The 57671-nt window shown below is 71.4% G+C and carries 44 protein-coding genes (1 of these 44 running past the window's edge); 37 read left to right on the forward strand and 7 right to left on the reverse strand.

Annotated elements, in window-relative coordinates:
* Positions 1 to 1058 (reverse strand): LacI family DNA-binding transcriptional regulator (locus tag ACFWRO_RS20285; protein WP_384512088.1); only part of this gene is annotated, 1058 nt, incomplete at its 3' end.
* 335 nt (positions 1059 to 1393) lie between these two features.
* Here ACFWRO_RS20285 and ACFWRO_RS20290 point away from each other — a divergent pair.
* From ACFWRO_RS20290 to ACFWRO_RS20310, 5 genes are all read left to right on the forward strand, one after another.
* Positions 1394 to 2584: a cytochrome P450 gene (locus ACFWRO_RS20290; RefSeq protein ID WP_384512090.1), complete on the forward strand. Its 1191-nt coding sequence runs from the start codon at positions 1394 to 1396 to the stop codon at positions 2582 to 2584.
* A gap of 95 nt (positions 2585 to 2679) precedes the next feature.
* A complete protein-coding gene (locus ACFWRO_RS20295) occupies positions 2680 to 3618 on the forward strand; it encodes an ADP-ribosylglycohydrolase family protein (protein WP_384512092.1) in 939 nt (312 codons plus the stop codon).
* A 121-nt stretch (positions 3619 to 3739) separates the two neighbouring features.
* Positions 3740 to 3892 (forward strand): hypothetical protein, encoded by a 153-nt coding sequence (locus ACFWRO_RS20300; RefSeq protein WP_384512094.1) that lies wholly within the window; start codon positions 3740 to 3742, stop codon positions 3890 to 3892.
* A gap of 46 nt (positions 3893 to 3938) precedes the next feature.
* The gene (locus ACFWRO_RS20305) at positions 3939 to 5603 is read left to right on the forward strand and encodes a peptidase M23 (RefSeq protein WP_384512096.1); all 1665 of its coding nucleotides are present in this window, start codon (positions 3939 to 3941) and stop codon (positions 5601 to 5603) included.
* Positions 5604 to 5861: 258 nt separating this feature from the next.
* Positions 5862 to 6500, forward strand: coding sequence for a hypothetical protein (locus tag ACFWRO_RS20310; protein ID WP_384512098.1), 639 nt, complete (start codon positions 5862 to 5864; stop codon positions 6498 to 6500).
* Between the two features lie 115 nt (positions 6501 to 6615).
* Here ACFWRO_RS20310 and ACFWRO_RS20315 read toward each other — a convergent pair whose 3' ends face one another.
* Together ACFWRO_RS20315 and ACFWRO_RS20320 are read right to left on the reverse strand one after the other, a co-directional pair.
* Positions 6616 to 7659 carry an alpha/beta hydrolase gene (locus ACFWRO_RS20315; RefSeq protein WP_384512265.1) on the reverse strand — a complete coding sequence of 348 codons (1044 nt, stop codon included), beginning with the start codon at positions 7657 to 7659 and terminating at the stop codon, positions 6616 to 6618.
* Between the two features lie 72 nt (positions 7660 to 7731).
* On the reverse strand, positions 7732 to 10212 hold the full coding sequence (locus tag ACFWRO_RS20320; RefSeq protein WP_384512100.1) for a penicillin acylase family protein: 2481 nt from the start codon (positions 10210 to 10212) through the stop codon (positions 7732 to 7734).
* A gap of 217 nt (positions 10213 to 10429) precedes the next feature.
* Between ACFWRO_RS20320 and ACFWRO_RS20325 the strand changes: the two genes are divergently transcribed.
* From ACFWRO_RS20325 to ACFWRO_RS20390, 14 genes are all read left to right on the forward strand, one after another.
* Positions 10430 to 11422: an alpha/beta hydrolase gene (locus tag ACFWRO_RS20325; RefSeq protein WP_384512102.1), complete on the forward strand. Its 993-nt coding sequence runs from the start codon at positions 10430 to 10432 to the stop codon at positions 11420 to 11422.
* A gap of 67 nt (positions 11423 to 11489) precedes the next feature.
* A complete protein-coding gene (locus tag ACFWRO_RS20330; protein WP_384512104.1) occupies positions 11490 to 13022 on the forward strand; it encodes a peptidoglycan DD-metalloendopeptidase family protein in 1533 nt (510 codons plus the stop codon).
* Positions 13023 to 13101: 79 nt separating this feature from the next.
* Positions 13102 to 15153 (forward strand): family 43 glycosylhydrolase, encoded by a 2052-nt coding sequence (locus ACFWRO_RS20335; protein ID WP_384512106.1) that lies wholly within the window; start codon positions 13102 to 13104, stop codon positions 15151 to 15153.
* 276 nt (positions 15154 to 15429) lie between these two features.
* Positions 15430 to 16239 (forward strand): serine/threonine protein kinase, encoded by an 810-nt coding sequence (locus ACFWRO_RS20340; RefSeq protein ID WP_384512108.1) that lies wholly within the window; start codon positions 15430 to 15432, stop codon positions 16237 to 16239.
* Positions 16236 to 17789: a serine/threonine-protein kinase gene (locus ACFWRO_RS20345; RefSeq protein ID WP_384512110.1), complete on the forward strand. Its 1554-nt coding sequence runs from the start codon at positions 16236 to 16238 to the stop codon at positions 17787 to 17789. Before ACFWRO_RS20340 ends, ACFWRO_RS20345 begins: the two co-directional genes overlap by 4 nt.
* Positions 17790 to 17864: 75 nt before the next feature.
* Positions 17865 to 18059, forward strand: a complete 195-nt coding sequence (locus ACFWRO_RS20350) for a DUF4236 domain-containing protein (RefSeq protein WP_362008498.1) — start codon at positions 17865 to 17867, stop codon at positions 18057 to 18059.
* A gap of 154 nt (positions 18060 to 18213) precedes the next feature.
* Positions 18214 to 18600, forward strand: coding sequence for a hypothetical protein (locus tag ACFWRO_RS20355; protein ID WP_384512112.1), 387 nt, complete (start codon positions 18214 to 18216; stop codon positions 18598 to 18600).
* Positions 18597 to 20369, forward strand: coding sequence for a GMC family oxidoreductase (locus ACFWRO_RS20360; RefSeq protein WP_384512114.1), 1773 nt, complete (start codon positions 18597 to 18599; stop codon positions 20367 to 20369). Before ACFWRO_RS20355 ends, ACFWRO_RS20360 begins: the two co-directional genes overlap by 4 nt.
* Positions 20366 to 21235 (forward strand): hypothetical protein, encoded by an 870-nt coding sequence (locus ACFWRO_RS20365; protein WP_384512116.1) that lies wholly within the window; start codon positions 20366 to 20368, stop codon positions 21233 to 21235. Before ACFWRO_RS20360 ends, ACFWRO_RS20365 begins: the two co-directional genes overlap by 4 nt.
* A gap of 42 nt (positions 21236 to 21277) precedes the next feature.
* The gene (locus ACFWRO_RS20370) at positions 21278 to 21928 is read left to right on the forward strand and encodes a hypothetical protein (protein ID WP_384512118.1); all 651 of its coding nucleotides are present in this window, start codon (positions 21278 to 21280) and stop codon (positions 21926 to 21928) included.
* Between the two features lie 106 nt (positions 21929 to 22034).
* A complete protein-coding gene (locus ACFWRO_RS20375; protein WP_384512120.1) occupies positions 22035 to 22748 on the forward strand; it encodes a VanZ family protein in 714 nt (237 codons plus the stop codon).
* A gap of 34 nt (positions 22749 to 22782) precedes the next feature.
* Positions 22783 to 23529 (forward strand): response regulator transcription factor, encoded by a 747-nt coding sequence (locus ACFWRO_RS20380; protein WP_384512122.1) that lies wholly within the window; start codon positions 22783 to 22785, stop codon positions 23527 to 23529.
* The gene (locus tag ACFWRO_RS20385; protein WP_384512124.1) at positions 23522 to 24631 is read left to right on the forward strand and encodes a sensor histidine kinase; all 1110 of its coding nucleotides are present in this window, start codon (positions 23522 to 23524) and stop codon (positions 24629 to 24631) included. The genes ACFWRO_RS20380 and ACFWRO_RS20385 overlap by 8 nt, the downstream gene beginning before the upstream one ends.
* A gap of 66 nt (positions 24632 to 24697) precedes the next feature.
* Complete coding sequence (locus tag ACFWRO_RS20390; protein ID WP_384512126.1) at positions 24698 to 25321, forward strand: alpha/beta fold hydrolase; 624 nt, start codon at positions 24698 to 24700, stop codon at positions 25319 to 25321.
* Here ACFWRO_RS20390 and ACFWRO_RS20395 read toward each other — a convergent pair.
* Both ACFWRO_RS20395 and ACFWRO_RS20400 read right to left on the reverse strand, forming a co-directional pair.
* Entirely contained in the window at positions 25311 to 27254 is a 1944-nt protein-coding gene (locus ACFWRO_RS20395; protein ID WP_384512128.1) for an alkyl/aryl-sulfatase, read from the reverse strand. The two genes, ACFWRO_RS20390 and ACFWRO_RS20395, sit on opposite strands and share 11 nt — an antisense overlap.
* Positions 27255 to 27373: 119 nt before the next feature.
* Complete coding sequence (locus tag ACFWRO_RS20400; protein ID WP_384512130.1) at positions 27374 to 28132, reverse strand: YhjD/YihY/BrkB family envelope integrity protein; 759 nt, start codon at positions 28130 to 28132, stop codon at positions 27374 to 27376.
* Positions 28133 to 28464: 332 nt separating this feature from the next.
* On the opposite strand from ACFWRO_RS20400, the gene ACFWRO_RS20405 reads away from it, so the two are divergent.
* From ACFWRO_RS20405 to ACFWRO_RS20440, 8 genes are all read left to right on the forward strand, one after another.
* Positions 28465 to 30153: a GMC oxidoreductase gene (locus tag ACFWRO_RS20405; RefSeq protein ID WP_384512132.1), complete on the forward strand. Its 1689-nt coding sequence runs from the start codon at positions 28465 to 28467 to the stop codon at positions 30151 to 30153.
* The gene (locus ACFWRO_RS20410; RefSeq protein ID WP_384512134.1) at positions 30150 to 31661 is read left to right on the forward strand and encodes a patatin-like phospholipase family protein; all 1512 of its coding nucleotides are present in this window, start codon (positions 30150 to 30152) and stop codon (positions 31659 to 31661) included. The genes ACFWRO_RS20405 and ACFWRO_RS20410 overlap by 4 nt, the downstream gene beginning before the upstream one ends.
* 61 nt (positions 31662 to 31722) lie before the next feature.
* Positions 31723 to 33645: a hypothetical protein gene (locus tag ACFWRO_RS20415; protein WP_384512136.1), complete on the forward strand. Its 1923-nt coding sequence runs from the start codon at positions 31723 to 31725 to the stop codon at positions 33643 to 33645.
* Positions 33646 to 33817: 172 nt separating this feature from the next.
* Entirely contained in the window at positions 33818 to 35230 is a 1413-nt protein-coding gene (locus ACFWRO_RS20420; protein WP_384512138.1) for a family 2B encapsulin nanocompartment shell protein, read from the forward strand.
* A 71-nt stretch (positions 35231 to 35301) separates the two neighbouring features.
* Positions 35302 to 36459 carry a family 2 encapsulin nanocompartment cargo protein terpene cyclase gene (locus tag ACFWRO_RS20425; protein WP_384512140.1) on the forward strand — a complete coding sequence of 386 codons (1158 nt, stop codon included), beginning with the start codon at positions 35302 to 35304 and terminating at the stop codon, positions 36457 to 36459.
* Positions 36460 to 36473: 14 nt separating this feature from the next.
* Positions 36474 to 37358 (forward strand): geranyl diphosphate 2-C-methyltransferase, encoded by an 885-nt coding sequence (locus tag ACFWRO_RS20430; RefSeq protein ID WP_384512142.1) that lies wholly within the window; start codon positions 36474 to 36476, stop codon positions 37356 to 37358.
* A gap of 193 nt (positions 37359 to 37551) precedes the next feature.
* Entirely contained in the window at positions 37552 to 38838 is a 1287-nt protein-coding gene (locus ACFWRO_RS20435; RefSeq protein WP_384512267.1) for a cytochrome P450, read from the forward strand.
* A 118-nt stretch (positions 38839 to 38956) separates the two neighbouring features.
* Positions 38957 to 39490 carry a RidA family protein gene (locus ACFWRO_RS20440; protein ID WP_384512144.1) on the forward strand — a complete coding sequence of 178 codons (534 nt, stop codon included), beginning with the start codon at positions 38957 to 38959 and terminating at the stop codon, positions 39488 to 39490.
* A gap of 23 nt (positions 39491 to 39513) precedes the next feature.
* On the opposite strand, the gene ACFWRO_RS20445 is transcribed toward ACFWRO_RS20440, so the two are convergent.
* Positions 39514 to 42018, reverse strand: a complete 2505-nt coding sequence (locus ACFWRO_RS20445; protein WP_384512146.1) for a hypothetical protein — start codon at positions 42016 to 42018, stop codon at positions 39514 to 39516.
* Positions 42015 to 46115 carry a type VII secretion protein EccCa gene (gene eccCa, locus ACFWRO_RS20450; protein ID WP_384512269.1) on the reverse strand — a complete coding sequence of 1367 codons (4101 nt, stop codon included), beginning with the start codon at positions 46113 to 46115 and terminating at the stop codon, positions 42015 to 42017. The genes ACFWRO_RS20445 and eccCa overlap by 4 nt, the downstream gene beginning before the upstream one ends.
* Positions 46116 to 46423: 308 nt before the next feature.
* On the opposite strand from eccCa, the gene ACFWRO_RS20455 reads away from it, so the two are divergent.
* From ACFWRO_RS20455 to ACFWRO_RS20500, 10 genes are all read left to right on the forward strand, one after another.
* A complete protein-coding gene (locus ACFWRO_RS20455; protein WP_384512148.1) occupies positions 46424 to 46831 on the forward strand; it encodes a hypothetical protein in 408 nt (135 codons plus the stop codon).
* A gap of 82 nt (positions 46832 to 46913) precedes the next feature.
* A complete protein-coding gene (gene eccD / locus ACFWRO_RS20460; RefSeq protein ID WP_384512150.1) occupies positions 46914 to 48293 on the forward strand; it encodes a type VII secretion integral membrane protein EccD in 1380 nt (459 codons plus the stop codon).
* Positions 48294 to 48425: 132 nt separating this feature from the next.
* The gene (gene eccB / locus ACFWRO_RS20465) at positions 48426 to 49889 is read left to right on the forward strand and encodes a type VII secretion protein EccB (protein WP_384512152.1); all 1464 of its coding nucleotides are present in this window, start codon (positions 48426 to 48428) and stop codon (positions 49887 to 49889) included.
* Between the two features lie 72 nt (positions 49890 to 49961).
* Complete coding sequence (locus ACFWRO_RS20470) at positions 49962 to 50300, forward strand: hypothetical protein (RefSeq protein ID WP_384512154.1); 339 nt, start codon at positions 49962 to 49964, stop codon at positions 50298 to 50300.
* 67 nt (positions 50301 to 50367) lie between these two features.
* Positions 50368 to 50664, forward strand: a complete 297-nt coding sequence (locus ACFWRO_RS20475; protein WP_384512156.1) for a WXG100 family type VII secretion target — start codon at positions 50368 to 50370, stop codon at positions 50662 to 50664.
* A 173-nt stretch (positions 50665 to 50837) separates the two neighbouring features.
* Positions 50838 to 51311 (forward strand): hypothetical protein, encoded by a 474-nt coding sequence (locus ACFWRO_RS20480; protein WP_384512158.1) that lies wholly within the window; start codon positions 50838 to 50840, stop codon positions 51309 to 51311.
* A gap of 40 nt (positions 51312 to 51351) precedes the next feature.
* Positions 51352 to 53532: a hypothetical protein gene (locus ACFWRO_RS20485; RefSeq protein ID WP_384512160.1), complete on the forward strand. Its 2181-nt coding sequence runs from the start codon at positions 51352 to 51354 to the stop codon at positions 53530 to 53532.
* Between the two features lie 61 nt (positions 53533 to 53593).
* On the forward strand, positions 53594 to 54160 hold the full coding sequence (locus ACFWRO_RS20490; protein ID WP_384512162.1) for a YbaB/EbfC family nucleoid-associated protein: 567 nt from the start codon (positions 53594 to 53596) through the stop codon (positions 54158 to 54160).
* The gene (locus ACFWRO_RS20495; RefSeq protein ID WP_384512164.1) at positions 54153 to 54461 is read left to right on the forward strand and encodes a hypothetical protein; all 309 of its coding nucleotides are present in this window, start codon (positions 54153 to 54155) and stop codon (positions 54459 to 54461) included. Before ACFWRO_RS20490 ends, ACFWRO_RS20495 begins: the two co-directional genes overlap by 8 nt.
* Before the next feature lie 102 nt (positions 54462 to 54563).
* Positions 54564 to 57671, forward strand: the beginning of a protein-coding gene (locus ACFWRO_RS20500; RefSeq protein ID WP_384512166.1) for a hypothetical protein. It continues 18282 nt past the right edge of the window; 3108 of the gene's 21390 nt are visible here — the first part of the coding sequence; its start codon is at positions 54564 to 54566; the stop codon falls past the right edge of the window.

Genomic DNA, 57671 nt, shown 5'->3' on the forward strand with positions numbered 1-57671 from the left:
CGCGGCCCGCGGGGGCCGGGGCCGGGCGGCGCCGCGGGCGGGCCCCCCCAGCCGAGCGGCGGCGGCGCCGTCGAGCCCCGTACGACGAGTTCGGGCTCGAAGAGCAGCTCACTGGGGTCCGTCTGCGTGCCCTGGATCTGGGCGCTGAGCAGCTCGACGGCCGCGCGCCCCATCGCCTCGATGGGCTGGCGGACGGTGGAGAGCGGCGGCTCCGTGCAGTTCATGAAGGCGGAGTCGTCGAACCCGACGACCGATACGTCGCCGGGAACGGAGAGCCCGCGCCTGCGCGCGGCCCTTATGGCGCCCAGGGCGAGCGGGTCGCTGGCGCAGACGATGCCGGTGATGCCCCGGTCCAGGAGGCGCGTGGCCGCAGCCTGGCCGCCTTCGAGGGAGAAGATCGAGCGGACGACATGCTCGTCGGGCAGCTTCGTACCCGCCGCCTCGGCCGCCGCGCGGGCCGCTTCGAGCTTGCGCCGCGAGGGGACGTGGTCGCTGGGGCCGAGGACGAGTCCGATGCGCTCGTGCCCGAGGGAGGCGAGGTGGCGCCACGCCTGCTCCACGGCGACGGCGTCGTCGCAGGAGACGCAGGGGAAGTTGAGCCCCTCGATGGAGGCGTTGATGAGGACCACCGGGATGTTGCGCTCCGCCAGCTGGTGGTAGTGGTCGTGCGGCGCGTCCGCCTGCGCGAAAAGGCCGCCGGCGAAGACCACGCCGGACACCTGCTGCTGGAGGAGGAGTTCCACGTAGTCGGCCTCGGAGACGCCGCCCTTGGTCTGCGTACAGAGCACGGGGGTCAGCCCCTGCTGCGCGAGCGCACCGCCGATCACCTCGGCGAACGCCGGGAAGATGGGGTTCTGCAACTCCGGCAGGACGAGCCCGACGAGCCGCGCGCGCTCACCGCGCAACTGCGTGGGCCGCTCGTATCCGAGCACGTCGAGCGCCGTGAGGACGGACTGCCGCGTCGCCTCGGAGACACCGGGCTTGCCGTTGAGCACACGGCTGACCGTGGCCTCGCTGACTCCCACCTTCTTGGCCACTTGAGCAAGTCGTCGCGTCATGAACGCAAGCGTAGCGCAAATCCCGCAAGAATGTTGCGCGGCCCGGTCGGCGGATCAGGCGCGACGGCGTACGTCGGAGAGGCGACGCATCCGCGCGGCACGCACCCGCCTTCGCGACAACTTCACGATCCTTCGCGATACAGCGGCAGAGAGGCGGCACATTGCCTTCGCCGCCCAGCGATTGCAACGCGTCATTGCGTTCATTCTACGTGTCATTGCATCAATTTACTGCCGCTCACCTGCGGTTAGCCCGTTCTGCTGATTGACGAGACCATGAACGCAACGTAGCTTTCGACATACGTCAAACACGCTATGTCGCGAGATGAGGAACGGCCATGAGTGAAGCCCTCCACCACGTCACGGATCTGCCGGCCGAGCGCCCGTCCGGCTGCCCCTTCGACCCGCCGGCCGAGCTCACAGAGGCTCATGGACACGGCCCCATCAGCCGGTACACCCACCCCGGCGGCAAACCCGGCTATCTGATCACCGGGTACGACCTGGTCCGGTCGGTCCTGGCCGACTCGCGCTTCAGCTCGCGCAAGGACCTCATGAACGTGGTCGACTTCCAGCTCCCTCCGGCGCCGCCCGGCGAGTTCCTCCTCATGGACGAACCGGACCACAGCCGCTACCGGAAGCCGCTGGTGGGCAAGTTCACCGCACGGCGCATGCGGCTCCTCACCGAGCGCGTCGAGCAGATCACCGCCGCGTGTCTGGACGCCATGGAGAAGAACGGTCCCTCGGCGGACCTGGTGACCGCGTTCGCCAAGCCCATCCCGACGATCATCATCTGCGAGCTGCTCGGGGTGCCGTACGAGGACCGGGACTCGTTCCAGGAACAGATCGACACGTTCATGAGCGGGGACACGAGCGACGAGGAGCTGATCGCGGCCTACACCGCGACGCAGGAGTACCTCGCGGAGCTGGTGGTGGCCAAGCGCGCCAACCCCACCGACGACGTGCTCAGCGAACTCACCGACAGCGACCTGACCGACGAGGAGCTGAAGGGGATCAGCCTGATCCTCCTGGCGGCAGGCTTCGACACCACCGCCAACATGCTGTCCCTCGGCGCCTTCGCCCTGCTGCAGAACCCGGAGCAACTGGACGCGCTGCGCGCCGAACCCGAGCTCACGGACAAGGCCGTGGAGGAGCTGCTGCGCTACCTGAGCGTCGCCAAGACGTTCATGCGGACGGCGCTCGAGGACGTCGAGGTCGGCGGCCAGACCATCGAGGCCGGCACGACGGTCTTGCTCTCGTACAACACCGCCAACCGCGATCCCGAGCGCTTCCCGGACCCCCACGCGCTCGACATCCGGCGGGAGCCGGGCGGCCACCTGGCCTTCGGCCACGGCATCCACCTGTGCCTGGGACAGCAGTTGGCCCGGGTCGAGATGCGGGTCGCGTTCGCCGCCCTCTTCAAACGCTTCCCCACCCTCCGCCTCGCCGTCCCGGCCGAGGAGGTCGCCCTGCGCCCGGAGACCGCGGACATCTACGGCGTCAAGAGCCTCCCGGTCACCTGGGCCGCCTGACCCCACGAACCGGTGGTGGGTGAGGCAGTGCAGGTCCCCTCACCCACCACCTCTCACTCCCGGGGCCGCGCGTGAGGCATCGATAACCTGCGCGGATGAAGCAGATAGAGCAGATACGGCGGGCTGCTGGCGCGGTCGTCGGCTCGGCGGTGGGCGACGCCCTGGGCGCGCCCTTCGAGTTCGGTCCCCCGGGAGCGTTCTCCGCGCGGTTTCCCGCGCCCGGCGCCGGTGGCGAGATGTGTGGAGGTGGGGGCTGGGATCCGGGCGAGGCCACCGACGACACGCAGATGGCCGTCCTGGTCGGGGAGTCCCTGCTGGAGCGGGGCGGGCTCGACCTGCCGGACGTCTTCGCGCGCTTCCAGCGGTGGGCGGCAGCCGGCCCCAAGGACATCGGCCTGCAGACGGAGGACGTCCTGAGCAACGGCGCGCCCTGGGACCTCGCCGCCGGGATCCACTTCCAGGTCAATCAAAGGGCCGCCGGCAACGGCTCCTTGATGCGGGCGTCGACCTCCGCCGTCCACTTCGCGCCCGCCGGCCGGGAAGCGACGATGGACGCGGCCCGCCGCATCGCCGCCCTCACCCACGGGGACCGCGCGGCATGGGAGGGCACCGCGATCTTCCACGAGCTCGTCCGCGTCACGCTCGAAGGCGCCGACCCGCTCGCCGCGCTCCCGGACATCCTGACGCTCGTCCATCCCGACCACCGCGAGCGGTACGCGACCGTCCTCGCCCCCGACTGGCACCCCGATCGGGCGACCGAGTTCAACGGCGCCGTCTGGCCCTGCCTGGGCTCCGCGGTCTGGTCCCTTCGTACGACCACGGCCTTCGAGGACGCGCTGCGCGCGGCGGTCGACCTCGGCGGGGACACGGACACGGTCGCCGCCGTGACCGGAGCCCTCGCGGGCGCGTACTACGGCCTCGACGCGATCCCCGCCCACTGGACCCACCCGCTCCACGTCCCCCTCCCCGGGTTCGACGGACAGGTCCTGCACCTAGCGGACCTGCTCCACCTCACGCAGCGCCTCGAAGGCTGAACCGGGTCTCCCTCGTCGCGCGTGTCACTCCGGATCGTTCCGGATGCCTTCCCTGCGGCCACCCCCCTTACTTTGTCGACGGCGCCCGCCAGACCGACCAGTAGGGAGCCCGGGAGCAGTGATGCCGACGACCGCCAGCACCGACCGCCAGACCGTCGCCCTGCTCGGGCGGCTGGAGCCGGAGGTGCTCGCCGCGGTCGGGTGTGGGCTGCGGGACGACGAGGTCGCCGCCATCGTGCACGCCTTCGACTACGGAGTCGGCCTCGGCCGATGAGGCTCTCGCTCCCACCGAACCTCACCTCACGACAGAGAGGCACACCATGGCAAGAACCGGCTTATCCCGCATGCTCTCCAGACTCGCCGTCATCACCGGGCTCTGGGCTCTCGTCATCGGCATGACCGCCTCGGCCGGCGTTGCACGGCCCGGGCCCGGCGACGACCACTACGGCGTGTCCCGGTACTTCCTGGGCCCGGAGGGGGTGGCCGAGGGGAAGGCCATTCCCACCGTTCCGTGTGATCCCGCCGGGCCTTCGGCCACCGACGGCATCATGGCCGACCAGCTCAACCCGCAGCTCAACACGAAGATGGCCGGCTATCTCGACGCGTACAAGATGTCCTGCGCCCGGATGGTCACGCAGGCGGTGAAGGACCGCGGGCTCAACCCGAAGGCCGCGACGATCTCCATCGCCACGATCATCGTCGAAGCCAGCATGAACAACTACTCCGCGGCCGTCGACCACACCAGCCTCGGCCTGTTCCAGCAGCAGGACTGGTGGGGCAGCCGCGAGCAGCGACTGAACCCGACGTACGCCACCAACGCCTTCCTCGACGCGATGGAGCAGCAGTTCCCGGGCGGCTCGTGGAACGACAACGAGATCGGCTACGTCGCCTGGAACGTCCAGCGGCCCCGCGAGGACCTGCGCCACCTGTACGGGATCGAGGCCGGCGACGCGGCGCTCATCGCCAACGCGCTGTGGGCCGGTACGGGCGGCGGGCCCAAGCACCCGTACGGCTCGGGCCGGGTGGTCTCCGGGCGGTCCGCGGACGGGCGCCTGGAGGCGTTCGCCGCCGGGGCCGACGGCGTGTACCACGCCTGGCAGACCGAGGTGAACGGCAACTGGTCTCCGTGGCGGTTCGAGGGCGGTCCGCGCAACGCGCAGCTCGCGGTGGCGTCCAACGCGGACGGCCGGCTGGAGCTGTTCGCGCTGTCGGACAGTACGTTCGACCACATGTGGCAGACCGGGCCCAGCGCGGGGTGGTCCAGCTGGGCGAACTTCGGCGGCGGAGGGTACCGAGTGGCGGCGGGCACCAACGCCGACGGCCGGATCGAGGTGTTCGCCTCCAACGCCGACGGTGTGTTCCACCGCTGGCAGACCGCGCCCAGTGGCAGTTGGGCCCCGTGGGACGGCACCGGCGGCGGGCCGGCCAACGCGCGCCTCGCCATGGAGAACGCCCCGGACGGCCGACTTGAAGTGTTCGCGCTCTCGGACTCGACGTTCAAGCACCTGTACCAGACCGGCGTCAACGGCGGTTGGTCCGCCTGGGAGGACTTCGGCGACGGCGGAAAGGCGGTAGCCGTCAGCCACAACCAGGACGGCAGGCTCGAGGTGTTCGCGTCCAACGCCAGTGGCGTGTTCCACCGCTGGCAGACCGGCCCGACCTCGTGGTCGGAATGGACCGGAACCGGCGGCGGGCCCGCCAACGCCGAGCTGGCCACGTCGCGGTCGGTGGACGGCCGGGTCGAGGTGTTCGCGATCAACGCCACCACCGCGAGCCACGCCTGGCAGACAGGCCCCAACGCGGCGTACGCGGAGTGGGAGACGTTCGGCGGAGGCGGCACGACGGTCGGCGCGAGCAACAACGCCGACGGCCGCATCGAGGTGTTCGGCACCAGCCAAGCCGGCGTCTACCACCGCTGGCAGAGCGGCTTCACCACCTGGTCGGAATGGCGCTGGCTGAACGACTCGGGCCCCGCGATGAACTAGATGAACTAGATGAACTGTACGAACTAGAGGGTCAGATGGATGAGATGGGCTAGATCCATCAGCCGCGAGGCTCCCGTCCCGGCCCGACCCGCCACCTCCGCGTGCGCGGGCGGGCCCGGGCGCGTTTCGGCCGCCGATGATCTTACGGATTCCTGACGCACCCCACCTGCAGCGCCCACACGGCCCGTCCTGCGCCTAGCGTGATCGTCATGCCGGTTCGGTCCCGACGAACCCGGAATCTCACGAGAAGGCGGAACCATGACGGTCGAGACGCTTCCCCGCTGCGCGTACCCCGAGTGCACGAACCACCCCGAGGCGCCGACGCCCGAGAACCCGGCGCCCCGCTACTGCGCCCACCCGGACCACAACGCGCTGGGGGCGTTCCGGTCCTTCCGCGCCAAGCGGCAGCAGCGCAAGGAGGAGAAGCGCCAGGCGGCGGAGGCCAAGAAGGCGGCCAAGGCGGCGGCCGGCACGCCGCAGCTCCCCGCCCAGATGTCCGGGGGCCGTGACGACCTCGTGGCGCTCATCAACCAGCTCGCCACCGATCTGCCGGGCTACATCGAGGAGTTGGCCATCATCACCGACTCGGCCGCCGCCGAGGCTCGTATCGAGACCTTGACCGAGCGCACCGCGCTCGCGGAGGAGGCCGCGGAGATGGCCGTCGGCGAACTGGACGCGGCCACGCGGCGGTTCGAGGCCGAGACGGAGAGGATCCGCAAGGAGACGGGGCAGCAGGTGGCCGATGTCGAGTTCGTCCGTGCCGAGTTGGAGCGCAGCCGCGACCGTGTCGCCCAGTTGGAGGAGCGCCTCGACAAGGTGCGCGACGAGGCGGACGCGGCCCGCCGTGAGCGCGCCGAGCTCGCGCTCCAGGCCGAGCAGCACCGGTGCAAGGTGTGACGACCGGCCGGGTGACAAACGGCCCGGCCCGTACCCGACGACGGCGTGCGCTGGTCGTCGGGTACGGGCCGGTGCCGCCGGGCTCGGGCCGGCATCGACGGCGGCCGGGTCTACGTCAGGAGGCGAAGGACCTCTCCAGCCTGGGGATCAGGTCCCTCAGCGACTCCTCCCAACAGCCGCCGTTGTGGCCGCCGTTGCACTGGGTGCCCCAGCCGGAGCCGTCGCCGTAGTTGACGTAGTAGTACGACATCCCCAGCGCGTCCATCGCGTTCTTGACGTGCTTCGCGGCTCCTTCGAGCCAGAACTCGATGTCCGCGGGCGAGCCGCCGCCGTTGCCCACGTAGATCGAGACGCCGACTCCGGCGGCCTTGAGCCTGTCCATGTGCTGCGACGGGTCGACCTCGTTCCACCGCCAGTCGGCGTTGAACACCGGGTACGGCGAGCCGAACGCGGCGTCGCTGTCCACGGCGGGCTTGTACGGGGAGTCGTTGGGGTCGCAGACTCCCGACGCCGAGCCGCAGATCGCGCCCTGCGCGTCGATGAGCGAGGCGACGACGGCGAGCCGCAGGTCCATGGACCTGACCGACATGTCGATGTCGCCGGACAGGGACGCGGTCTGGCTGAAGAGGTCGGGGCGGGCCTGGGCGTAGCGGAAGGCGCCGAAGCCGCCCATGGAGATGCCTGTGACGGCCCGCGCCTTCTTGGTGGGGATGGTGCGCAGGTTCGCGTCGATGAACGGGATCACCTGCTTGAGGTGGAAGTTCTCCCAGTTCTGGGCCCCGGCCAGGGTCTTCTGGTTGAGCCAGTTCGCGTACCAGCCGCGGGTGCCGCCGTCCGGAATGACGGTGATCATGGAGTCCGACATGGAGAGCGCCGGGTAGTTCTGCCGGACGGGGTCGTCGGGCGAGCCGTGCAGGAAGTACATCACCGGGTAGCGCCGGCCCGGGTCGTCGTAGTAGCCCTTCGGCAGGATGATCTTGATGTGCTGCTCGCCGGCGACCTCGGGCGTGGTCACCGTGAGGTAGAAGTCGGTGGAGCCGCCTTTCGCCGTGTCGACCTGGGTCAGGCCGAAGCCGTTCGCCATCGGCGGCGGTACGGTGCCGCCGTCGGCGGCTTGTACCGAACCCGCCGGGGCGACCATGGCCGCGGCGGCGAGCATCCACGCCGCCCCCAGTCGCCACCAGTTCGCTCGTCCTGTCACAGCGTTCCCCCTATCTCAGTTCGAGACATCTCAGTTCAAGACCTTGATCCGCAGCTCCGGTGAAGCCGCGATCTGTTCCTCGGTGAAGCGCTCGGTCACCCACTTCCCGGCCGAGAACAGCTTCGTCTGGTCGGTGTGGTGCGGTGAGTTCGGGTCGGCCGACTGGGAGTAGGCCATGACGGACAGCGCCTGCGGCGGGCCGTCGGCGGTGAAGCGGACCTGCTGGATGAAGCTCGACCCGTGGACGATGTCGAACTTTCCGTCGACCAGACCGGGAGTGATCACGTTCAGCACGCCCAGCGGGCCGCTCGCGCCGTGGATCGGGATCTGCTCGCCACCGCGGGTGACCTTCTGGATGTCCGACAGCGGTGCGTTCAACGGAATGCCCGCCTTGCGCAGCGCGAGTACGGCCCGGGCGAGCGCGTCACGGACGGCCGAGCTCCCGGAATCCAGCGAATTCGGCGTGTGCACCGGGTCCTTGGGGTCGAATGGCACCCGCCACGGCAGCTTCTCGATCCCCTGTCCGCCGAGCAGGAAGGACCAGTACGTGGCGAACAGCCAGGAGCCTCGGCTGTCCGACGCGTAGTCATGGCTCTTCCAGGCGGCCAGGATCGGGCACGCCTGGCTCACGTTGACCAGGTTGCCGTCCACCAGGACGAGCCCGAAGGGGACGTTCTGGCACATCGACACCGTGGCGTTGAGGGCCAGATCGGCCGCCCGGCTGTTGTCGGCGAACAGCAACTGCCCCATGGTCTCCGGGGTGAAGCCCTTGCCCGGCAGCCCGTCGGTGCCGTTGATCCGCTTCTGCGCGGTCAGGATGAGCTCCTGGGTGCGCAGCGAGCGGGGCGCCGCGCTGTCGCCCATCACCCTGGGGAAGGTCAGCGGCTGCTCGGGGTTGGCCAGCCAGGGACTGTCGTTGGCGTTGCCCACGAAGTCGGTACGGATCAGGCGCGGCTGCTTCTTCGGGTCCAGCAGGCCCGGCGCGACCGCGTTCGGGTCGTCGGGCCAGTCGCAGGCGCTGCGCTTGCCGTCGAAGATGGAGACCGGCGGAACGGTCGGCAGCCGTAGCGTCTGGTTGAACAACAGCTTGCCGGTCTCGGTGAGACACGACTGGGCGTGCGCGTCGGTGATGTTCGGGGTGGCCTGGATGTCCGCGTACAGGACGTTGCCCTTGCGGTCGGAGGCGACGGTGTTGAAGAACGGCACGCCCTGTGTGCTCTCCAGCGTGTCGACGACCTCGTGGACGTCCTTCGCCTGGTCGAGGCGGAACCAGGTGTTCAGCGCGCGCAGGTTGTCCATGTTCACGTCGCGCACCGCGTGCGCGCTGACCACCCAGGGCAGGGGAAAGCCCTGTAGGGAGGTGGTGATCGGGCCGTAGCGGGTGGACCACAAGGTCCTGGTGACCTTGGAGAGGGTGCCGTCCGCGTTCCGTACGTCGACCGCGACCTGCTGCGAGGTCATCTGCTCCCAGGCACCGTCCACCAGGTACTTGGTGGGGTTCAGCGGATCCACCTGTACGTCGAAGAGGCCGAACGGGGCGACGGTGGCGACCGTGTGGCTCCAGGCGACGTTGTCGTTGTAGCCGATGTTGATCGCGGGGAGGCCCAGCAGGCTGGCCCCGGAGACGTTGACCTTGCCCGGGATCGTCAACTGGCTCTGCCACATGCGGTTCTTGCCCTGCCACGGAAAGTGCGGGTTGGCGAGGAGCATGCTGGTGCCGCCGGACACGCCTTGCGAACCGACCGCCAACGCGTTGCTGCCCATGCTCTGTTCGCGGCTCGCGGCCATCGCGTCGCGGATCTTCGCGGCGGTCGTGGCGGGTGACGACGCCGGCTTCGCGGAGGCGGCCGCCGCCGAGGCGCCCGGGGGCGCGGCGTTGACCAGTCCGTCCAGCAGCGCGTCGGCGCTGCCCATGATGATCTCGGCATGGGCGTGCCGGTAGACGTCCAGCTCGGTGATCGGCCGCACCCAGGCCGCACCGCGGCAGGCCGGGTCGGAGAGGTTGTCCACGCCCGTCTCGGCCAGGTATCGGTTGTATCCCTGGACGTAGCCGCGAATGGCCTCCTCGACCTCCGGCGCGGGACCGTCGGGCGCGGGCTTGCCGAGCAGCCGCTCCACCACCCCGTTGTCCTTGATCCGCTGGAAGTACAGGTCGCTGTTGAGGTTGGTGGTGGTGTTCTGGTTCTGCCCGGGGCTCGCCCTGCCGTCCGGCCCCAGATAGCGGGACCTCTGGGCGTTGACCATCAGATAGGTGTCGGCGAGGGTGCAGATGTTGTCCTTGGCCGCCGCGTACCCGTACCCCGTTCCGAGACCCTCCCAGTCGGAGGCGACGATGTGCGGGATTCCGTACTCGGTGTAGCGGATCGTCGGCTTGTCCGGCGCCGGCTCGGTGGCGGCCGACGGCTTGTCCGTCACGGCGGCCGTCGATCCGGTGGCCGCCATCGTGCTCATCACCGCCACCGCGGCCAGCACCGCCATCGGCAGCCGCGCCCTGAATCTCCTCCGTGCCATCGAGCCGTCCTTCCCTGGGGTACGGGCCTTGGTCCGAACGCGAACACGAACACGAACGCGGACACGCCAGGGATAGCCGACGTGCCCGCCGCCTGTCCCTCCGTAACCTTCCGGAGTCCCCCGGGCCCGTTGCGTTGCTACCTTCCAGACGCCCGTTCGCACGGCCGCTACCCGCCGCGCCGGACACCTCGCCACCACTCCCGACCAGGAGGACACGTTGAGCGCGCAGCAGCCCACCCGCAGGAGCATCCTGAAGTCCGCCGGAGGCCTTTCGGCCGCTCTGGCCCTCGGCGCCGGAGGCGTCCTCGCCGGCGCGTCCCCCGCCGCCGCCGTCGGTGACGGCTTCGGCCTGCGCATCGTGGAGCGCGGCGAGGCCGACCCCCGCATGTGGTACTACCGCTTCCAGACGAACGCGATCGGCTGGAACCCCGCCGTCAACGTGCTCCTCCCGGACGACTACCACTGGAGCGGCGGGCGCAGGTACCCCGTGCTCTACCTCTTCCACGGGGGCGGCGACGGCCAGGACTTCATCACCTTCGACCGCGAGCGCATCCGCGACTGGACCGCGGGCAAGCCGCTCATCGTCGTCATGCCCGACGGCGGCCGCGCCGGCTGGTACTCCAACCCCGTGAACTCCAACACCGGCCCGCGGAACTGGGAGACGTTCCACATCGATCAGCTGATCCCCTGGATCGACGCGAACTTCCGCACCTTCGCGGAGTACGACGGGCGTGCCGTGTCCGGCTTCTCGATGGGCGGCTTCGGCGCGCTGAAGTACGCCGCCAAGTACTGGGGGCACTTCGCCTCGGTCAGCTCCCACTCCGGCCCGGCCAGCCTCCGCCGGGACAACGGCCTCGTGGTCCACTGGGCCAACGCCACCTCCGGCGCCCTGGACCTCGCCGGCGGTACGGTCTACGGCGCGCCGTTCTGGGACGAGGCCCGGGTGAACGCCGACAACCCGATGCAGCGGATCGAGAGCTACCGCAACAAGCGCGTCTTCCTGGTCGCCGGCACCAGCCCGGACCCGATCTCGTGGTTCGACACGGCCAACGAGACCCAAGTCCTCTGGGGACAGCGGGAGTTCCGTGCCGCCCTCGGCAACGCGGGCATCGACCACGAGTGGCACGAGCTGCCCGGCGGCCACTTCGTCCGCCACGACATGCTGGCGCGCGACATCGACGGCGTCATCGCCCGGCTGCGCAAGGCGTGACCGCCCCCACCTCGTGCCCCGTCCCGGCCCCCACTCACCCCGAGACCGTTGAGGGGAGGAGCGTCCCGTGTTCCGTGGACTCTCCCTACGCGCACTGACCTGTGTTCTCGCGGCGACGGCCGCCCTGCTGTTGCCGACGAGCCCGGCTCCTGCCGCAGCCGCCGCGGCCGCCGCTCCGGCCCGCGCCGCCGTCGCCGGGGCGGCATGTCCGACCTCCGGCACCGTGACCCAGCACTACCACGGCAACCACAACGGCGTGGACATCGCCAACTCCGTCGGCACGCCGATCTACGCCATCGGCGACGGTGAGGTGACCATCTCCGGGTACGTCGGCGACTACGGCCAGTGGATCCGGATCCAGCATCCCGACGGGCGGATCTCCGAGTACGGTCACATGTCCCGGCGGGACGTCTTCGAAGGCGACCGCGTCACGGCCGGTCAGCAGATCGCCCTGATGGGGTCCGAGGGGAACTCCACCGGCCCCCACCTGCATCTGCGGATCTGGGGCGACCCGGCCACCTCGTACCACCTCGACCCCGAGGTCTACCTCGCGGAGCGCGGTGTGGTGCTGCCCTGCACCCCGGGCACCGGTCCGCAGCCCAAGCCGCTGGTGTATCCGGCGGAGTCGGGCCGGGTCGTGTCGGCGCGCTCCGCGGACGGGCGACTCGAGGTGTTCGCCGCCGGAGCAGACGGCATCCACCACGCCTGGCAGCAGCAGGTCAACGGCAACTGGTCGCCCTGGGAGGCCCTCGGCGGCCCCGCCAACGCCCAACTCGCCATCGCACCCAACGCCGACGGGCGGCTGGAGCTGCTCGCCCTCAACGGCAACACCTTCCAGCACCGCTGGCAGCTGAACCCGTCGGGTGGCTGGTCGAACTGGGAGACCTTCGGCATCGGCGGCCGGGACACCGCGGCCGGGGTCAACGCCGACGGCCGTATCGAGGTCTACGCGTCCGGCCCGATCGGGCTCTTCCACCGGTACCAACTCGCCCCGAACGGCGGCTGGTCGGAATGGGAGCCGACGGGTGGCGGCCCCGCCGACAGCCGCGTGGAGATGGGGAAGGCGCCCGACGGCCGCCTGGAGGTCTTCGCCCTCAACGGCAGCACCTTCGAGCACAAGTACCAGACCGCACCCAACGGCGGCTGGTCCGACTGGGGCACCTTCGGCGAACAGGGGGGCCACGACCTGACCGTCGACCACAACGCCGACGGCCGCCTGGAGGTATTCGCCTCCGGCCCGCTCGGCGTGTTCCACAAGTACCAGACCAGTCCCACCAGTTGGTCCGGTTGGGAAGGCACCGGCGGCCCCGCCGACGCGCAGCTCACCAGCGAACGCACCCCTGACGGGCGCGTCGAGGTCTTCGCCATGAACGGCACCGCCGCCATGCACATCTGGCAGACCGGCCTCAACGCCCCCTTCAGCCAGTGGGCCACGTTCGGCACGGGCGGTACGGAGGTCACCGCCGCCTCCAACGCCGACGGCCGTATCGAAGTCTTCGGCACGAACCCTGGCGGCACCTTCCACACCTGGCAGACCGGCTTCAGCAGCTGGTCGGAGTGGGGCTGGGTCAACGACACCGCCGGCCCCGCCCTCGACTGACCCGCCCCTCACACCCCACCCGCGTGGCCGGCCGTGCCCCCTGCGACACGGCCGGCCGCGCGGTACGTCCGGAGGACCCATGCTTCCGATCAGCAGACGGAGCCTGTTGCGCGGTGCGGCCGGAGCGGGCGCGCTCCCGATCCTGGGCGCGACCGCCGCCCCGGCCGTCGCCGCGTCGGCCTTCGCCGCGTCCTCCGCGGACGTCCCGCCCCCGCACTGGGTGGGCGCGGGACCCTTCACGTACGTCTACGACCCGTCCACCACCTCCGGCCCGCGCTATCTCAACGATCACACCTTGGTGAAGGCCCAGGGCCGCTGGCACCTGTTCGGCATCGTCGGGGACAGCGCCCCGCGCGGTGAATCCCCGGACAGCGCCGAGGAGATCACCTTCGCGCACGCCTCCGCGCCGACCCCGACCGGGCCGTGGACCACCCACGCCGACGCGCTCACCCTCGACCCGTCCTACTACGGCGAGGAACACCTGTGGGCACCGCACGTCGTCGAGGCCGGCGGCAGGTACTGGATGTTCTACGCCGCGGGCGGCGCGACCGGAGCCGCGATCAACCTCGCCACGTCGACCGACCTGTTCACCTGGACCCGCGAGCCGTCGGGCCCGCTCTTCCGGGGGCTCGCGGCACGCGACCCGATGGTGCTGCGGGTCGGCGGCGAGTGGGTCATGTACTACACCGAACTCTCGGGCCCGGGCGGCCACCACGTCGTGGCGTACCGGCGCTCCGCCGACCTGGTGAACTGGAGCGAGCCGGGCGTCGCGTTCACCGACGCGAGCACGGACGCGACCGTCTCGGTCACCGAGTCGCCGTGCGTCGTCGAACGGGACGGCTGGTACTACCTGTTCATCGGCCCGAGGGGCGGCTACGAAGGGACCGACGTACTGGCGTCGCGCGACCCCTTCCACTTCGAACTCGCCGGATACGCGGGCCATGTGGCGGGTCACGCCGTCGAGGTGGTCCGCGACGGGGACACGTGGCACGCCAGCGCCGCGGGGTGGTTCCGGCACGGGCTGTACTTGGCGCCCCTGCACTGGCGTGACTCGCCGCCGCCGTGGCAGAGCGCCGACAACCCGGTGGCCGGCCTCGACGCGCTCGGCCGCCTCACCGTCTTCGCGCTCGACGCCGCCGACCGCTCGATGCTGCGGCGCGTCCAGACCGACCCCCACACCGACAGCTGGTCGGAGTGGGAGCCGTTCGGAGGGCCTGCCGGTGCGGTGCCCACACTCGGCCGGACCACCGACGGCAGGCTGGAAGTCTTCTCGCTCGCCCCGGGCGGGGCCAAGCTGCACCACCGGGTGCAGCGGGCGGACGGCGGCTGGTACGCGTGGGAGGAGTTCGGCGGCCCGGCCGGCGCCGCACCGGCCGTCGCCCGCGACGCCGACGGCCGCCTGGAGGTCTTCGCGCTGAGCCCCGGCGGCGGCTCCGTCGCGCGGCGGCGGCAGCGGTCGGCGGGTGCCCTGGTCTGGGACGGGTGGGAGGTCGGCTTCGGCGGGGCGGCGGGCGCGCCCCCGGTCGTCGCGGCGAACGCCGACGGCAGGCTGGAGGTGTTCGTCCTCTCCCCCGGCGGCACGGGCGTCCGCCACCGTTGGCAGGAGACCACCGGCGGCCCCTGGACCCCGGCATGGCACCCGTACGGCACCGCCGCGGGCGCCGCGCCCCGGGTCGGCAGGGACGGCAGCGGCCGGCTCACGGTCGCCGCGATCGGGCCGTCGGGCGTGGGCACCTTCGCCCGGCGGCAGTCCGTGGCGAGCGGCGGCTGGGCCGAGTGGCTGCCGCTGTTCGGCTGGAGCGCCGCCGCCCCGGCGTTCGCCACCAACGCCGACGGCCGCCTTGAGGCGTTCTCACTGTCGCCGGGCGGCGCGCGACTCAGCCACCGCTGGCAGGTCGCCCCGGGCGGGGACTGGGCTCCCGGCGGGGAGTTCGGCGAGCCCGGCCTCCGGCTCGCGGCGACGCCGACGTCCGCGCTCGACTCGACCGGGCGCCAGCACGTCTTCGCCGTCACCGCCGCGGGCGGGGTACGGGCCCGCGTCCAGGAGCGGCCGAGCGGCGGCTGGCGGCCCTGGGCGGCCTTCGGCGAACGCACGGTCGCGCCGCTCGTGTCGGGCAGCCCCGCGCTCTGAGGAGCGTGCGGATCACGCCAAGTGAACGGAGCCGGCGGGAACGCGCTAGCGCGGCCCGGAAGGAGGCACCCGCGCGTCGACTGCCCGTGGCGGCGGCCCGTCTCCCCACGCCTCGGCGGAAGTTCACGGGCCGGACCGCCCTGATCCGCGCCGCAGGGCCGCCCGCCGGGGCGGATCTGGATTCGGCGATGTGGCCGAAGTGCGCCGGGTGAACTCCCCTGAGAGATGAGTATCGTTCCGCTCGTCCCACAAGCGACGCGGGGGAACGGGGGAGCGGTGAGTGGCGTAGTCGTCCATCTGCCGCAGGGAAGCGGTGGCGCCGACGGCGCCGAACCGCGCGGTGCAGCGGTGACGTTACGGCTCGGCCCCGGCGAGGTCGCCCGCTTCGGGCGGGGCTCCCCGAGGGTCCCCGTCGAGCTGTGCCTCGCCGACCCGGCGATCTCGCGGCTCGCCGGGGAGATCCGCGTGACCGACGACCACTGGCAACTGACGAACCTCAGCACGACCCACAGCTATCTGGTGGAGAACCCAGAGGGAGCGGGCGAATACCTGCGGGTTCCGCCGCGCCGGGTCGGGGCGCCGATCCCCTTCGAGTTCTCCCGCGTGGTGCTGCCCACCCGCGGTGACGTCACGGTCTCCTTCCAGGTGTTCGCCCCCGACCACATCTACCTCGACCCCGAGGCCATGGGGCTCCCCTGGGGCAACAGCACGGTCACCGCGTACTCCCTGGACGAGACGGCCACCTACTTCCTCGTCCTCGTCGCGCTCTGCGAACGGCGCCTGCGCGACCAGTCCCGGGTGGCGGTCCCCACGACGCCCCAGATCGTCGAGCGGCTCAAGGGGCACGCCACCGGCGGCACGCTGACCGCGCGGGCGGTCAGCTCGCACATCGACTACCTCGCCGAGGAGAAGCTGCGCATCGGCGGCCAGGACGATCACGAACCCGGCAAGGGCGACCGCCGCAACGGCAAGCGGGAGGAGATCGTCGGGCTCGCGCTGCGCTTCGGACTCGTACGGGAGGAGCACCTCGCGCTGCTGCCGCCCCTGACGGCGGCCGGCGGGCGGGAGCGGCAGGCCGCACGATGACACCCCCGCACGGCCCGGGAGACCCCACGGAGACGGACTGCGACCGCGCGGATCAGCTCCCTGCGGGCTTCCAGGTGGGTGACTGGGTGGTGACCGAACTCATCGGCGCCGGAGGCTGGTCCACGGTCTACGCGGCACGGCCGGCGGGCGGGTCCGCCGGGGGTGCCACGGACGTCGCGGGCGGCTCTTCCGGCGGTCCCACGGACGTCGCGGGCGCCTCTTCCGGCAGGCCCACCGACATCGCGGCGGACAGGTCCTCCGGCGGTCCCGCCGACGTCGCGCTCAAGATCATGCCGACCGCCGGGCTCGCGCCGCTGCAGACGCGCAGGATCGTGGAGTCCGCCCGCCGCGAGGTCGAGCTCGGGCGCAGGGCCGGGCATCCCCGACTGATCGGCCTCCTGGAGTCGTTCACGCTCGCCGCGCCGGACCACCCCTCCCTGGAAGGCGCGATCGTGCTGGTCATGGAGCGGGCCGCCGGCAGTCTGCGGGAGCTCCTGGACGCGGGGGTGCCCGAGGCCGAGCGCGGCCGGCTGATCGCGGGGATCTGCGAGGGGCTCTCCCATCTGCACCGCTCGGGCTGGGTCCACGCCGATCTCAAGCCGGAGAACGTCCTCCTTGCCGCGGACGGCTCCGTGAAGCTCTCCGACTTCGGCCTCGCCACCGAACTGACGGGTACCCACGGGTACGCGCCGCCCATGGGCACCCTGGACTACCTCCCGCCCGAGCGCTGGCGTGCGCCCCTCGGCGAACTCGGGGTACGGGTCAGGCCGACCGCCGACATCTGGGCCCTGGGCATCGTCATCCACGAGGTGTTCGCGTCGGGCGGCTCACCGTTCCCCGGCGCCACGCCCATGGCGCGGGGCGCCTCGGTCCAGGCGTACGGCCAGGGGCGCGCCCCGCTGCGCATGGACCACGAGGTGCCGCCGTTCTGGCGCGCCCTCGCCGCCGACTGCCTCGCCCCGAACCACGAGGCCCGCGCCCCGCACACCGCGGAGAGCCTGCTCGCCCGCATCACCGCCGAGCAGGTTCCGCCCGGGCGGCCGGGGTCGGGCGCGGGTTCGGGCACGGGCATGGGCACGGGCACGGGTCGGCTACGGCACCGGGCCCGCGCCGCAGTCCTCGCCACCGCGCTGTGCGGGATCGCCGGCGCGACCCTGACTTCGGACGCGGTACGGGTGGGCTCGTCCGCGCCTGCGGGCCGTGCGGGCGCGACGGCCGGCACGGTACGGGTGTTCAACGCGGAGCGCGGCTGCCGGGAGCGGGCCGACCGGGACCGGCTGTGCAGCCTGGGCCTGGCGATCGACCCGGCGCGGCCGTACACAGCGGACAACGTGGTGGAGACCAGGGTGTGGCACGGCGACGCCCTGGTCGCCGACTGCCGGTTCACCGGCGGCGAGCTCATCATCGACGAGGAGGACGTGCGGTCCACCGACTGGTACCGCGTCCGTCTCCCGTCCGGCTCCCTGCCCCCGGCGGCCTGGCTCCCGGCCGTGCGCACCAGGGACCGGCCGTCGCTGCCGGACTGCCAGCACCCCACGGCCGGTCGCTGAGCGGTGACAGGACCGTGGCGTGGCCGTGACGGCCCCGCCGCGACCTTGACGCAGCATGGTGTCCAGGAGGCCGACATGTCGATCTATTACCACAAGCAGATCACGATCATCCCGAAGCTGCTCCGCCTGAACATCGGCACGCACGGATGGTCGCTGAGCTTCGGCCCGCGCCGTGCGCACGTCACCCGGCACAGCGGAGGCGGGCACAGCGCGTCCGTGCGGCTGCCGGGCGGCATCAGCTGGCGCCGGCGCTTCCGCCGCCGCCGCTGAAGCGCGGGGCGGACGCCGTCTGCTTGTCATGTGAACGCCCGTCGAACGGCAGGCCGCACGCCGCCATTCGTACGAGGGAGTGCCCGGCGGCGCAATCGAGCCGTTGCGGGGGCGCACCGCATGGGCCGGCGGGCGGCGGGGCACCGATGATCACGTGCCCAACAGAGACGAGACACAGCGCTTCACCGCCCTGTCGGTACGGCTGACCGGCTTCGACGAAGTGGCCCTGGAGGCCACCGCGTTGGCCGAGGTGTACCGGTCGGTGGCGGCGGGGCAGCTCGACGCGGAACGGTACCAGCGCCTGCTGCGGGACCCGGACGACGACGCCCTGGACAGTGACCTGCGGGAGGCGGCCCGGGCGGTGACGTACCTCTGGTACACGGGCAGTTGGCCGGGCTCGCCACCGATCGTGGTCTCCCCGCGCGCCCAGGCCGAGGGCCTGGTGTGGAAGGCGGCCGGCCTCCATGCCCCGGGCACCGATCCGGGCGGGTACGGGAGTTGGGCCGACGCGGGCGACGCCGTCGAGGGGAGCGTCCGGTGAGCTCGAGCCGGTACGACGTGATCGTCGTCGGCGCCGGGGTCGCGGGCTCGCTCGTCGCGCACCGGCTCGGTGGGCACGGCCGCCGGGTCCTGGTACTGGAGGCGGGCACCTCGGGCGACGCACCCCCGGCACGGCCGAATCCGGCCGCTCCCTCCCCACAGATGACGGACCTCGTCGGCACGGACGACGCACCCGGCTTCCGGGCATCCGGCCACCTGCTGCAGGATGGCCCGCTCCCCTACGCCAGCGGATACGTGCGCGCCAACGGCGGTACGGGCAACGTCTGGACGGGCCTCGCGCCGCGCATGCTCCCGGAGGACTTCGACACGGAGGCCTTCGGGTACGGGCGGCGGTGGCCGCTCTCGTACGAGGAGCTGGAACGCCACTACCGGGCGGCCGAGGAGGAGTTGGGGGTGGCCGCCGACGCCGACGAGCAGCGCGAACAGCTCGGTCTGCCCTTCCCCGACGACTACGTCTTCCCCATGCGCCCCTTGCCGGCCGCGCGTCTGGACCGCCTCCTGGCCGGCCGCCTCGACGGGCGGCGCGTCAAGGATCCGGTCGCGCTGCGGGAGGTCGAGCTGCGGGTGGTCGGCACCCCGCACGCGCGCAACGGCGTCCCGGATCCCCGGTACGACGGCGGCCGCGGCTATGTGCCGCGGGGGCGGGACGGGCGGCCGGATCCGGGCAGCCGGTGCGTGGGCAACGCGAGCTGCATCCCGCACTGCCCCTCGTACGCGAAGTACACCCCGCTCAAGACCCAGGGCCACTGGAGCCCGACCGTCACGCTGCGGGACCGGTCCGTGGTGAGCCGGGTCCTCGTGGACGGGCGGGGGCACGCGACGGGGGTGGAGTACCGCGTGTACGACGGGGAGGTGTCCGTCGCGTACGCCGATGTCGTCGTGCTCGCCGCGCACGCCGTGGAGAACGCCCGGCTGTTGCTCCTCTCCGAACTGGCCGAGGGCAGTGGCCAGGTCGGCCGCAATCTGATGGACCATCCGGTCCTGCTGACCTGGGGCCTGCTGCCCGAGGACACCGGACCGTACCGGGGCCCCGGTTCGGTCTCGGGCTTCGAGGGCTTCCGCGCCGGCCCCGCGCGGCGTCTGCGGGCGCCGTTCCGCGTGGAGTTCGGGGCGTGGGGCTGGGTGTGGGCGAAGGGCCCGGTCGACACGGACGTCCAGCACTTCCTCACCGAACAGGGCATGTTCGGCGCTGAGTTGAGACGGGCGGTAGGGGACAGACTCCGCCGCCAGTTCACGCTCCAGTTCGAGATGGAGCAGGCCGCCGATCCCGCGAACCGGGTCACTCTCCACCCGTACGAGCGCGATCCGCTGGGCCTGCCGCGTCCTCTCGTCACGTACGACCTCGACGAGCATGTGAAGGAGGGCATGGCGGCGGCGCGGGCGGTCTCCGACCAGATCTTCGCTCTCCTCGGCGCCGAGGACCACACGGAGTACGCGCCGGTGGCGGCCTGGCCCGGCCGCTTCGAGCACGGCGGCCGTACGTACGGCTACCGCGGGGCCGGCCACGCCGCGGGTACGCACATCATGGGCGACTCCCCCGCCACCTCGGTGGTGGACTCCTGGCAGCGCTGCTGGGAGCACCCCGGCCTGTACGCGGTCGGCTGCGGCAGCATGCCGTCGGTGGCCACCTCGAACCCGACGCTGACGTTGGCGGCGCTTGCGCTGCGCAGCGCCGAGCGGATCGAGCGGGAGCTGGCGACCCGCGACCGCCCGATGTCCCTCTCACCGACCGAAGGAGCCCGGCAGTGACGCCCCACCTCCCCCTGCCTCCCGTCCCGGATCCGTTCCAACTCCCCTTCCACTACGGAGCGTTGCACCAGCTCGGCATCGACTGGCTGGTCGAACCGGAACCGGTCCGCGAGCTGCTCGCCAAGCAGCACCCGGACCTGACCGCGGCCACGTTCGAGGACGGCCGGGCGCTGGTGTCGCTCAACTACCAGCTGTACTTCGCGCAGTACGCCTTCGGTGGCGGTGTGACCCAGGAGATCGAGGTCAACGTCATCGCCTTCCCGACGGCCGAGGGCCACCGGCTGCCGCGGCTGACCTACGCCCAGTACGCGCAGGGCTGGGACCAGACCAAACTGCTCGGAATCGCCCGCCTGCACGTCGTGTGCGACAACCCGTTCGCGATCCGCGCGGGTCGCGAGCTCTACGCCGAGCCCAAGCACCCGGGCTGGTTCGAGGTGAGCATGCCGTCCCTGAACGGTCCGGCGGGCGACACGTGGACGGTGCGGTGCAACGCGGCCGCGATCGGTCCGGGCGACGCGCTGGAGAAGGGCCTGAGCCCGCTGCTCGACATCAAGGCCGACCTGGAGGGCCTCTCCTCGGTCGCCGCCAACTCCGCCCCGGTCACCGGCTACGGCACCGACCCCGAGGGCCGCCTGCTCGCCGGCCCCATGAACCTCTCCCAGCCGTACCGCTGGTACGACCTGACGTCCCCGGACCGCTCCACCCGCACGCACCTCAGGCTCCACACCCCGGCCGCCACCCTGGGCGACGACCTCCACGCGCTCCTCCCCACCACCACCCCGGCCACCGGCGCCTGGACCTACCAGTCACCCCCGGTGGCCACCCACAACCGCCCGTACTACCTGCCGAAGGGACCGCGCTCATAACCACTACGCCCCCACAGAACGGCCGTGTGATCATGAGGCGCGATGAAGCTACCGATCACCCTCCACCACGCACGGCTGGGTTCTCAGGCGTTCAAGGTCATCCGACCGGCCCGGCCGCTGACCCACGCGATTCTCCTCGACCACGACCGCCACCTGGACGCTTACGTCGATCAGGATGCCGCGCAGCGCATCGCCGGGCTGTGGACCCTCGCGGCCTCCTCACCGGGCGCGCTGGTCCATCTGCACATGCGAGGCAACCGCCCGCCCTCGCGCGAGCTGCCGGACGCCGGCACCAGGCAGCTCGACCTGGTCCTCCTGCACCACTCGCTCCAGTTCGCGCCATCGCGCTGGAAGGAAGTACGCGGACGCCTCGACCAGGGGCGTCCGCAGACGGTGAAGCTGCCGGACCCGGGCCGCGCCACCGAACCCGCGATCGACCCCGCGGCCCGGCACCACCGGGAGAACCGCGACCTCTTCCACCAGCACGTCCACGCCGAGACCCTGTTCATGACCGGCAGCGCGAAAGTGTTCAAGGACACGGCCCGCCACTTCCTCGACGTCGCCCGCCACGGTCCCGGGTACGTCCCCGTCCATCCGAGCTATCCGCACTTCTGCACCGAGTTCCACTCCAACGACGGCACGCTCGGCGATGCACGGGAGATCCACATCGAGTACTGCGACGAGTGGGACTGACGAGCCGGCGTCGCGGGCGTCGCGTGTATCGCCGTCGTCGCGTGTATCGCGGGCATATCGAAAACCGCATACGCCGTCGCAACCACGGTCCGTTTCTCATGGGGGCATGGACCATGACGCCTCCCCGTCCGCGCCGCCCCGCCGCACGCTCAGGATCGTGATCGCCGGCCTGGCGGTCCTCGGGCTCGCGAGTGCCCTGTTCGTCGTGCGGGGGCCGCTCATGATGGCCGCTCCGGCGTGCAGGGCCGGGCGGTGGCACGGTTGCTACGACACGTTCAACGGTGTGGTCCTCATGACCCTGGCCGCGGTGCCGTTGTCCCTGCTGGTGGTGTGGGCTCTGGCGCGCCTTCGAAAGGCCGCCGGCGTCGACGGCACGTCGGCGTGGCGGAGGTCGCTGGCCGAGGTGGGCATGGTGCACGGGACGGTGCCGTTCGTGTGGATGACCCTGATGCCGGGCGGCGGGGCGGGCGTCGTACCCGCCCGGGTGAGCCTGGTGCCGCTGCGGGACCTGGTCACGATGGGGTCGCTCGGGATCGTCGGCAACCTGCTGGTCTTCGCGGCGCTGGGGTTCTTCGCCCCGATGAGGTTCGCCGCGCCGGCGTCCGTACCGCGGATCCTGGCGCTCGGGGCGGGCTGCTCGGTCCTGGTCGAGACCGCGCAGTACGTGCTCGACCTCGACCGGGTGTCCTCCGTGGACGACGTCCTGGTCAACGCCACCGGCGCCGTACTGGCCGGGCTCGCGTCGCGCCGCTGGTGGCGCACGCGGGCGGAGGCGCCGGTGGACCGGCCTCGCCGCCCGGTGCCCGCGGCGGCGGGCTGAGTGGCATGCCCGGTGATGTGTCTAGGCTTCGGTCATGCGCGTACTGATCGTGGAGGACGAGCCCTACCTGGCCGAAGCCGTCCGTGACGGTCTGCGCCTGGAGGCGATCGCCGCCGACATCGCGGGCGACGGCGACACCGCCCTGGAGCTGCTCAGCGTCAACTCCTACGACATCGCGGTCCTCGACCGCGACATCCCCGGCCCCTCCGGCGACGAGGTCGCCCGGCGCATCGTCGCCTCCGGCAGCGGGATCCCGATCCTCATGCTCACCGCAGCCGACCGGATCGACGACAAGGCCTCCGGGTTCGAGCTCGGTGCCGACGACTACCTCACCAAGCCGTTCGACCTGCGGGAGCTGGTCCTGCGGCTGAGGGCGCTCGACCGCCGACGCGCGTACGCCCGGCCCCCGGTCCGCGAGATCGCGGGGCTGCGGGTCGACCCGTTCCGCCGGGAGGTATTCCGCGACGGGCGTTACGTCGCGCTCACCCGTAAACAGTTCGCCGTCCTCGAAGTGCTCGTCGCCGCCGAGGGCGGGGTCGTCAGCGCCGAGGAGCTCCTCGAACGGGCCTGGGACGAGAACGCCGACCCTCTCACCAACGCCGTACGCATCACCGTCTCGGCGCTGCGCAAGCGGCTCGGCGAGCCGTGGATCATCGCCACGGTGCCGGGGGTCGGTTACCGCATCGACGCCGACTCCCGTCCCGGCCCCGGTCCCGGTCCTGGCCCGGGCTCCGGGTCCGGGTCCGGGTCCGGGTCCGGGTCCGGCAGCGCCGATGCCTAGGCGCCCCGGGCTCAGCGCACGGCTGAAGCTCACCCTCAGCTACGCCGGGTTCCTCGCCGTCGCCGGCGCCCTGCTCCTGGCCGTGGTGTGGCTGTTCATCCTGCGCTATGTACCCGACAACCCGCAGGGCCTCCTCGGCAAATCACCCAACCGCTACCTCCTCGTGCGTACTTTCGCCCCCGCCGCGGCGCTCTCGATGCTCTTCCTGCTCGTGTTCGGCCTGGTCGGGGGGTGGTTCCTCGCCGGCCGTATGCTCGCGCCGCTCACCCGGATCACGGCCGCGGCGCGGAGGGCCGGGAGCGGGTCGCTGTCCCATCGGATCCACATGGAGGGCCGCAAGGACGAGTTCCGTGAACTCTCCGACGCCTTCGACTCGATGCTCGAACAGCTGGAGTCGCACGTCGCCGAGCAACAGCGGTTCGCCGCGAACGCCTCCCACGAGCTGCGCACACCGCTGGCGATCTCGCGGACCCTGCTCGACGTCGCCCGCAAGGACCCGACGCGGGACCGGGACGAACTCCTCGAACGCCTCCAGGCCGTCAACACGCGGGCGATCGACCTCACCGAGGCCCTCCTGCTGCTGAGCCGCAGCGACCGGCGGACCTTCGCCCGCGAGAGCGTCGACCTCTCCCTCGTCGCCGAGGAAGCCGCCGAAACCCTGCTCCCCCTCGCCGAACGGCGCGGGATCACGCTCGACGTCACCGGCGGGGCGACCCGGACCAGCGGCTCCTCGGAGCTCCTGCTGCGGATGATGACGAACCTCGTCCAGAACGCCATCGTCCACAACCTCCCCGCCGACGAGACCGGCGGGACCCGCGGGACCGTGACGGTCCACACCGAAGCGGAGGGCGACGCCTGCGTGCTGCGGGTCGAGAACACGGGTCATCCGATCCCTCCGGAACTCGTACCGACCCTCACCGAACCCTTCCAGCGCGGTACGGAACGCGCACGCGACGCACGGACCGACGAGCACGTCGGCGTCGGGCTCGGCCTGGCCATCGTGCACAGCATCGTCCGTGCACACGACGGCACCCTCGACCTCGCCCCGCGCCCCACCGGCGGGCTCGTCGTCACGGTCCGTCTCCCCAGCACGCCGGCGTGACCCACCTCACATGATCGGGATCGAACTTCCGCCGATCCCACGCGTCCTGCCCCCGACATCGACCACTTGCCCGTGGACCGGGTGCACGTCCTGGGGCACTCGCACGGCGGCTTCGTCGCCCAGTACCACGCACTCCACCACCCCGACCAGCTCGCTGGGGTCGTCCTGTACGAGAGCGCGCCCGTAACCGGCCCCGAGCACGGCGAGGAACTCATGCGCCGGGTGACGGAGTTCGCGACCCGGCACGCGGAGCGTCCGGAACTGCAGGCCGTGATGGCGGCGTTCGGGACGTTCCCGTCGATCACGGACGACACCGCCATGATGGAGGCGGCCAAGGGAATCGTCCCGGCGTACGTCGCCGACTACTGGGCGGACACGCGGCGATGGGACAGCTTCCGGGAGGCCTTGCGGGCGTCCTACATCTCGGGCCAGGACGAGCACGGCGAACCCGACGTCATCGACGACCGCGCGGCCCTGCCCACCCTGAAGGTGCCCACACTCGTCGTGGCCGGCCGCCACGACGTCGTGTGCGGGGTGCGATGGGCCGAGGAACTCCACAAGCTGATCCCCTACTCCCGGCTCCTGATCCTGGAGAACAGCGGCCACTTCGGCCACCTGGAGGAGCCCGAGCGCTTCGCCCAGGAGGTCGCCGGGTTCGTCGCCGACGGGAACCGACCACTCACGGCGTGACGATCGCGAAGTCCGGGTCCGGGTCGCTGAGGTGGCCGAGGAGTTCGGCCACCTTCGTCAGGTCGCCTTCGGCCGTCGCCCTGCCCTGCTCGACCAGGTCGGGCAGGGGGGTGACGCCCAGCAGGACCGCGCGCAGGGCCTCCTCGTCCAGGGTCAGTTGGACGTCCGGTTCGGACGCGGCCGGGCCGGTGCCGGTGACGTGGGTGAGGACGCCGTTGCGCAGCCGGAGGGTGACGGGGTCGCCCGCCGTGAGGTTCCAGCGGACGCAGATGTCCGCGTCCCAGCAGTTCGGTCCGTCGACCCGGATGGCGAGGGAGTCGAAGAGCTGGTCGAGGGTGAGCGCGCGCAGCACGTCGGGAGAGGCGACGACCGTCGGCGTACCGGCGGAGCCCTGCCGCAGTTCCATGGCTCCCGTGAGGTAGAAGTTGCGCCAGGGGCCGTTCTCGCTGCCGTACCCCAGCTGCTCGAGCGCGTCGGCCTGGAGCTCGCGGGCCGCGGCGTTGCCGGGGTCGGCGAACACCACGTGGTTGACCACCTGGACCACCCAGCGGTAGTCGCCCCGCGCGTACGACTCGCGGGCGCGGCGCAGCACCTCGTCGGCGCCGCCCATGAACTCCACGTACCGGGTGGCGCTCTCGACGGGCGGATGCTCCCAGAGGTGGGCCGGGTTGCCGTCGAACCAGCCCATGTACCGCTGGTAGACGGCCTTGGTGTTGTGGCTGACCGAGCCGTAGTAGCCGTGGGTGTGCCAGGCCCGCTCCAGGGCCGGCGGCATCCTCATCTGCTCGGCGATCTCCAGCGGCGTGTAGCCCTGGTTGAGCATGCGCAGGGTCTGGTCGTGCAGGTAGGTGTAGACGTCGCGCTGCTCGGAGAGGTACTCGACGACCCGCTCGCGCCCCCAGACCGGCCAGTGGTGCGAGGCGAACGCGACGTCGGTGTCGGCGCCGAAGAGGGCGACGGCCTCGGTCAGGTACCGTGCCCACTCGCGCGGATCGCGCACCTCGGCTCCGCGCAGGGTGAGCAGATTGTGCAGGTTGTGGGTGGCGTTCTCCGCCATGCAGAGCGCGGCGTGGTCGGGAAAGTGGATGTTCAGCTCGGCGGGGGCTTCGGTGCCGGGTGTCAGCTGGAAGGCCATGCGGATGCCGTCCACGGTCTCCGTCTGTCCGGTGCGGGTGACGTCCAGGGTCGGCGCGATCAGCCCGACCGAGCCTGCCGAGGTGGCCTGTCCGAGGCCCGCGCCGATCTGGCCCCGCTCCCCCTTGGGCAGCACGGCACCGTACATGTAGGCCGCGCGTCGGGCCATCGCCGTACCCGCGTAGACGTTCTCGCTGACGGCGTGTTCCAGGAAGCCGGTCGGGGCGATGACCGGGACGCCGGTCGTCACCTGCTCGTCGGTCAGCACGCCGCGTACGCCGCCGAAGTGGTCGGCGTGGCTGTGGGTGTAGAGGACACCGGTCACCGGCCGGGTGCCCCGGTGGGCGCGGTAGAGCGCGAGGGCCGCCGCCGCGGTCTCCGCGGAGATGAGGGGGTCGATCACCAGGACGCCCCGGTCGCCCTCGACGACCGTCATGTTGGAGAGGTCGAACCCGCGGACCTGGTAGATGCCTTCGACGACTTCGAAGAGGCCGTGCTCGGCGACGAGCCTGCTCTGCCGCCACAGGCTGGGGTTGGCCGTGTCGGGGCAGTCCTGCTGGAGGAAGTCGTACGCCTCCAGGTCCCAGACCGTGCGCCCCTGGGGGTCGCGGACGACCGTCTCCTCCGCCGTCCCCATGTAGCCGCGGCGCGCGTCGTCGAAGTCGCGCGTGTCATCGAAGGGGAGCCGCCGCAGGACCTCCTCGTTGCCCCGCACGATCCCCTGCTCGGCCGGCCTGGAGTGCTCGTTCCCGGTATTGGGGTGCTCGTTGCCGGTCTCGGGGTGCTCGTTCCCGGTCATCGATCGGGCTCTCCCTCGCTCCTCGCGCATCTGCCGAGCGATGGCCGACGCGTCATCCCCCACCCTCCTCCCGCGCTCGGGACGGGCACGATCGGGACTGCTCCGTCCGGGTGAACGTTTCAGGCGTCGTCGGGACGGTCGGTCCCCAGGTGGCGGTTGAGCGGAGGTTCCCGCGCGAGTACGGCGCCGATGGTGAACGCGAAGGTGAGCGCGGCGCACACCACGATCAGCCACGACAGCATCGTCAGGACCAGGCCAAGCGAGCCGTACTCGCTCAGGGCCCGGTTGAGCGCGTTGGGCATGTAGATGCGTGCGGTGAGGCCGAGGACGGTCGTGGCCGCCGCGGCGAGCAGGGCGCCGGGCAGGAGCGGCAGCCACCGGACGCGCTTGACCAGCAGGAGGTGCTGGGTCCACAGCCAGACCCCGGTGCTGACGAGGAAGTACAGCGGCACGCCCAGCCACGCGCCGGCCCCGAAGCCGCTGCGGATCGGCGCCTGGAGGAGCACCACGAGGACCAGGGCCAGCAGCCACACCGCCCACCGCCAGGCGGCGATCCGGGTCCCCGCCCTGGGCAGCCCCCAGGCCCGCTCGCACACCCGGGCCATGGCGCGGCTGAAGCTCGTGGCCGACACCAGGGCCACGAGCGCGCCCACGGCCCCGGTGGTCTCCTTGAGCCCTTCGGGCGCCGACCCGTTCAGGACCTTCTGCAGTTCCTGGTCCGACACGCCGGTCAGGCCGAACATGGCGCGCAGGGAGTCGCGCATCTGGTCCCGTACGCCGTGCGGCGCGAAGGCCGCCAGGGCGAACAGCAGCGGTACCGCTGCCAAGAACGCCTGGGCCGCGAGCCGGGTTCCCGCGTCCAGCAGGTTCCCGCTCATCAGCCTGCTCGTCAGCTCGGTGAGAACGGGAAAACGGCTCTCGGCACGCCCCCGGATGCTCCGCACCCGGCTCGCCCACCTCATCCGGCCTCCCGTACCCACCCCGCCCCGTCCATTGGACGGGTCGGCACGCTCCCGGGCGAGCCCGCCGACCCGTACGGGGGTACGTCGAGGCATGTCCGGGGCACGTCCGGGGCTCGTCAGGGACACGTCCCACCGACGTGCGCGTCACGCCACCTGGGTGAACCATGGAGGGAGGTCGTGCGCGCGGCAGCCGCCGACGGGGGCAGTCAGGGCATTTGTTTCGGCGTCGTCTCCGAGAGGTGGCGAGCGTGGACGTCTTCGATGCCGTCGTCGTCGGATCGGGATTCGGCGGCTCCGTGACCGCGTACCGGCTGGCCGAGGCCAAGCTCCGCGTGTGCGTTCTCGAACGGGGAAAGCGGTACCCTCCCGGCTCCTTTCCGCGGAGTCCCCACGAAACGGCCAAGAACTTCTGGGATCCGGATTCCCGCCTGTTCGGGATGTACGACATGTGGAGCTTCTCGAAGATGGACGCCCTGGTGTCCAGCGGGCTCGGCGGTGGCTCCCTGATCTACGCGAACGTGCTGATCCGCAAGCCGGAGGACTGGTTCGTGCACGAGTCGTTCGACGGGGGCTACGAGAACTGGCCCGTCACCTATGAGGACCTGGACCCGCACTACGGATCCGTCGAGACCATGCTGGGCGCGGAGCAGTACCCCTTCGATATGGAGCCCTACGCGCACACGCCCAAGACCCGCGCCATGAAGGAAGCTGCCGAAAGCCTCGGGCTTCCGTGGGAGCTTCCGAAGCTGGCCGTCTCCTTCGGAGACCGTCCCGGAGCTCCCCTCCCGGGCGGTGACGACAATCTCCACCAAGCCCCGCGCTACGGGTGCAGGCTCGTCGGGGAATGCGACCTGGGCTGCAACTTCGGCAGCAAGAACAGTCTGGATTTCACCTACCTCAGCGCCGCTTACCGGCTCGGCGCGGAGATCCGCACCCTCTGCGAGGTCCGCTCGTTCGAACGGGTCCAGGAAGGGTTCCTGGTCTCCTACATCGAGCACGACGCCGATGCCGACGCCGCCGGAGATCCGTCGGCTCCTCCCCGACGGCGCACCATCAGGACCAGGCGGCTGGTCCTCTCCGCCGGGACGCTCGGCACCACCTATCTGCTGCTGCGGAACCGCAGCGCCTTTCCCGCGCTCAGCCCCGCGCTGGGTACCCGCTTCTCCGGGAACGGGGACTTTCTCGGCCTGGTGTTCAAGGCACGGAAGGCAGATCCGGACGTACCCGGAGAGACCGAGCCCCGCCTCCTGGAACCGAGTTACGGCCCGGTCATCACCAGTGCCATCAAGGTGGACCGCAAGGGGAGCGGCCCGAAGGACCGGGGTTTCTACATCGAGGACGCCGGATACCCGGAGTTCCTCAACTGGCTCGTCGAGCACAACGTCCTCACCCTGTCCAACAGGGTCGGGAGGTTCCTGCTGCGGCGAGGATGGTCCCAACTCACCAGGACCGCCAGGAGCCAGGTCGGACGACAGCTCAACGACGCCATGGGCAAGGGGCTGTTCACCGCGACGTCCCTGCCGTTGCTCGGCATGGGACGAGACGTCCCCAACGGCCGGATGTTCCTCCGGGACGGGCATCTGGACCTCGACTGGAAACTGGCCGCGTCCAATGAGTACTTCAACCAGATGAACGAGACCATGCAGGCCGTGTCCCACAGTCTCGGCGGACGCTACGCCGCGAATCCCCTGTGGTTGCTCAACCGCCTCATCACCGTGCATCCCGTGGGCGGCGCGCCGATGGGAAACAACGCGCGGGAAGGCGTGGTGGACTCCTTCGGGCGGGTGTACGGCTGTCCGGGTCTTTCGATCGCCGACGGCTCGGTGCTGCCCGGACCCGTGGGCCCGAACCCCTCGCTCACCATCGCGGCGCTGGCCGACCGGTCGGCCCGCCGCCTCGTCGAGGACCTCCAGCAGAACGGTACGGGACCCTCATGACGCGCAGATCGCTCATCCTCGCCGGCGGCGGCCTGAAGGTCGCCTACCAGGCGGGCGTCCTCCAAGTCCTGCTCGACGAGGCCGAGTTGAGCTTCGACCATACCGATGGCGCCAGCGGAGGCATATTCAACCTCGCGATGTACTGCCAGGGGATGTCCGGGCGGGAGATCGCGGACAACTGGCGCAAGCTCTCTCCACTCAAGGGCGTCACGCCGAACTGGCGAGAGTTGCCGAAGGGGCCGTACGCCCGTTCCCTCTTCACGCTGGACGGCTATCGGCGTCGCGTCTTCCCTGACTGGGGGCTGGACTGGGATCGCATCCGGGCCACCGATCGGGAAGCCACCTTCAATCTCTACAACTTCAGCTCCAACGAACTCGAGGTGGTGACCGCCGACCGCATGGACGAGGAGCGCTTCTGCGCCGGCGTGGCACTGCCCATGTGGTTCCCTCCGGTCGTCATCGACGGGCAGACCTACATCGACCCGGTCTATCTCACCGACGGAAACGTCGAAGAGGCGATTCGGCGGGGCTGTGACGAGCTGTGGATCATCTGGACGGTCAGCCGGAGGCACCGTTGGCGTGACGGCTTCATCGCCAACTACTTCCACATCATCGAGACGACGGCCAACGGTCAGTTGCAGCACTGGCTGCGCCGGATCGAGGCCAGCAACGCGGCCCTCCGCCGAGGGGACGAAGGGGAGTTCGGCCGGCTGATCGATGTCCGGCTTCTGGAGGGCGAGGTACCCCTCAACTACCTCATCAACTTCAGCAGGGACCGTTTCACCCAAGCCGTCGAGCTCGGAGTCCAGCGTGCCCGCTCCTGGTGCACGGACCAGGGGATTCCCTGGAAGCCCGGCGCCCCTCCGGGCCGCCCCGACGATCAGACCCGGCTGCGCTTCACCGAACGCATGGTGGGCCGTCTGGACTTCGGGGAGCACGACGTCGAGGCCGAGATCCCGCCGGAGGGCGGAGCTACGGCCGACCTCGCTCTGCACGTGACCGTCGACATCCAGGGAGTGGACCGCTTCCTCGCCGACCCCGCGCACGAGGCCTCGCTGCGCGGAGAGATCGTCTGCCAGGAACTGGGCGGGCGCCTTCCCATCGAACGAGGAACCTTCCAACTCTTCGTGGAGCACGACGACCCGCAGCACCTGCGGATGCTCTATCGCGTGTTCTTCGCCGACCGGGCCGGTCACCGGCTCACGCTCAGCGGGTACAAGGACGTCCGCGAGGACTCCCGTAAGGGGGTCTGGAACGACACGTCCGTCCTCCACACGCGCGTACTCCGTGGCCACGTCCACGCCGACGAGGAGTCCGAGGCCGAGACGGTGGCCTCGGGAACCGTGCGCATCCGCCCCACCGACTTCCTGAAGCAGCTCACCACCTTCAGGGTCGAAGCGCCGACGCTGCCCGGCAGGGTGACCACGCTCGGGCGGTTCGGGCAGTTCTTCGCCGGAAAGCTGTGGGACGTGTACGCGCAGAACGTCCTGCCCTGGTCTCCACTCTGACCGAATTCCGCCTGATCGAGTCCGCCGTGACCGAGTCCGCCGAGACCGAGGAGGAGCCGTCGTGGACTTCCATGAGCTGCGCAAGCACGCGGAGACGCTCCGGTTCACCCCCCAGGAACCGGTGCGCTGGCTGGCCCCCAAGGAGCTGACCCGTACGGCGGTCAAGGTCGGCCTCGCAGCCATGTTCGCCGGCTATTCGGACAAGCGCGAGATCCAGGGCGCCCTCGAGGCCGCACTCCTGCACGCGCCGCTGGCGGACCCCCGGGCGGAGGAGATCTGGATCGACTTCGTCGCGGACCTCGGCGACGGCTTCGAGGCGACGGCCTCGGTGGCGGCCGCTCTGGGCGCCGACTCGCTCGCCGTGCCCGAGCACACCCCGCTCCCCCGTGGCTCGCTGCTCGTCCTCGGCGGGGACCAGGTGTACCCGGTGGCGTCGACGAGCGCGTACGAGGACCGGATGAAGGGCCCCTACCGCGCCGCGCTCCCCTCGGCCCCGGACGAGCCGCTCATGGTCGCGCTGCCGGGCAACCACGACTGGTACGACGGACTCACCGCGTTCCTGCGGGTGTTCGCCCAGGAGCGCCCCATCGGCGGCTGGGAGACCCGGCAGACCCGGAGCTACTTCGCCGTGCAACTGCCCAAGCGCTGGTGGCTCGTCGGCCTCGACAGCCAACTCGGCTCCTACGTCGACGACCCGCAGCGGCGCTACTTCGAGACCTACCTGTCGGCGCTCCTGGAGCCGGGCGACAGCGTGATCGTCTGCTCCGCCGCGCCGACCTGGGTGAAGAGCGTCGAGGAGCCCGACGCCTTCAACTCCCTGCACTGGTTCGACCGCAACATCGTACGGAGCCGGTTCGACCGGACGACCCGGACGTACGAGCCCACGGGCGCGTCGATCCGGCTGTGGCTGACCGGCGACAAGCACCACTACGCCCGCTACGCGGAACGGCTCCCCGACGACGGGCCCGGAGCCGGCGGGCCCGGAGCCGAGGGCGCCCTCCCGCCGGACCCGCGTCGCCGCCAGATGGTGACCTGCGGCCTGGGCGGCGCGTACCTGGCGGCCACGGACCGGCTCCCGAAGGAGCTGTCGCTGCCGTCGGCCGCCTCGCGGCTGCGGGAGAAGGACGACCCGCCGCTCTCGTTCGCCCTCGCCCCGCACACGTACCCGGCTCCTGCGGAGTCCCGCTCGCTCGCCCGCGGCATCGCCAACCCCTTCTCGCCGCACTTCCTCCCTCGGCGCAACCCCGGGTTCGCGGTCCTGGCCGGGGTGGTGCACATGGTGCTCGCCCTGATCATGTGTGGCGCGTTCGCGCTGGGCGAAGGCCGGCACAACCCCGCCGGCGCCCTACAGGGCGCCGACCGCGACGACCTGCTCGGCCTGCTCTGCGCGAGTGCCCTGCTCTTCGTCCTGCCCTTCCTGATCGGCTGGTGGAGAGGGCTGCTGAGCGAACGGCGGCCCAGGGCACCGTCCGGGCCGGTCCTGGGCGGGCTGCTCCAGGTGGCGGTCACCGCCGCGGCCCTGACCGTCACCGTCGCCATGGCACGGTCGTTCGCGTCCTCCTGGAACGGCCTCATCGTCCTGGTGATCCTGGTGATCGTCGCCGGAGTGATGGGCGCGACGCTCGGCTCCCAGCTCTTCGCCCTGTGGGTGCTGTGGTCCCACGAGGGCGAGCCCGCCGAGTGGCAGATGTCCGGGCAGTCCATCGACGACCACAAGGGCTTCGTCCGGATGCACATCGCGCGGGACGGCACGCTCACCCTCTTCCCGCTGGCGCTCGACAGCACGTGCCGGGACTGGCGCCTCTCCGAGGTCACGGACACCCGGGCCGCGTGGACGCGGCCGGTGCCCGCGACACCGCCGACCGTCCGGCTCATCGAAGAGCCCGTCGTGATCGCGGGGCGGCCGGAGGCGGCCGCCTCCTGGCTTGTCGCCGCCCGACGGCTCTCGGTCAGGTGGCTCAAATGCCGTCGCTCGCCCGAATAAACCCCGTACGAATCAAGGTCACTTCATCGAGGTAATCCCCCCGGGATCAAGCGGTGACCAGGGCAATCCCGCCGCTACTGTTCACCAGGATCCGGACGGATTCCCGACGATACGACCCGCTTTCCGCCCCTCGACTTCCCTCTCTTCGCCGTGCCTAAGGAGTTCTCGTCCGATGACCATTGAGACCGGCCCGGAAGCCGAGGCGGCACCGCCCCAGCAGTCCAGCCTGAGCACCGCGGCCGCCCGCAAGCTCGCCAGCACGACCAAGTCCGCCCCGCAGATGCGGGAGATCACCGATCGCTGGCTGCTGCGGATGCTCCCCTGGGTCGACACCAAGGGCGGCGCGTACCGGGTGAACCGGCGGCTCAGTTACACCGTCGGCGACGGGCGCATCGAGTTCGTCCAGGACGGCACGGACGTACGGGTGATCCCCCAGGAGCTCGGCGAACTGCCCCTGCTGCGCGGCTTCGAGGACGTGGAGGTGCTGACCGCGATCGCCGGCCGGTGCGTCCAGCGCGACTTCCGTGCCGGCGAGGTGCTGGTCGAACGCGGTACACCCGCCCGGCACATCCACCTGATCGCCCGCGGCCGGATCAACCAGACCTCTGTCGGCAAGTACGGCGACGAGGTCGGCGTCGCGATGCTCGCCGACGGCGACCGGTTCGGCGAGCACGTCCTCCTGGACGGCGAGGGCAGCTGGGACTACTCCGCCACCGCCGAGACCGCGGGCACCCTGCTCACCCTCTCCCGCGCCGACTTCGCCGCCGTGCTCTCCTCGGCCCCCCATCTCCAGGCCCACGTCCAGCGGTTCAGCTCGCTGCCCCGCCAGCGACAGAACCACCACGGCGAGGCCGAGATCGCGATGTCCGCGGGCCACACCGGCGAAATCGCGCTGCCCGGTGCGTTCGTGGACTACGAGCTCAAGCCGCGGGAGTACGAACTCTCCCTCGCGCAGACGGTGCTGAAGGTCCACACGAGGGTCGCCGACCTCTACAACGGGCCGATGCACCAGACGGAGGAGCAGCTCAGGCTCACCGTCGAGGCGCTGCGGGAGCGCCAGGAGTACGAGCTGATCAACAACCGCGAGTTCGGTCTGCTGCACAACGCCGACTACAAGCAGCGGATCCAGCCCCACTCCGGCCCGCCCACCCCGGACGACCTCGACGAGCTGCTCTGCCGCCGCCGCGGCACCAAGCTCTTCCTCGCCCACCCCCGGACGATCGCCGCGATCGGGCGCGAGTGGAACGCCTCCGGGCTCTACCCGGAGACCGCCGAGCTCGAAGGGCGCCAGGTCCTCGCCTGGCGCGGGGTCCCGATCCTGCCCTGCGACAAGATTCCCATCAGCGCGGAGAACACCAGCTCGATCCTCGCCATGCGCCTCGGCGAGGACAACCAGGGCGTCATCGGGCTGCGCCAGACGGGTCTGCCGGAGGAGTACGAACCGGGCCTGTCGGTGCGCTTCATGGGCATCAGCGAGCAGGCGATCATGTCGTACCTCGTCACCGCCTACTACTCCGCCGCGATCCTCGTGCCCAACGCCCTCGGCGTGCTGGAGAACGTACAGATCGCGCGCTGGCGCCACTAGGGCCTCCCGCCCGGACGGTCCACGCCCCACAGCCGGTCACGTCAGTTCCCCACCCCACCAAGGAGTTACGGATGCCCGATCCCGGGCTCTCCCCTGCCCTGTCCTCACTGGAACGGATCCTGCGCGGCCCCACCGGTCTGGGCACGTCGGGCCTCTATCCGGTCCGACGCGAGGAGCCCCCGGCGCCGCCGACGTCCGAGGAGCCGGCGGAACCGGCGGGATCGGACGATGCGGCGGCAGAAGCGGCGGAGGGCCGACCGATCCCCGGTCTCTACCACCACCCGGTCGGTGAACCCGACCCAGTGCGCGTGGAGGAGGTCAGCCGCCGGATCAAGGACTGGGCGGTGGAGGAGGTCGAGCTGTTCCCCGAGGAGTGGGAGGGCCAGTTCGACGGCTTCTCCGTCGGGCGCTACATGGTCGCCTGCCATCCGGACGCTCCGACCGTCGACCACCTGCTCATCGCCACGCGGCTGATGGTCGCCGAGAACGCGGTCGACGACTGTTACTGCGAGGACCACGGAGGTTCGCCCATCGGCCTCGGGGGCCGCCTCCTCCTGGCGCACACCGCCCTCGACCCCCTCCACACCACGGTGGACTACCAGCCGCAGTGGGCCGAGTCGCTGCACGCGGACGCCCCGCGCCGCGCCTACCGCTCCGCGATGGAGTACCTCGTCCAGCAGTCCACGCCCTCCCAGGCCGACCGGTTCCGGCACGACATGGCCCGGCTGCACCTGGGGTACCTCGCCGAGGCCGCGTGGGCCGAGACGGACCACGTGCCGGAGGTGTGGGAGTACCTGGCGATGCGGCAGTTCAACAACTTCCGCCCCTGCCCCACGATCACCGACACCGTCGGCGGCTACGAGCTGCCGGCCGACCTCCACGCGCAGCCCGCCATGCAACGGGTCATCGCGCTCGCCGGCAACGCGACCACCATCGTCAACGACCTGTACTCCTACACCAAGGAGCTCAACAGCCCCGGCCGGCACCTGAATCTGCCCGTGGTGATCGCCGAGCGCGAGGAGCTCTCGGAGCGCGACGCGTATCTGAAGGCGGTCGAGGTCCACAACGACCTCATGCACGCCTTCGAGGACGCGGCCGCCGATCTGGCCGCCGCCTGCCCCATCCCGAACGTCGTGCGCTTCCTGCACGGCGTGGCCTCGTGGGTCGACGGCAACCACTACTGGCACCAGACCAACACCTACCGCTACAGCCTGCCCGATTTCTGGTAAGAACGGATCGATACATGACCAACACTCAGCTCCCCACTGTCGCCGGCGCCACCGCTTTCATCCCCGCCCCGGCGACGCCCTACCAGGGAGACATCGCCCGTTACTGGAACAACGAGGCCAGGCCCGTGAACCTGCGCCTCGGTGACGTCGACGGGCTCTACCACCACCACTACGGCATCGGCGACGTGGACCACGCGGCCCTCGGGGATGCCGAGGACAGCGCGTACGAGAAGAAGCTGATCGCCGAACTCCACCGCCTGGAGTCGGCCCAGACGGGCGTTCTCCTGGACCACCTCGGCTCCATCGGGGGTGACGACACGCTCGTGGACGCCGGCTGCGGCCGGGGCGGTTCGATGGTCATGGCGCACCAGCGGTTCGGGTGCAAGGTCGAGGGCGTCACCCTCTCGGCCACGCAGGCCGACTTCGCGAACCAGCGCGCCCGTGAACTCGGCATCGAGGACTCCGTCCACGCCCGTGTGTGCAACATGCTCGACACGCCCTTCGAGACGGGGCAGGCGGCGGCCTCGTGGAACAACGAGTCGAGCATGTACGTCGACCTGCACGACCTCTTCGCCGAGCACTCCCGCGTCCTGGAGGTCGGCGGTCGCTACGTGACCATCACCGGCTGCTGGAACCCGCGTTACGGACAGCCCTCGAAGTGGGTCTCCCAGATCAACGCGCACTTCGAGTGCAACATCCACTCCCGCCGGGAGTACCTGCGCGCCATGGCCGACAACCGTCTCGTCCCGCAGGCCATCGTCGACCTGACGCCCGAGACCCTGCCCTACTGGGAGCTGCGGGCCACGTCGTCCCTGGTCACCGGAATCGAGGAGGCGTTCATCAACTCGTACAAGGACGGCTCGTTCCAGTACGTCCTGATCGCGGCGGACCGCGTCTGAGCCGACGTGCCCGTCTGACGGAGAGCGGGCGTGGTGGTCTGTCGTCCACCGCGCCCGCTCTCCTACAGTGCGTGCTGCGCCGCCGCCCGCACCTCGCCCTGTCTCCCGCCCTGCCTCACACCCTGTCTCCCGTCCGCCCCCCGTGTCCGGTCCGTGCCGACGTACAGCCGTCGAACAGGAGCATCCCGTGGACATGACCGCCCGCCCCGTTTCCGTACCCGAACTGGACCCCGCACTCGTCCGGCAGTGGCAGGCCGACGGAGGGGAACTCGTCGACCTGCTCTCCCAGGCACGCGAACGGCTCGGCGGCGTCGCCGGGTTCCGGCTCGGTCCGCGACCGACCGTCCTGGTGACCGACCCGGAGGCCGTGCAGCACGTACTCGCGCTCCGTGCCAGCCTCTACGTGAAACGCTCGCACCGTGCCCGGTTGCTGATCGGCGACGGCGTGCTGGCCGCGACGGGCGAGGCGTGGCAGCGGCAACGGAAGGTGCTGCAGGCGCAGTTCACCGGCAGGGGCATGCGGCGCTACGAGCAGCGGATCGGCGAGGCCGCCCGGACCGCCGCGGCGCGCTGGGCCGCGTACGCCCGGACAGGGCAGGTGTTCGACGTCGGCGAGGAGATGCGCCGCTTCGCCCTGGACACCATCTGGCGCTCCATGACGGGACATCCCCTCGACCCCCTGACGGAGCGTGAGCTCGACGCCGTGCCCGCCGTGGTGGCCGCGCTGCCCAGCCTGCCCTCCGACGCGGCCGCCGCCCAAGGGGCCGTCGCCGACGAGCTGGCGAGGATCGACGCCGTGGCGAGCCGGGCCATCGCCGCCGTCCGGGACGGAGACGCGGTGCCGCCCGACGGCCCGGGCCTGCTGCACGTCCTGGTCGAGGCGGCCGGAACGCTCCCCGCGTACACCGACCGGCTGATCCGGGACGAGCTGGTCACCCTCCTCGTCGCCGGCCACGAGACCACCGCCACCACCCTGACGTGGCTCTATCTCCTCCTGGACCGCAACCCGCAGGCGCGGGAGCAGGCGCTCGCCGCGGGCGCCGAGGGCTCTCCCGAACGGCGCCAGGCCGTCCAGGCGCTCGTCCACGAGACGCTGCGGCTCTACCCGTCGGCCTGGATGCTGCCGCGCTCGGCGGCTGATGACGATGTCCTCGCCGGCTACCAGGTCGAGGCCGGAACCGACGTCCTTGTCTGCCCGTACCTCACTCACCGGGACCCGGACCTCTGGGAGGACCCCGAGCGGTTCGACCCGGGGCGCTTCACGACCCCCGGACGCCGCCCCGGTCACCCCGGGAGCTACCTCCCGTTCGGGATCGGGCCCCGGGCGTGCCTGGGTCTGCAGTTCGCGCTGCGGGAGTCGACGGTTCTCCTCGAACACCTCCTGCCCGCCCACGTACCGCGCTTCCGCTCGGCGCCGACCAGGGCCGCGTACGGCATCACCGTCCGCCCCGACGGCCCGGCGCTCGCGACGCTGGGGTAGGGACCGGGGCGGGACTGGGCATCGAGACTGGGCATCTTGACCTGCCCCTGACAGGGGACCTACGCTCCGCTCCACCGCTGGGATCTTGCCGTCGACTCGTCAGAGGAGATGCACAAGGATGGGAAACCGGAGCGAGCCTTCCGCCGCCGACGCCAAGAGCAGGAAGCTGCTCCGTCGCCGCCTCCTGACCGGCCTCGGCGCCACCGGCGTGGCCGCTGCCGCCACTCAACTCCCCGCGCCCCAGGCGGCCGCCGGTCCCCCGAGCCGCTCCGACCTCGCCTACTACTGGGAGTCCCAGCAGAGGTCCCTCGGCTACTCCCAGGGCGTGCGGGTGGACAACGTCGTCTGGCTGTCGGGAACGGCGGCGCTCGACAAGGACTTCAACCCCGTGGCCCCCGACAACCTGCCCGCCCAGATGAAGTTCGTCTACGAACGGATCAGGGAGAGCCTCGCCCAGTACGGCCTCGGCTTCCGCCATGTCGTGCGCGAGAACATGTACGTCACGGACATGTCGGCCCTGGTCGGCGCCCTGCCCTACCGGAAGAGCGTCTACGGCGACGGCCCCTTCCCCACCTCCACCACCCTCCAGGTCAATCAGCTGCTCGTGCCCGGGCTGATGATCGAGATCGAGGTGACGGCCTGCCGGGCGTGAGGCCTGAGGCGTGAGGCCCGACGTCAGTGGAGGGCGGCTCCCGGGGACAGGTGGTAGCGGGTGGCGTCCGGCAGGGGACGGCGGTCCTCGGGGGCGAGCATGTCCCTGCGCTCGAACCAGGCCGTCAGCTGGGTCCGTGCCCGGCCGTCCCTCTCCCTGAACCGGTCGTCAGAGGCACCGGCCGAAGCCTCAGCGGCCTCGGCGGGCGAGATCTCACGCAGGAGCACCCGGATCGGGCCCTCGTCGTCTTCGGGCGGCCGCAGGGCCAGGACCGAGAAGGCCGTTCCCGGCGGGAACACCACCTCGGGTTCGTCGTCCGGGCCACCGAACACGGACGTACGGCGGCCCGTGGTGGACCAGACGCCGAACTCGACGGACCCCTCCAACTCGGCGTCGCACGCCGGGACCGCCGCGACGGGGGCGGGCTCCACGAGGAGGGTGCCCGGCATGTACCGGTCCAGTGGCACGTCCTCGGCCGGGGCCGCGAGCATGACGGCCCCGTAGTGACCGGGCAGCCGGCGCAGCCCCGAGCCGAGGCAGCACAGCAGGTGCGCCAACGGCCCGGGCCCCGCGTCCCGGGCGGCCGCGACCAGGCCTGCGCGGGAGACCGGGTCGGGGGCGTCGGAGTGGTAGAGCGCGACGGCGACCAAGTCGGGCTTGAGGTCGTCCTGCGGCGACGACCGGAGGGACGGCAACCGCGAGGCCAGCCGCTCGGCTTTGCCGGCGAGGAGGTGATACCGCTCGCCGAGCAACTCCCGCAGCGCGGCGCGGTCGCGGGGGGTGCTGCGGACGGCTGGGCCGGCCGGCGCCGGTACGGCTGGGGCCGGCACCGCGGGTGCTACGGGCGGCTGTTGAGCCGCCGGGACGGACCGGGGGCCGGGCGGTGCGGCCGGGTCCGGCACGGAGACCGGGTCCGGCGCCGTCGGGGCGGACGCAGCGGGCTCCAGGTGTGCCGGGGCCTGGGGTCCACCCCCGGACCCAGTCGCGCGGGGCGCGGCCTCCTCGGCCTCGTACGGTAGGGCCGACACAGGCTCAGACCCGCTGTCGGTCCCGTCCGGTGCGCCCGGGGCAGGTGCGAGCCCGCCGTCGGCCCGGTCGGGCGCGGGACCGCCCTCGGGCCCGTCCAGTACAGCCGGAAGGGCGAGCCAGGTCAGGCCGTGGGTGTCGGCCCATGCGCGGGTGGTCTCCGGGTCGGTTCCCGGGCCGTCGGCCAGCAGGCCGTACGGGGCGGTGGCGCCCAGGTCCGGGAGTGCGGCCAGGACGGTGGGCAGGGCCTCCCAGACCTCCGGGTCGGCGCTGTGGAGCCTGTCGCCGACGACCAGTACCGGGCGGACCGGGTCGGGGCGCAGCGCGCGGGGCCACGGGGCGGCCGGGGTTCCCTCGGGGCGCAGCCACAGCCCAGCCGGTACGGCCTCCAGCTCCCAGCCCGCGCACACGCCCCGGTGCACGGCCGGAGCCTTCGAGTCGAGCCCGGGCAGGCGCAGCCATGCCGAGGGGACGACGCGGCGGTGCTCGGGCGAGGCGGTGAGCTCGACCAGCAGGGGTTGCCACGTGGGCGTACCCCGCTCGTCGAGGAACGTCGTCGCGTGGTCGTCGGCGGTGCGTACGGGCAGGCCGACGGCCACCCGTACGGTCCGGGCGAACCGGACGGCCAGGGCGACGGCCATGCCGGTGAGTTCGGCCGGGTCTGCCCAGGGAGCGGCCAGGAACAGGCCGTCCGGCTCCGGGGCGGCCTCGGCCACGAGGTCCAGGAGTTCGGCGGTCGGCAGCGCCGGCTGCCGCGGTGAACCGACACCGATGAACAGGTCGTCGGGCCCGACGCCGATGAGCGTCTCGACGACCTCCGGTACCGACCCCAGCCAGAACCCGCCCGGAACGGGCCGGCAGCGCGGACCGCCGCCGTCCCGCTCCGCGTACACGCCGCCGCTGGACTCCGACACGACCGGGACGGGCGGGCCCGGGGGCCCGGGCGGCGGCTCCTCCTGCCCTGACGCCTCGGGCATCCGCTCGGCCGGGGCCGGGTCGACCTGGTCCGGGTCGACCTGGTCCGAGTCGGCCGACTCCACAGGCGCCCCCTCCTCCGGCACCCGCGGAGGCCACCCCGGGCCCAACTCCCTTGCCGTGCACCCGGGTTCGCTCAGCCACCACGTGCCCGGCGGGGTCACCCGTAGGGAGCCGTCCGGTTCGACCGCGACCATGGTGTCAGGGGCAATCACCGGGAAGGCGGCCGTCGTGGCCACCGCGTCGAGCGGGCGGGTGCCGTCCGGGCCCGCGGCGGCCAGGCCCGAAGCGGCCAGCACCAGCCGGGCCGCGCCTCGGTCGGTGGCCAGGGCCACCAGGTCCGGCAGGGAGCGGCGCAGGACCGGCGCCGCGTCGGGCGCGGCGGCCAGGACCAGTACGGCGTCGGACAGCGGAGCCAGGCCGCTCAGGGCTGCCGCCAGGGCGGGCTCGGCCTCCTCGGGGGCGATGACCAGGTGCGGGCCGACGGGCCACACCCTCGATCCGGCCGGTGGCGGCGAGGTGCTCATCCGGGGATTCCGTTCTGCGGGTCGTGGCCGTCGGGGTCGAGCAGCGGCGTCTGGAGCTGCACCGTCCGGCGCCGGGTGATGTGCAGGGCGCGGCCCGCGGGCAGCACCTTCGGCTTGGTGTTGCCGAAGAGGTAGCCCTCGCTCGGCGGACACGACAGCAGCACGGCGGGGGTGTTGACGTCCTGGAGCTTGCGCAGGAGCTGGTCGCCCAGGCCCCGGCCGGCCCCGTTCGCGGAGCGGGCGACGATGACGTGCAGGCCGATCTCGGCGCCCTGGGCGAGGTGGTCGAGGACCGCCGCGAACGGGTGCGCCGACATCGTGCCGCCCACCAGGTCGTAGTCGTCCACGATCACGAACAGCTCAGGACCGCTCCACCAGTCCCGCGCCCGCAGTCGGTCGGGGGTGATGTCGGCGGACGGCACCCGGTTGGCGATGGCCTTCCCGGCGCCGGTGATCATCTGCCGCAACGGGTCGGCGGAGACGGCGTACCCGAGCCGGTACTCCTCGGGCACCGTCTCGTACATCTCGCGCCGGAAGTCGACCAGCATGATGCGGCCCTGGTCGGGCGTGTACGCGCGCATGATCTGGGTGGTGATGTGTTTGAGCAGGTTGGTCTTGCCGGACTCGCTGTCGCCGACGACGATCAGGTGCGGGTCCTGCGAGAAGTCGTGCCACAGCGGCTGGACTTCGTGCTCCTCCAGGCCGAGCGGAATTCGCAACGACCCGTGCGGCTCGGGCAGTTCGGCCGCATCCAGCATCAGCGGCAGCATCCGGACCTCCGGCGCCCGCGGGCCCGTCCAGTGGTCCGCGACGACGTCGACCAGATCGGCGACGCCCTCGCTCAGGTCGTGCGCGGTGCCGATGCCGTCCGTGCGGGGCAGTGCGCACAGGAAGTGCATCTGGTCGTCGGTCAGTCCGCGTCCGGGGATCTTGGGCACCTTGCCGGCCGCGCGCATGTTGATGACGGAGTCCACCGCGTCGCCGAGGCGCAGTTCGAACCGGGTCTGGAGCTGGTCGCGCAGGGCGCCGGTGATCTCGCCCCAGCGCGTGGTGCCGATGAGCAGGTGGACACCGTAGTTGAGGCCCCGCTGGGAGATCAGGGTGAGGGCCGGGACCAGGTCCATGAACTCCTGGCGCAGGGTGTTCCAGCCGTCGACGACCAGGAACACGTCCCCGTGCGGGTCGTCGGGCAGCTCCCCCGCCGCCTTCTTGCGGCGGAAAGCGGCTACGGAGTCGATGCCGAGTTCCGCGAAGTACTTCTCGCGGCGGGTGATGACCGAGTTGACCTCGGCGATGGTCCGGGTGACTCGGTCGGGGTCGTGGCGGCCGGTGATCCCGCCGACGTGCGGCAGTCCGCGCAGGCCCGAGAGGGTGCCACCGCCGAAGTCCAGGCAGTAGAACTGCACTTCGGCCGGGGTGTGGGTGAGCGCGAGGCCCGTCATGAGGGTGCGGATCAGGGTGGACTTGCCGGACTGCGGGGCGCCGGCGACGCCGATGTGCCCGTCGGCGCCGCCGAGGTCGGCCACGAGCAGGTCGCGTACCTGCTGGAAGGGGCGGTCGATCACGCCCACCGGGACCTTGAGGCCACCGCGCGCCGCGCCCTCCACGGTGAAGCCGTACGTGGGGTCGGGCCCGATCGGGGGCAGCAGTTCGTCCAGCGTCGGCGGGACGTCGAGGGGCGGCAGCCACACCTGGTAGGCGGGGGGACCGGCGTCCAGGAGTCGTTCGGCGGCGATGTCGAGGAGAGACCGGGTCTCCTCGGCCTCCGGCTCCTGCTCCTGCTCCTCTTCCGGTACGGCGGGCAGGGTGCGAGGGGCCACGTACTCGGTGCCGAAGGCCACGACCTGGCCCTCGATGACGGCGCGCCGGGCCGACGGGCGCAGCTTCTGCTTGTACGCGCCCGACACGTAGGCGGCCTTGAAGCGGGTGAGGGTGGAGATGTCGCTGCGCAGGTAGCCGTTGCCGGGCTGGGACGGCAGCTGGTAGGCGTCGGGCACGCCGAGCACACCCCGGGACTCCATCGCGGAGAAGGTGCGCAGACCGACCCGGTACGAGAGGTGGGACTCCAACTGGTGAACCCGGCCCTCGTCCAGGCGCTGCGAGGCGAGCAGCAGATGGACTCCGAGGGACCGGCCGAGGCGGCCGATCATGACGAAGAGGTCCATGAAGTCCCGGTGGGCGGAGAGCAGTTCGGAGAACTCGTCGACCACGACGAAGAGGGTGGGCAGCGGGTCGAGCGGGGTGCCCGACGCGCGGGCAGTCTCGTACTCCAGGAGCGAGGAGTAGTTGCCGGCGGCGCGCAGCAGTTCCTGACGGCGGATCATCTCGCCGTGGAGGGCGTCGCGCATCCGGTCCACCAGGTCCGCCTCGTCGGCGAGGTTGGTGATGACCGCGGAGGTGTGGGGCAGCCGGTCGAGCCCGAGGAAGGTCGCGCCGCCCTTGAAGTCGACCAGGACGAAGTTGAGGATCTCCGAGGAGTGGGTCAGGGCCAGGGCGAGGACCAGCGTGCGCAGCAGCTCGGACTTGCCGGAGCCGGTGGCGCCGATGAGCATGCCGTGCGGGCCCATGCCTCCTTGCGCGGACTCCTTGATGTCGAGGTCGATGGGGCTGCCGTCGGGGCCGAGTCCGAGCGGGACGCGCAGCTTGTTGGACTGGTTGCGCTGGGCCCACTGCTGCTTGACGTCGAAGCGGTACAGGTCGTGGATGCCGAGCAGGGCCGTCAGGTCGAAGTCGGTGGCCAGCGGCTCGCCGGCGTCGACGCTGTCGCCGAGCCGGTACGGGGCCATCAGCGCGGCGAGGCGGGTGGCGGCGGCCGGGGACAGCCCGTCGGGCCGGCCGAGCGCGGTGACCTCGTCCTTGCGGTTGCGGTCGGCGGCGACCATCTCCAGGGCGCTGTCGCAGCCGTCCCCGCCGCCGGTGACGCGCAGCCGGAGGGTGAGCCGGCTGTGCTTCCACTCCAGGGCGGAGTCGATGTCGATGACGGTGGCATTGCGGTAGCCGCCGAGGGCGGCCCGATGGGGAGCGCCGAACGTCGCTCCGTCGAGCACGATCACCGTGTACGGCTCGTCACGGCTCGGGGTGACATCGGGCTCGTACGGCGGCCGGGCGCCGAACTCGTCCCCGAGCAGCTGCTCCAGTTCACCGATGGTGGCGGCGACGAGCCGGAGCGGTCCTGCGCCGTCGGTCTCGCTCGGGTGCAGGGCGTGCGGCAGCCACTTGGTCCACTCCCAGTGGGTCCGCCGGTCGGGCGGGGCGACCACGGCGATGCGCAGCTCGTCGGGCGCGTGGAAGGTGGCGAGCTGGGCGAGGACGGCCCGTACCAGGGCGCGGGGCTGCTCGTCGAGCGGCACGGGCGACGGGGTGGGGGCGGCGGCGGGGGTGGGTCCTGCCGAGGTCTCCTCTCCCGCCGTGGTGCCGGCCGGGGGCTCAGAGGAATCCGGAGAATCCGGGGACGCGGAGGACTCCGGCGGCTCTACGGAATCCGGCGACTCGGCCCGGATCAGGACGTGCGCGAAACCGCGCAGGTGGATGGCGACGGGCTGGCCGGCGACCGAGGCGTACGCGTGGATGAAGCGCCGGAGCGCGTGGGCGCTGAGCGGTTCGAGGTCCTCGACCGGCTTGGTGGCGAGCGGCGCCAGGCGTACGGCGAGGCGCTGCGCCCCGAGGGCGATCCGTACGTCGCTGAAGTCGGGGTGGGACGACCGCCGCTCCCACAGCCGGGAGGTGCGTACCAGCGAGGCCAGTTCGGCCGGGTCCGGGTTGCGCCAGGCCAGGGCCTCCTGCTGGCGCCGGATCTCCTTGCGGACCTGGCGCCGCATCTGGGTGAGGTAGCGCAGGTAGTCGCGCCGTTCGCCGGTGAGCTCCTCCTTGCGGTCGGCGTTGCCGCGGATGATCTGGACGACGATCATGCCGATGGCGGACACGGCCATGGTGCCCATGGCGATGTACGTCATGAGGCCGCCGTTGGGCCGCAGGAAGATGAACACCATGGACAGCGAGGACAGCGCCATCGGGACCATCGTGATGATGCTCCCGATACCGTTCTGCTTCTCGGGCAGTACGGGCGGTTCCTGAAGCTGGATCTCGCCGTCCGGCATCTCGGGCCCCGGCCGCCGTGGCGGGCGGTTGACTAGCACGACGCTCAACGAAAAAGCTCCTCACGCCTCGCCGGCCGACTGGGTTCGGCGGTCTCCTTGCCCAGACGGGAACGGGTGCGCGGGGCGGGGCGGTTCAACCGCGGCGCAAGAGGGGTGGTGAACCCTCGGGGTCCCGGCACACGTTGCGTACGCCGTCGGAGCGGACGCGGACGAACGGTGAAAGAGTGTGCATCCATGCGTGCGTCTACGGGCGGTCGCCGAGCCATCGCGCGAGGCGGCGCCGCGGCGGTGGGAGCTGTGGGAGAACGGTGCGGACGGACGACCCTACGCAGGATTACGACGACGAGCGGGCCGACGGTCACGCGGACGAAGTCCGCGCCCTGCTGCGCTCGTGGTCGGCGCACGCCGTCCCCGCGCCCGACGATCCGGCTGCCGGCACCGCCCTGGACGTACCGCCGGCCGCCGTGGCCGAGGTGACGGACGCGGTGCTCCGCCTCCTGGGACAACCCGCCGGTCCGCTGCCAGCCGGGTCCGACGAGCTCTGCCGCATCGCCCGGGTGCTCGTGGTGGACGAGCATCCCTCGGCGGCCGGATGGACCGAGGCCGAGCGGGTGGACGTGGCCCGCTGGATCGCCGTACTCATCGCGCGCGACGGCGAGGAGGGCGTCCAGTCCCTGGTGCGCGAGCTACGTCGGCGCGACCACCCGGGGCACTGAACCCGCCACCCGGATCCGCCCGTTCAACTGGCCGCCGAGGGCTTTTCGGCCTCGGCTGGACAGCGGGAAGGACACGCGGGCAGTGAGCGGTAGCGCGGTGGCGGGGCTGTGCCGATTGAGATTCCATGGACCGCACAAGGTCGTCGAGCTCTCCGTACCGGCCGACGTGCCCCTGGCGGACCTGTTGCCGACGATCATCGGCTACGCCGGGGACGACCTCGACGAGGAGGCCGCCGAGGCGGGCGGCTGGGTGGTCCAGCGACTCGGTGAGGAGCCCCTGGACGACGAGCGGTCGGCGGAGGCACTGGGCCTGCGGGACGGCGAGCAGGTGTACCTGCGACTGCGCCGGGAGTCGCTGCCGCCGGTCCACTTCGACGACGTCATCGACGGTGTCGCGGCCGGTCTTGAGGCGCGCGACGACTCCTGGCGTCCCGCGCTGACCCACCATCTGACGCTCGGTGTCGCGCTGTTCGCGCTTGCGGGCGGTCTCGTGCTGCTCGTCCTCTCCCGTGACCTCGGCCAACTGCGCGCGGTCACGGCGGCCGTGACCGGAGGGCTGCTGCTGCTCGGCGCGGCGAGTGCCGCCCGGGCGGTGGGCGACGCCGGGGCCGGTACGGCGCTCGGGGCGGCTGCGGTCCCCTACCTGGCCCTGGCCGGTGCGCTGTTGCCGGCGGGCAGCGGTGACCTGACCGCCGCGCGGCTGCTCGCGGGCAGCTCGGCGGCGGCGGGCGGGGCGGTGCTCGCGCTGGCCGCCGTGGCCTGCTCGGCACCGCTGTTCCTCGGGCTGCTCGTCACGGCGGTGGCCGGGGCCATCACCGGGGCCATCACCCTGGCGGGGCTCACCGCGGTGGAGACGGCCGCGCTGCTCGCCGTCCTGGTGGTGGCGTTCGCGGCCTTCCTGCCCGGGCTCGCCTTCCGGATGTCGGGGCTCAAGCTGCCGGCGCTGCCGCGCAGTGCCGACGAGCTCCAGGAGGAGATCGAGCCGTACCCGGCGCAGGACGTACTGGACCGCAGTGCCGTGGCCGACGGCTATCTGACTTCCTTCCACGTGGTGACCGCCGTGCTCTGCGCCGGCTGCCTGACGCCGATCGCCATGGGGGCCGGCTGGCCGGCGGTGGCGCTTGCGGCCGCGCTGTCCCTGCTGCTGGTCCTGCACGCGCGCGAGGTGGGCTCCCTGTGGCAGCGGCTGGCCCTGGTCCTGGCCGGTGTGTACGGACTGGCCCTGCTCACCGCGCGGTGGGCGATCGCGCTCGACTCCACCGGCCGGCTGGGGCTGATGGCCGGTCTTACGAGCGTGGCCTCGGTCCTGGCCATCGTCTCGTGGACCGTGCCGGGGCGGCGGATGCTGCCGTACTGGGGCCGGGCCGCCGACCTGCTGCACAGCGCGCTGGCGATGAGCCTGCTGCCGCTCGCGCTGACCGAGGCCGGAGTCTTCGCCTGGGTCCGCGGGCTCACCGGCTGACCGACGGCCGGACCGGCGACCGGCCCAAAGCCGGGCTGGCGACCGACCACGGCCGGGCCATCGGCGCACCGCGCCGAACCGCCGACGGCCGCCCCGGCCCCCTGACAGAACCGTTCCCGCAGAGGAGTTCACATGCAGTCCAGGCGCGACCAGGTGCAGGCCCACCTGTTCGTGATGAGCAGACTCGGGGCCGGCATGCTGCGGGGCGAACCCGACGCACTGGACCTCCCGACCCGGCGCACCACCCGCGGGGTGCGCATGGGGCTGTTCATCGCCCTTCTGATCGCGCTGGTCATGGGCCTGTACGGGGCCATCAAGCCGGGCGGCGCGGCCGGCTGGGCCAAGCCGGGCACCCTTGTGGTGGTGAAGGAGACGGGCGCCCGCTACCTGTTCGTCGGCGGGCAGTTGCGGCCGGTGCTCAACCAGGCCAGTGCCCGGCTGGTGGCCGGGGAGAAGATGACCGTCTCCCAGGTCAGCCTGAACTCGCTGCGGGCGGTGCCGCGCGGCGGGCCGGTCGGCATCGTGGGCGCGCCTGACGGGCTGCCGGCGAAGTCCCAGTTGGTGGGCGGTGCCTGGCTCGTCTGCGGGCTTGTCAGCCGTACGTCGTCCGGGGAGGCCGCACCGGTCCTTTCGGTGGCCGTCGGGGCCGGCGGGCCTGGCCAGGTCCTCGCGCCGGAGCAGGGGCTGCTGGTGGCGACCGCCGACGGCGCCCGGCACGTGCTGTGGCAGGGCAAGCGGCTACGGCTGAACACGGGCGGGGGCGCGGGCACGGCGCTCGGCTACGGTACGGCCACGCCCTTCCCGGTGGCGCCGTCCTTCCTCAATTCGCTCCCGTCCGGCCCCGATCTGTCGCCGCCGGACGTCCCGGGGCGGGGCTCGGCCGGCCCCGTGCTGGCCGGGCGCCAGACCCGGGTCGGGCAGCTGTTCACCGGCCCGGGCGGGGAACCGTACGTCCTGACGCGGCAGGGCCTCGCGCCGCTCGGCCAGACCCTGTTCGAGCTGCTGCGCGGAGACCCGAGGACCCAGCGGGACGCGTACGCGGGGGCGCCGGCGCTCGCCGTACCGGTGGGCGCGGCCGATCTCGCCGCGCACCCGGCGCCGGCCGGGACCCTGGCAGGAGCCGGGCTGCCCGCGACGCCGCCGAGGCTGGTGGCCGCCGGGGCGGGCCAGGGGGTGTGCACGTCGGTCACGGCCTCACCGCAGGGGCCGCGCACGCTGGTGACCGTGGTCGACGCGGCGGAGGTGGCCGGTGCGCCGCCCGCCGCCCAGCCGGGGGTGGTGACCGGGTGTGGCACGGCCGACCGGGTCTCCGTACAGCCGGGCGGCGGTGCCCTGGTCCGGGCGCTTTCCGGGGCGGGGGCGGGCGGGACGACGTACCTGGTGGCGGAGAACGGCGTGAAGTACCCGCTGCCGTCCGAGGAAGCCACGAAGACCCTCGGCTACGCCGGCAGTGCCCCCGTGGGTCTGCCCTCGACGCTGCTGACCCTGCTCCCGACCGGCCCGAGCCTGGACCCGGCCGCGTTGGCCTCGGCGAGCCTGGTCGAACCGCCCGCAGGCCCCGCCGACGCGCCGTGTCCGGGTGCCCCGCGCCGGTGAACCCCTGGCCTGGGCGGCGCCGTTCACCCTGCCGGGAATCCCACGCACATTCCGTCCGACCAAGGAGATCAGGTGCCCGAGAACCTCGATGCCAACCTCAAGGTGTCGTCAGCGGTCCTCACGCAGACCCTCGACCGCCTCGAGGGGCACGTCCAGACGATGGAGCGGTCCTACACGCAGTCCGAGGAGATCGCCTCCGACGTGGCGCGGACGATGGTGTCCACGGCCGGCCAGAAGTTCGTCGCGAAGATCGAGAACTGGCAGCGTGGTTACCGCTCGGTGATGGCCGAGTACAAGGACCTCGTCGACGCCGTCCACTACACCAGCAAGGTCATGACCGACACCGCCGGCGAGGCGGACTCCAACATGGACCTCTGGTCCAGCGACGTCTACGACATCCTCGGCAAGTGAGCCCGGCCGGCTCCCCGTCGCTCCTCTGCCCTTCCACCACCCCTCCCCTTCTGCACAAGGAGTCCCCATGAGCGAAATGGACATGAACATCCAGCACGCTCCGCTCGCCGAGGCCAACGAGCGGATGCGGCAGGTCGCCGCGACCATGCACAACGCCCTCTCCGACATGGTCAATCAACTCGACGCCGTCAAGACCGAGTTCACCGGTGAGGCGGCCAAGGAGTTCGAGGAGTTCAAGCGGGCCGTCAGCATCCTGGACCAGCAGCTGTCCACGCAGTTCACCCAGGGCGCCGACCTCCTGGAGAACGCCCACGACATCATCAGGAACGGCGACCGCAAGAGCGCCTACCTGTTCCAGCGCTGACCCACCCCGACGGCAGGCACACGCGCACCCGGACCCGGCCCTGGGCAGTCGCCCGCGGGCCGGGTCCTCGCATGCCCAGGGGTGAACCACCGGGTGCGGGGCCTCCGTTCTTCCTGCCGAACACCGCACAGCCACAGCCCGATACGAATCGACACGACGGCAGGAGAGGTCCCATGGCGACCACGCCCCCCAAGGACGACCGGAACGACCCGGACAACGACGACGGGGACGACAAGGATTCGTTCGAGATCACCGAAGCGATCCTCCTTGACTTCGCCAACAAGTTCGAAAGTCTCCTCAAGGACATCGGCGAGAACCCCTCCCTCCAGAGCCTGACCCAGTGGGCCAACGGGAACCTCATCGGTGACGACGGCAAACTCCTGCCGGGAAACACGAGCGAACTGGCGAGCGCCAATGAGGTGCAGGCGGCGTTCCAGGCCCTGTGCAAGCAGGTGACCACCGGACTCAGCACCTTCCGCGGCGTCGCCGACAGCGGCTTCCTGACGCTGAAGACCATCAAGGCCATCCTCGACAACACCTCCGACGACGCCATCAGCGTCACCGAGATGTGGGAGATCCTCAACTCGATCCAGACGGGCGCCAAGACGCAGACCATGGACACGTCGAACCCGCCGCCGAAGAAGTAGCCGACCACCCTCGCCCTGCCGACAGGAGTTCCGCGCGATCATGCCGGTCAACAAGAAGTGGGAAGAAGCCCTCAAGATCTTCATGGGTACGACCGGCAATCTGGCGGATCGCAACGCGGTGGCCGGTGCGGGATCGGCCAGGTGGGTCATGGACAAGAGCCTGCGCATCGTCGAGAACGCGGCGGCGGGCCAGGACTGGAGCAAGACGTTCGACTTCCACTGGAGCGGATACGCGACGCTCACCGACGGCTCGGGGGCGAACGTCGCTCCGCCCGTCTTCTACGTGGTGGGCTTCAACCTCGACTGGAAGAACGTCTTCGACAACATGACGTCGAAGTGGAATCTATGGTTCCACGACCCTGACAAGACCCTCACGCCCCTGGTGGCCTCGCCGTACAAGAACGACATCGTCAACGCCACGACGTTCGATCACGCCGCGACGCAGGTCAAGGGGATCGTCGAGTGGTTCGACCACTGGGTGCCGACCATCAAGGGCTGGGCGGAGTCGATCGATTCCGACGCGTCCGACTGGAAGGGCAGCGCGGCCGGCTCGTTCCGGAAGTTCCTGAACGTGATCAACGTGGAGATGAGCAAGGTCAGGCTCGACCTCACATCGCCGTACGACTACATCACGATGCTGACCGCGACCAAGGAACAGCTCTCGAAGTCCACCCTGGGCATGTACAACGGGTTCCACGCCTGGAAGCAGACACCCAACTGCAACGCGGTCAATCTGATGCGCGAGGTGTTCAACCAGGTCATGACGGGTGCGCAGATCCAGGTCAACTGGCAGCCCTACGTGCTCGGCGACACGTACGGCTACGAGCCGGTCCTGCAGAAGATCGTCGACGGGGGAGGCTCCGACGTCACCAACTCGGCCTGGGTCGACGGCGTCGAGGGGGAGGCCAAGAAGCGCTGGCTCGCGAACCTGACCCCTCTGGACACGACCGCGAGCGAGCAGGTCGGCGCGCTCGACGCGGCGTACCTCAAGTTGGCGGGCGCGCTGAAGGAGGGCGTCTACCAGCCCAACATCACGATGCCGGGCGGCAGTACGGGGCCGAACGGCCCCACCAACGGCCCCACGAACAACCCGCTCAACGACCTCTTGAACAAGTTGAACCCGGGCGGCAAGAACGGGCCCGGCGGCGCGGGCGGCCCGAAGGACATCCCCAAGCCGGGCGGCGGCGCAGGCACCCCGGGCGGCAAGCCGCCGGGAGGCACTCCCGGCAACCTTCCGGGCAAGAACGGGCCGGGCGGCATCCCCGGCAACCTGCCCGGCAAGAACGGGCCGGGCCAGAACGGTCCGGGCAACAAGCCGCCGGGCGGCCTCCCGGGCACCCCAGGTACGTCGCCCGGGCCTGGCGCCGGCGGCAATGTGCCGCTGCTCGACAAGAACGGCAAGCCGGTGCTCGGCCCGGACGGCAAGCCGGTGATGGTGCCGCCCGGTTCCCGGATCGGCAAGGACGGCAAGGTCTACGACTCGAAGGGCAACCCGGTCCTGGGCCCGAACGGCAAGCCGGTCGTCGCGCCGCCCGGCGGCAAGGTGGGCACACTGCCCACCAACAACGGCCAGCCCGGCAACGGCCAGCCGGGGACGATCCCTGGCACCAACCCGTACGACCAGATCAGGCTCCCCGAGGGAGCGAAGATCCTGGAGAACGGCACCCTGGTCGACGCGAAGGGCAAACCGCTGCTCGACGCCAACGGCAACCCCTACACGCTGCCGAAGGGGACCACCATCAAGGACGGCATCCTCGTCGACGCGAACGGCAAGCCCCTCAGCCGTACGAACCAGCTGCTGACGAACGCCGAGCACGCGATCGGCTCGCGACCGCCGAGGCCCCACACCCAGAGCGGCAGCCTGCCGTTCCCCGAGTACAAGGGCGGCGGCGGACTCGGCGACGGCCCGAAGCTGAAGGGCAACCCGGGGACCACCGGCGCGATGACCGGGATCAGCGAACGGGCGGCCCAGAACCTCGGGTCCCTGGCGAGCAGTCCGGCCGCGGCGGCGGCCAACGCCACCGGTCAGCAGCAGCGGACGGGGCTCGGGGGCCAGCAGCAGGGGCAGCCCCCGATGATGCCGCCGATGAGCCCCGGCGCGGGCGCAGGGGCGGGCGCACCCAACCAGGGCAAGGACCGCCAGCGCACCACATGGCTGACCGAGGACGAGGAGGTCTGGGGCACGGACACCGGCTCGGTCAGCGGAGTCATCGGCCGCTGACCGCCGCTGCCACGCCCTTCCTCCCAGTCCCCCCGTACGTACCCTTCCGAAAGGCTGACCCGTGAGTATCGACTTCGAGGGCAGGATCAAGGACGCCATGTCCGCGCTGTACGAACAGCGCGACAGGATGCTCGCGGTCAAACGCGACCTGGACGAGTCGACCGCCTCCGTCACCTCCAAGGACCGCATGGTGTCCGTCACCGTCGGCCCCCAGGGCCAGGTGGTGTCGCTGACCTTCCACACCAAGGCCTACCAGACGATGGCACCGGCCGAGCTGACCGCCGTCCTGCTCACCGTGCTCAATGACGCGCGGGCCCGAATGGGCGCGCAGGTCATCGAACAGATCAAGGGCTTCGACAGCTTCGGTGACCACTTGCGCGTCGTCACCGGCATGACCGGCATGCCCGATTCCCTGGAAGAGCTCATGAAGCCGCTGCGCGCGATGGGTTCTTCCTTCGGCCTGGAAGAGGCACAGGAGGAGGCGAAGGCGGCCAGGCAGGACGAGTTCGTCGCCGCCGAGGCCGAGGCCGCCCGCGAGAGGGCCGAACGTGCGGGCAGGCAGGACGAGTTCGCCGCGGAGTCCGAGAGCCGTATCCCCACCGGGAAGCAGGACGAGTTCAGTGGCTGACGAACTCCGGGTCCTGAGCGACCTCAAGAACAAGTTCGCCTGCTACGACGACTACGAGCGCTGCCTGGCCGACCTCAACAAGTCGATCGTGGAGATCAACCGGATCAACAAGGAGTCGGCCGGCCAGGACACCATCGGCAAGACCTACCACGAGCAGGTGGACAAGCCCACCGAGAACCTCACCGAGACCCTCGCGTACATCCGCAAGCGGCTGGGCTCGGTCGTGGTGGCGGGCAACGACACGGTGGAGACGATGAAGAACGCCGACGACGAGGCCGGGCAGACCGTGGACGGCTTCTGAACCCCGGGCGGCTTCAAACCCCGGGCGGCTTCTGAACCGTGGCGGCGGCTGTCCCCGTTCCTCCGGGCACAGCCGCCCGCCCGACCGGAGGACCCGCACACCATGGCCATCAATCCGCCGAAGGAAATCGCCGACTTCCTCGGATTCGTGAGCGGCATGGAGTGGCCCCAGGCCGACGAGGACCTGATGCGGCGGGTGTCGGAGTACTACGCGTCGATCGCGAAGGACCTCGGGACCCTCTCCGGTTACGTCGTGGAGCTCATCCCGATCGTCAAGGGCGACTTCGACGGTGACGCGGCGGACGCGTTCCTGGTGGCGATGAACGACCTGACGGGCCAGACGGCGGGCGAGAACCAGCTGACGCAGACGGCCGAACTGGCCCAGCAGCTCTCCGAGGTGGCCCTGAAGGTCGCCAACCAGGTCGAGTACACGAAGATCATGGCGATCCTGCAGCTGGTGGAGCTGCTGGCCCAGATCATGTTCGCCACGATCTTCTCCCCCTTCACCTTCGGTGCGGTGTGGGGGCCGGTCTCGGTGATGTTCACGATGACCCAGGAGGGCCTGAAGAACCTCTTCCTGTGGCTGCTCTCCACGATCATCAGCCAGACCTTCATCGGGATCACCGGCGGCATCTTCCGCGACGCGATCATCCAGCTCTACCAGCTCAGCAAGGGCCACACCAAGGGCTGGAACATGGAGTCGATGATCGACTCGATCAAGCAGGGTGCGCTGACCGGTCTGGTCGGCGGCCCGCTGGAGATCATCTTCCACTACGGCGGCAAGCTGCTCGGGCGGCTCCTCGGCGGCAGCGACCCGGGGTCGATCCTCAGCCGGCGGGTGGGCGACGCGCTGAAGAACAAGGCCGACGACAAGATCGACGACAGGCTCGACACGGCCGTCAAGAACACCACCAAGGACATCCCGGACGCCGCTCCCGGCCCCGTCGGGCCGAAGCCGACCGAGAAGCCGGACCTGCCGCCGAACACGCCGCGCAACGAGGTCCCGGACGGTACACCGCCGCCTCCGGCCCCGACCCCGACCCGTACGAGCACCGATGTGGACGTCGACCCCAAGGCCGGGCCGACACCGGTACGCACGGAGACGCCGGGCGACGCCGTTACGTCGCCCGCGGCCACGCCTGCGCCTGCGGCCACCCGGCCGGACGCCCCTGGTACGGCGCCCGGCGCGGCGGGCCGGCCGGACGCCCCGGCTACGGCGGGCTCGGCGGGCCGCCCGGACGCCCCCGGCACGGCCCCCGGGGCGGTCAGGACGGAGGCGGCCCCCGCCCCCACGGCCACCAAGACGGCCGGGGCCGGTGCGGCCGACGCTCCCTCCGGGCAGTCGGCGGGGGCGGGCGCGAAGGGCTCCGGGGCCTCCGGCTCCGCCGGCCGCGCGCTCGATGCCGACGTACCGCAGGGTCTTGACTCCCTGCTTGCCACCAAGAAGGCGCGGGAGGAGTTCTCCGACGACATCGGTGAGCTGCTCGGCGGTGTCAGCCGTCAGCTGGAGACCGGGTTCCTGCGGTTCGGCGAGGGCACGATCGCGCACTCGTTCGCCGACAAGATGGGCGACGTGTTCGCCAAGCACCTCGCGGCCGAGGGTGCCGACGCGGCGCTCAAGGCGGAGATCAAGGCGGCCGGCCGGGACTTCGGCGAGATGCTGACCCGCAAGTGGGTCCGGCTCGGCGCCGACCACAGCGACCTCTCCGAGTCCCTGACCAAGGCCCTCGGGGACCTGGCGCAGGTCCAGCCGCTGAGGAACCTCGCCGATGCGATGCCGAACCTCTTCAACCGCTCCGAGCACAAGGGCTTCTTCCAGCGGGTCCTGTTCCAGGAGAACCCGCTGCAGGGCAATCCCCTGTACCAGCTGGGCGGCGCCCTCGCGTCGACGCTGCAAGAAGGCACCCACGAGATGCTCAGCGAGGGCTTCTACAACGTGGTCTTCGGCGACGGCACGTTCCAGGTCAGCGGTGGTCCGTTCGCCTCCGGCGTGGTCATGAGCCTGCTCGGCAGCGGTCTGCACCGGATGTTCGAACCGGTCGCGATCAAGTACCAGAACTGGGTCCTGAGCCACCAGTACTCCGACAACCCCAACGACAGCAAGTACTTCGGCCTGTTCCACCCGATCAACATCGCCTCGTTCGTCTCGAACATGACCGGCAACCCCGCACCGTGGCCGGTCCCGCGCCCCACCTCGGCCGAGGTGGACCCCAGTGTCGCCGCCGAGATGAAGGCCATGATCCAGTGGGTCTTCTCGAACCCCTTCACCGGGAATTCGATCTTCTCCGACGCACCCGCCAGTACGGACGTCCCTACCGCCGGCGCCCTGGACGACGTCCTGAACGTCCCGACACAGAGCGACGGCGGCACCGCGTTCGACCTGCCGACCATCACCCCCGACCGGCCCTTCGCCGAGGAGTTCGCCGACGAACCGCTGTTCCAGAACGGGCCCGTCCCCGACGCCCCCACCAGTACGGCGACGGCGACCGAGAGCGGCCGTAATCCGTTCACCACCGACGAGTTGGGGCTCGGGGCGTGGCCCGGGGGCGAGAGCGCGACCGAACCGGGCACGCCCGTACTCCGTCCCGGCCCCGAGCGCACGGTCGAGGTCGTCACGCCGACGTTCACCCACACCCCGCTCACCGCCACCGTCGTCGAATCGGCGTCCCCGGACTCCGGTCTCCCCGGCGCGCAGAACGACACGAGCGACACGAACGACACGAGCACCGGCACCCTCGACGAAGGCCGCGACACCACCCGTACAGCCGACGACAGCGGCGAGCCGACCGCCCGTGACAACACGCCCCCGGACGACGGCACCTCCCCCACCCCCGAGCGACCGGACGGCCCGCCGCCGGGGGACGGCGACGACACACCGCCGCCGGGACCGGACGCGCCCGCCCGCGTCATCGACGCCGGCATAGCCGTCGGCGAGCTGAGCCCCGCCCAGATCGCGGCTCTGCAGGCGCTTCCGCCGAGGCCCGGCGTGTTCGTCGTCGGCATGCACACCGGCCCCCACGGTGCTCCCGACGCCGCCACCACCCTCAAGGCCCTGGTCAAGGCCAACGACGACGGCCACCTCGACGGCATCACCCAGATCCGGTTCACCGCCTGCGACCTGGCCGGGCCTGTCAGCGAGGCCACGGTCAAGTCGGTCATGAGCGACCTGTGGAAGCACCGCGCCATCGGAAAGCCCACGCACAGCCCCGAC

The organism is Streptomyces sp. NPDC058579 (assembly GCF_042718575.1).
Lineage (GTDB): Bacteria > Actinomycetota > Actinomycetes > Streptomycetales > Streptomycetaceae > Streptomyces.

Bases quoted from the DNA above. Each gene is read 5' to 3' on its own strand.
- ACFWRO_RS20290 (WP_384512090.1), top strand. From the start codon at position 1,394: ATGAGTGAAGCCCTCCACCACGTCACGGATCTGCCGGCCGAGCGCCCG.
- ACFWRO_RS20295 (WP_384512092.1), top strand. From the start codon at position 2,680: ATGAAGCAGATAGAGCAGATACGGCGGGCTGCTGGCGCGGTCGTCGGC.
- ACFWRO_RS20300 (WP_384512094.1), top strand. From the start codon at position 3,740: ATGCCGACGACCGCCAGCACCGACCGCCAGACCGTCGCCCTGCTCGGG.
- ACFWRO_RS20305 (WP_384512096.1), top strand. From the start codon at position 3,939: ATGGCAAGAACCGGCTTATCCCGCATGCTCTCCAGACTCGCCGTCATC.
- ACFWRO_RS20310 (WP_384512098.1), top strand. From the start codon at position 5,862: ATGACGGTCGAGACGCTTCCCCGCTGCGCGTACCCCGAGTGCACGAAC.
- ACFWRO_RS20315 (WP_384512265.1), bottom strand. From the start codon at position 7,659: ATGCTCGCCGCCGCGGCCATGGTCGCCCCGGCGGGTTCGGTACAAGCC.
- ACFWRO_RS20320 (WP_384512100.1), bottom strand. From the start codon at position 10,212: ATGGCACGGAGGAGATTCAGGGCGCGGCTGCCGATGGCGGTGCTGGCC.
- ACFWRO_RS20335 (WP_384512106.1), top strand. From the start codon at position 13,102: ATGCTTCCGATCAGCAGACGGAGCCTGTTGCGCGGTGCGGCCGGAGCG.
- ACFWRO_RS20345 (WP_384512110.1), top strand. From the start codon at position 16,236: ATGACACCCCCGCACGGCCCGGGAGACCCCACGGAGACGGACTGCGAC.
- ACFWRO_RS20350 (WP_362008498.1), top strand. From the start codon at position 17,865: ATGTCGATCTATTACCACAAGCAGATCACGATCATCCCGAAGCTGCTC.
- ACFWRO_RS20370 (WP_384512118.1), top strand. From the start codon at position 21,278: ATGAAGCTACCGATCACCCTCCACCACGCACGGCTGGGTTCTCAGGCG.
- ACFWRO_RS20375 (WP_384512120.1), top strand. From the start codon at position 22,035: ATGGACCATGACGCCTCCCCGTCCGCGCCGCCCCGCCGCACGCTCAGG.
- ACFWRO_RS20380 (WP_384512122.1), top strand. From the start codon at position 22,783: ATGCGCGTACTGATCGTGGAGGACGAGCCCTACCTGGCCGAAGCCGTC.
- ACFWRO_RS20385 (WP_384512124.1), top strand. From the start codon at position 23,522: ATGCCTAGGCGCCCCGGGCTCAGCGCACGGCTGAAGCTCACCCTCAGC.
- ACFWRO_RS20395 (WP_384512128.1), bottom strand. From the start codon at position 27,254: ATGACCGGGAACGAGCACCCCGAGACCGGCAACGAGCACCCCAATACC.
- ACFWRO_RS20400 (WP_384512130.1), bottom strand. From the start codon at position 28,132: ATGAGCGGGAACCTGCTGGACGCGGGAACCCGGCTCGCGGCCCAGGCG.
- ACFWRO_RS20410 (WP_384512134.1), top strand. From the start codon at position 30,150: ATGACGCGCAGATCGCTCATCCTCGCCGGCGGCGGCCTGAAGGTCGCC.
- ACFWRO_RS20420 (WP_384512138.1), top strand. From the start codon at position 33,818: ATGACCATTGAGACCGGCCCGGAAGCCGAGGCGGCACCGCCCCAGCAG.
- ACFWRO_RS20425 (WP_384512140.1), top strand. From the start codon at position 35,302: ATGCCCGATCCCGGGCTCTCCCCTGCCCTGTCCTCACTGGAACGGATC.
- ACFWRO_RS20430 (WP_384512142.1), top strand. From the start codon at position 36,474: ATGACCAACACTCAGCTCCCCACTGTCGCCGGCGCCACCGCTTTCATC.
- ACFWRO_RS20435 (WP_384512267.1), top strand. From the start codon at position 37,552: ATGACCGCCCGCCCCGTTTCCGTACCCGAACTGGACCCCGCACTCGTC.
- ACFWRO_RS20440 (WP_384512144.1), top strand. From the start codon at position 38,957: ATGGGAAACCGGAGCGAGCCTTCCGCCGCCGACGCCAAGAGCAGGAAG.
- ACFWRO_RS20445 (WP_384512146.1), bottom strand. From the start codon at position 42,018: ATGAGCACCTCGCCGCCACCGGCCGGATCGAGGGTGTGGCCCGTCGGC.
- eccCa (WP_384512269.1), bottom strand. From the start codon at position 46,115: ATGCCGGACGGCGAGATCCAGCTTCAGGAACCGCCCGTACTGCCCGAG.
- eccB (WP_384512152.1), top strand. From the start codon at position 48,426: ATGCAGTCCAGGCGCGACCAGGTGCAGGCCCACCTGTTCGTGATGAGC.
- ACFWRO_RS20475 (WP_384512156.1), top strand. From the start codon at position 50,368: ATGAGCGAAATGGACATGAACATCCAGCACGCTCCGCTCGCCGAGGCC.
- ACFWRO_RS20480 (WP_384512158.1), top strand. From the start codon at position 50,838: ATGGCGACCACGCCCCCCAAGGACGACCGGAACGACCCGGACAACGAC.
- ACFWRO_RS20485 (WP_384512160.1), top strand. From the start codon at position 51,352: ATGCCGGTCAACAAGAAGTGGGAAGAAGCCCTCAAGATCTTCATGGGT.